The organism is Bacillus sp. 205(2023), assembly GCF_037027485.1.
GTDB lineage: Bacteria > Bacillota > Bacilli > Bacillales > Bacillaceae > Bacillus > Bacillus halotolerans.
In genome coordinates this window covers 1-55452 of sequence record NZ_JAXCHF010000013.1, presented here as the reverse complement: position 1 = coordinate 55452, position 55452 = coordinate 1, and the positions used below count along the sequence as shown (strand labels likewise).

Here is a 55452-nt window from a genome sequence, read left to right as displayed (position 1 = left end):
TCAATTGTTTGGTGGCGATAGCGAAGAGGTCACACCCGTTCCCATGCCGAACACGGAAGTTAAGCTCTTCAGCGCCGATGGTAGTCGGGGGTTTCCCCCTGTGAGAGTAGGACGCCGCCAAGCAAGGGTAAAACCCAGCTCATTGAGCTGGGTTTTTTGTTCGTCCAAATACAAGTGAAATCAAAACAATACAAACACCGACAGCTTATATAGCCCATATACTGATCTCAAGATTCCAAAAGATCTAAATAATGTATACAATAACAGGTTTCAGGAAAGGCTAATTGTACGGAGGTGGGGACGATGGACGAAACGGTTAAACACCATCAAACATGTATTATTTGCGAACAAGAGAAAAGCAGAGGGATTCATCTTTATACAAAATTCATATGCTTAGATTGTGAGAGAAAAGTAATTTCTACAGCAACTTCCGATCCTGACTATGCCTTTTATGTCAAAAAACTAAAGAGCATTCATACACCGCCATTATATTCTTAGACCTGAGAAGGTCTTTTTTTGTACCATTTTTCACTTTATATAAAGCAGTGGATACGATAAAAGAACATGAAACTTGTTTAGGGACTAAACGTAGTAGATAATAATGTTAAATATGAAATACTCACAGGAGTCGATGAAGTGATGCATAGATTTCTTCAATTTTTGATATGGAGTTTCACAAGCAGTGCGACTTTTGTTTTCATAGGATTATTGAGTTTTTTTGGTTTTAACCAATCACTTTTTTTATCTTGTGTATATGGCGTCTCATCAGCAGCTCTCGTATACACAGCGGGTTTGTGGAATTCAAGACGGTTATTTCTTAAAAAACATGAACTGACGGGAAGAGAATATGCGTATATCAAGAAAAATCTTGAGGAAGCAAGACAAAAAATAATCCGTCTTAGAAAAGCTTTATTTCAGGCGAAAAGTATCCAGATGTTTAAGCACAATGCAGAGATGCTTAGACTTGTCAGAAGGATCTATATATTAACCAAAAAAGAGCCAAAACGATTTTATCGTGCTGAGCGTTTCTTTTATCAGACTCTAGATTCTGTTGTGGAACTGACAGAGAAATATGCTTTTCTTTCTTCTCATCCGAAAAAAAACAAAGAGCTTTCGATGTCGTTGAGTGAAGTGCGTATCACACTTGCTGAATTGACGAAGCGTTTAGAAGAAGATTTAACTCAATTAATGGGCGACGAAATTGGTGAACTGCAATTTGAATTAGATGCAGCGAAGCATTCTTTGAAAAAATAACGGAAGGGGCAAGGACGGTGAACAAAGATCGAAGCGAACTTCAAATAGGCGGATTGTTGGCAGACCCTTTTGGGGATATCGAAATACCAAAGGGGGAGGCTGTCGAATCAGGGAAGCAGCCAGTGCGGCTTGTCGATGTTCTGCCCGAAGAAAACAAAGAAAAAGCATACCAGCTGGCTGAACAGATTGATCATAACAATATGAACAGTATTGTCTTATACGGTTCACAAGCTCAGTCTAAGCTGCTGAATTTTTCTCATACGATGATTGATCATGTTCAAAAGAAGGACGTCGGTGAAATCGGTGAAATCCTTGGTGAGCTGATGAAAAAGCTGGAGCAAGTAAATCCAGATGAACTGCAGTCTAAGAAAAAAGGTTTTTTGGCACGCATGTTTGGGAAAGTGTCTCATTCTCTTCAGGAGGTACTGTCAAAGTATCAAAAGACCAGCGTGCAGATAGACAGAATCAGTTTAAAACTTGAGCATTCAAAAAATGCATTACTCAGTGATAATAAGCTGTTAGAGCAGTTATATGATAAAAACAAAGAATATTTTTCTGCACTGAATGTTTATATTGCTGCTGGTGAATTAAAGCTCGGTGAATTAAGAACGAAAACAATTCCTGAACTGAAACGACAGGCCGAATCAAGTGAACATAATCAAATGGCCGTTCAAGAAGTAAACGATTTGATCCAATTTGCTGACCGACTGGATAAAAGAGTTCACGATTTGCTCTTGAGCAGGCAAATTACCATACAAAGCGCTCCGCAAATCAGGTTAATTCAAAATACGAATCAGGCATTGGCTGAAAAAATCCAGTCATCCATTGTAACTGCAATCCCGCTTTGGAAAAACCAGGTAGCGATTGCATTGACACTTTTACGGCAGCGAAACGCTGTGGATGCACAGCAAAAAGTATCCGATACAACAAATGAACTTTTGCTAAAAAACGCGGAGCTTTTAAAAACGAATACAATTGAAACAGTGAAAGCCAACGAACGAGGCATTGTTGATATTGATACTTTAAAGAAGGTGCAGGAAAGCTTAATCAGTACGCTTGAAGAAACGCTGACGATTCAAGAGGAAGGGCGGCTCAAACGCAGACAGGCTGAAGAAGAGCTCATGATGATGGAAGGCGATTTGAAGCAAAAGCTGCTCGCGATAAAGGAAAGGTAGTTTACCAGTAAGTCTTAGCTTTAAGTTCTGTCATAGGAACGATATAATAAAGAGTAAGAATACACTTCAAGGGATTGTTTTAATGAACACACCTTTATATCATGCACTGATTCAACATGCGAGAAGGAATTCTCATTCATTTCACGTTCCGGGACATCACAATGGAGATGTCTTTTTTGATGAGGCTAAGACCATATACAACCCGCTTCTTACAATTGACCTGACTGAACTATCGGGGCTGGATGATTTGCATCATCCTTCAGGTGTAATTAAGGAAGCCCAAGATCTTGTCAGCCAATTGTATGGATCGGCAGAAAGTTTTTTTCTTGTGAACGGCACGACTGTCGGAAACTTAGCGATGATTTTATCAGTTTGTGATCCTGGAGATACGATCCTGATCCAAAGAAACTGCCATAAATCTGTCTTTCATGCTGTTGATTTGGCTGGAGCTGAGCCGGTTTATCTCGCACCTGACATTGATGAAATAATGCATGTGCCTACGCATGTTCCGCTTGATACGATAAAAGAAGCTTTAAAGGCATATCCAAATGCGAAGGGGTTGGTGCTGACCAATCCCACATACTATGGACATAGCGCGGATTTGACTGAAATCATCTCAGAGGCCCATCAATACGGGATTCCTGTGCTGGTGGATGAAGCGCATGGCGCGCACTTTGTTTTAGGGGAGCCTTTCCCGGTTTCAGCGTTGCAAATGGGAGCAGATATTGTTGTTCAGTCGGCGCATAAAACGCTGCCTGCCATGACGATGGGGTCTTATTTGCACCTCAATAGCAACAAGATTGAACGGAACCGGGTAGCGGATTACTTGAATCGTTTACAAAGCAGCAGCCCGTCTTATCCGATAATGGCTTCATTGGATCTTGCCCGCGCTTATGTGCAGCATATGATAGAGGAACAAAAGCTTTCTGACGTTCTGCAGCATATTCAATCGATTAAACAAACGTTTGATTCACTTGCTTATGCTGCACCGGTTGAACCGGCCAATCAACGGATTACAACGGATCCGCTGAAGCTCACCATTCGTTCCAAATGCGGCCATTCAGGTTTTACACTGCAAAAAATATTAGAGCGTGTCAACATATTCACAGAGCTTGCCGATGAAAATCAGGTGTTGCTTGTTCTTCCTTTGGGAGGAAAAAGGAGAATTACTGCTGAAACGATTAAGAAAATTGATCAAGAGATCGAAAAGACTCCATCTGACCAGATGAATGTTCCTGCAGAATGGGAAGCACAGCCTATTACTGTAATGCCTTATCCAAAAAAGGTTTTAAACACGTTACAGAAAGAATATGTGGGTTTTGATAAAGCGGCAGGCCGGCTGAATGCAGAGGATGTTATACCTTATCCGCCGGGAATTCCGATGATTATGGCAGGCGAAAGAATCACAAGGGAAAGCGTGCAAAAGCTCAGCCGCTTGATCAGCATGAAAACGCATGTTCAAGGGAATATGAAAATCAATGAGAAGCAATTACTTGTTTATATAGAAGAGGAGAAATCATGAGCGGTTTATTTATTACATTTGAAGGTCCTGAAGGCGCAGGAAAAACGACTGTATTGCAGGAAATAAAAAAGATACTGGCAGCAGAAGGCCTTCAGGTTACAGCAACACGGGAACCAGGCGGCATTGATATCGCAGAACAAATTCGAGAAGTTATTCTAAACGAAAACAACACGTTAATGGATCCGAAAACAGAAGCTCTCTTATATGCAGCTGCAAGACGTCAGCATTTAGTTGAAAAAGTAACACCTGCTTTAGAGCAGGGGCATATTGTACTTTGTGACAGATTCATAGACAGTTCACTCGCATACCAAGGATATGCAAGAGGTCTTGGGATTGATGAGGTTCTTTCGATTAACCAATTCGCCATTGGAGATATGATGCCTCATGTCACAATTTATTTTTCGATTGATCCAGAAGAGGGCCTGAAGCGTATAGATGCGAACGGCTCTCGGGAGAAAAACCGGCTCGATCTGGAAAAGTTGAGCTTCCATACAAAGGTTCAGGAAGGTTATCGGGAGCTGATGAAACGTTTTCCAGAAAGATTTCATTCAGTTGATGCAGCACAATCGAAAGACCTCGTTGTTCAGGACGTTCTAAAGGTTATCAATGAAGCGTTGAAAAAAATTCAATTGTGACCTGTTTCTCATTAGTTGATATAATAATGTAAACGAGATCATTGTTGTTTCCAATCTAAAGGAGGCCTTTACAGATGAAATTAATAGTGGCAGTTGTACAAGATCAGGACAGCAACAGACTTTTGAAAACTTTAACAGATCACAACTTTAGAGTCACAAAGCTTGCGACGACGGGAGGATTTCTTAAATCAGGCAATACAACGTTTATGATAGGTGTCGAGGATATACGCGTCGATAAAGCATTGAGCCTCATTAAAGAAAACGGACAGAAACGTGATCAGATGATTGCTCCTGTATCTCCAATGGGCGGAAATGCTGATTCATATGTCCCTTATCCAGTCGAAGTTGAAGTTGGCGGAGCGACAGTGTTTGTCCTTCCAGTCGATGAATTTCATCAATTTTAAGGATTTGAAACTGTGAAAATTAATAAAGATATACGCACATTTATAGATAATAAGCAGCTTCCTTCTATGAAAACAGCTGAGATTTCAGCATCCTTTAAAACATCAATGGAGAACCAAAGCAGCAAATTGAAGTTTGATCAGCTGACCAGGATGTTAACGGACATAGAAGCATTTGGGAAAAGACTGACGAAATCACGGAATTTTAAAGACTTGGCAAGATTTAAAGGGCTTGTGAAACGTTTTGTCAAAGAAGCTGTTGACAGCGGCCTTTCACATGAAACGTCGAAAAGCTTTGATCTTTACGGAAACAGCAGAACGCTGGGACTTGTGAAAGAAATAGACGAGAAATTGATAAAGCTTACTGAAGAGATGATGGATCAGGAAAAACCGGCAATTGATTTGCTGGAGCGTATTGGCGAAATAAAAGGTTTATTGATTAACCTTTACACATAGAGAGTGATACAATGGCAATATCCTGGAAGGAAATGACCGAGCTTCAGCCCAGAGTAATGAAGCTTTTATATAATAGTATTGAGAAGGACAGACTATCACACGCTTATTTATTTGAGGGCAAAAAAGGAACAGGCAAGCTGGAGGCCGCAATGCTTCTTGCGAAAAGCTTTTTTTGTCTGGAAGACGGAGCAGAGCCTTGTGAAAACTGCAGAAATTGTAAGCGGATTGAGTCGGGGAACCACCCTGATCTCCATCTGGTCCAGCCTGATGGGTTATCGATTAAAAAGGCGCAAATTCAAGCGCTGCAAGAGGAGTTTTCTAAAACTGGGCTTGAATCGCATAAAAAGCTGTACATCATATCCCATGCAGATCAAATGACGGCTAATGCGGCAAACAGCCTGCTGAAGTTTTTAGAGGAACCGAACAGAGACACAATGGCCATCCTTATCACTGAGCAGCCTCAAAGGTTATTGGATACCATCATTTCAAGATGCCAAACCCTTCCTTTTCAGCCTTTGCAGCCCAAAGCAATTGAAGACCGACTGATAGAACAGGACGTCTCGCCTCATATGGCGAGACTCCTGGCGAACATGACCAACAATGTAGCAGAAGCAGTCGAATTAAGTCGAAATGATGAGTTTGCAGAGTCTAGAGCGAAAGTGATAAAATTGTATGAAGTCTTACACCAGCGGAAAGGACATGCCTTTTTCTTTATTCAAGATCAATGGATGCCCTTTTTCAAAGAAAAAACCCATCAAGAAATGGGTCTTGATATGCTCTTATTGATATATCGCGATGTGTTGTCCATCCAAATAGGAAATGAAGATAAATTGATTTATCAAGACTTATTCCAATCAATAAAACAGCATGCGCTACAATCAACACAACAAAGCGTTACGAACCAGATACTTGCTGTTTTAGAAGCAAAGAAACGGCTTCATTCCAATGTGAATGTGCAGGGATTAATGGAGCACTTGGTGTTAATGTTGCAGGAGGGATAAGCTTGTACAATGTAATTGGCGTCCGCTTTAAAAAAGCGGGTAAAATATATTATTTCGATCCGAATGGATTTCATATAGAACAAGACAGCTGCGTAATTGTAGAAACTGTCAGAGGCGTTGAGTACGGCCAGGTTGTTGTCGCGAATAAACAGGTGGATGAGCATGATGTTGTGCTTCCGCTCCGTAAAGTGATACGCGTGGCTGACGAGCGCGATCTTCTTATTGTAGAAGAAAACAAACAAGAAGCTTTATCAGCATTTGAAATATGCCAAAAGAAAGTGATAGATCACGGCTTGGATATGAAGCTGGTCGATGTGGAGTTTACGTTCGACCGTAATAAAGTGATTTTTTACTTCACTGCTGACGGCCGAGTAGACTTCAGAGAACTTGTAAAGGATTTAGCCTCCATCTTTAAAACAAGGATTGAGCTTCGCCAGATTGGGGTGAGAGATGAGGCAAAAATGCTCGGAGGAATCGGCCCTTGCGGCAGAATGCTTTGCTGTTCAACATTCCTCGGAGATTTTGAACCTGTGTCCATTAAGATGGCGAAGGATCAGAACCTATCCTTAAATCCAACAAAGATTTCTGGTCTTTGCGGACGTCTGATGTGCTGTCTGAAATACGAAAACGATGAGTATGAGACTGCAAAGGAACAGCTTCCGGATATAGGGGAAATGATTACGACAGCAAACGGGCCTGCAAAAGTCGTCGGGCTGAATATTCTGGAACGGGTGCTTCAGGTGGAACTGATGAACCGTGAAAAAGTGATAGAATATACTTGGGAAGAGCTCTTGGAAGAGGGCGTCGTATCCGCACAAACCACAGATTAACGAGGTGTGGAACCTTGGATAAAAAAGAGTTATTTGATACCGTCATTAACTTAGAAGAACAAATCGGCTCGCTTTACCGGCAGCTGGGGGATTTAAAGCAGCATATCGGTGAGATGATTGAAGAAAATCATCATTTACAGCTTGAAAATAAGCATTTGCGTAAACGGCTGGACGATACGACGCAGCAGATTGAAAAGTTTAAAGCTGATAAAAAAGAATCAAAAACACAGAAGACAGAGCAAGCTGATATAGGGGAAGGATATGATAATCTGGCACGTCTGTATCAGGAAGGATTCCATATCTGTAACGTCCACTATGGAAGCGTCAGAAAAGAAGATTGTCTTTTCTGCCTGTCATTCTTAAATAAAAAATAAGGAAAAAGGCTTCCGCATCAGACGGAAGCCTTTTTCAAAGGTGCTGGAAAGGATAAGAAAATGGTTTCATTACATGACGATGAAAGATTAGATTATTTGCTGGCAGAGGATATGAAGATCATACAAAGTCCAACGGTGTTTGCTTTTTCATTGGACGCTGTGCTTCTCTCCAAATTTGCGTATGTTCCGATTCAAAAAGGAAAAATTGTTGATTTGTGCACCGGCAACGGCATTGTGCCGCTGCTGCTGAGTACAAGGTCAAAAGCAGATATCCTTGGTGTTGAAATTCAAGAAAGATTGCATGATATGGCTGTCCGCAGTGTGGAATATAACAAACTGGAGGATCAAATTCAAATCATACATGATGATCTGAAAAACATGCCTGAAAAGCTGGGGCATAATAGATATGATGTTGTTACCTGCAACCCGCCTTATTTTAAAACACCGAAACAGGCTGAACAAAATTTGAATGAACATCTCCGTATCGCAAGACATGAAATTCACTGTACATTGGAAGATGTCATTTCAGTCAGCAGTAAATTGCTAAAGCAAGGAGGAAAGGCAGCGCTCGTTCATCGGCCGGGCCGGCTTCTCGAAATTTTTGAATTGATGAAGGCTTATCAAATTGAGCCGAAGCGTGTTCAGTTTGTCTATCCGAAACAAGGGAAGGAAGCCAATACCATTTTGGTTGAAGGCATAAAAGGCGGGCGTCCAGATTTGAAAGTACTTCCTCCGCTGTTCGTGTATAACGAACAAAATGAATATACAAAAGAAATCAGGACCATTTTATATGGAGACAAATAACCATTTCTTTTATGTTGTACAGTGCAAAGATAACAGCTGGTATGCAGGGTATACCAACGATCTGCAGAAACGGCTGAAAACTCACAACGATGGAAAGGGCGCAAAGTATACAAAAGCAAGACGCCCGGTTGATTTAATTTTTGCTGAGGCATTTGCAACAAAGCGGGAAGCCATGCAGGCGGAATATTACTTTAAAAAACTGACCCGCAGAAAAAAAGAGCTTTATATAGAAGAAAAACGGAACAGCAAGGAGGCTGTATATGTTAAGGCGCCAGATGAGCTTTAATGGAAAGTCGGATATGGGGATTCTTTATTTGGTTCCGACACCTATCGGAAATCTAGAGGATATGACATTTCGTGCGATCGAAACGCTGAAATCAGTGGATGCGATTGCTGCAGAAGACACGAGGCAAACAAAAAAGCTTTGCCATGTATATGAAATTGAAACACCGCTTGTCAGTTATCACGAACACAATAAAGAAAGCAGCGGCCACAAAATCATTGAATGGCTGAAGTCCGGGAAAAACATAGCGCTGGTCAGTGACGCCGGACTGCCGACAATTTCTGATCCTGGAGCGGAAATCGTCAAGGACTTTACGGAAATGGGCGGTTATGTTGTTCCTCTGCCGGGGGCCAATGCCGCATTAACAGCGCTGATCGCTTCAGGAATTGTACCGCAGCCTTTCTTTTTCTACGGATTTCTCAACAGGCAGAAAAAAGAAAAGAAGAAAGAACTCGATGTCCTCAAAAAACGGCAAGAAACGATTATTTTTTATGAAGCACCTCACCGATTGAAGGAAACCCTGTCTGTGATGTTAGACATATTAGGAGATCGGGACATTGCGGTGACGCGTGAACTTACTAAGAAATATGAAGAGTTTATAAGAGGAACAATATCCGAAGTGATAGACTGGGCAAATGAGGATCAGATCCGCGGTGAGTTTTGTCTTGTGGTCGAAGGCAATAAAGCTGAGGAAGCAGATGAAGAAACACATTGGTGGGAGAACCTATCTGCAAAAGAACATATCGAGCATTACATCTCAAAGGGAGCGACATCAAAAGAAGCCATTAAAAAAGCGGCTGTAGATCGTAACGTCCCAAAACGTGAAATGTATGATGCATACCATATTCAGCAATAAAAAAAACGTTCTTGTGTCATAACAAGAACGTTTTTTGTGTAAAAAATGATTATTTAAGGTTTTGAAGCTGGTTTTGGATTTCGCTGATGATTTGCTCAGCGCCTTCTTTGCTTAGTACCAATTTGCCGCCAGCAAGTTTAAGGTTATCGTCAGAAACTTCACCAGTTACTTGGCAAGTCATGTTTGGTTTATATTTTTTAAGGATGATTTTTTCATCATCAACATAAATTTCAAGAGCATCTTTTTCTGCGATTCCAAGAGTACGACGCAATTCGATAGGAATCACTACACGTCCTAATTCATCAACTTTACGCACAATACCAGTAGATTTCATAAACATTCTCCTCCCAAGAGATAATTATTGTTTAAATTATATTTTTCTTCGTCATTATTCGACAAAATCCTTACCTTCATAGCATAACAAGGTTTCCAATAATCGTCAATCCTTTTGTTTACTATTGATTGTAAGATTTAGTTCTTATAGTCAGTAATGGCTTTGAAAATACCGGAATAACAGCATTTTATAATTTTCTAATAAAGCTATTATCCTATGAAAAATCCTTTTAAATCAAGACTTTCGAACCAAGGTTTTTTATACCGTAAGATTATATACGACAAAATTCGACATGAACAGACTTTTTTTATTTTCATTAAACATTTTTAATTTTAATTATTCTTTTTAGGGGCATACGTATATATCCTTGATCTTAAAGGCTAAGATGGTATCATAGATAAAGGATAAATATAAAAATAGGTAATCATATATGATTTGCACTTATCGCCGCTCTCGTCCTTTGGGCGGGAGCTTTTTGACATTCTGATTGGGAGGTTTCAAGATGCCGCAAGAAAACAATACATTTTATATTACAACACCGATTTATTATCCGAGCGGAAAATTACATATCGGCCATGCGTATACGACAGTCGCGGGTGACGCAATGGCTCGCTACAAACGATTAAAAGGCTTTGATGTTCGCTATTTAACGGGAACGGACGAGCATGGGCAGAAGATTCAGCAAAAAGCTGAACAGGAAAACATTACGCCTCAGGAGTATGTGGATCGCGCAGCGGCAGATATTCAGAAACTGTGGAAACAGCTTGAAATCTCAAATGATGACTTTATCCGCACAACTGAAAAACGGCATAAAGTCGTCATAGAAAAGGTGTTTCAAAAGCTTCTTGATAACGGGGACATCTATCTTGATGAATACGAGGGCTGGTACAGTATCCCTGATGAAACATTCTATACGGAAACTCAGCTTGTGGATATTGAACGAAATGAAAAGGGTGAGGTTATTGGCGGGAAAAGCCCTGACAGCGGGCACCCTGTTGAATTGATCAAAGAGGAATCCTATTTCTTCCGTATGGGGAAATATGCTGACCGTCTTTTAAAATTCTATGAAGAAAACTCAACCTTCATTCAGCCGGAGTCACGTAAAAACGAGATGATTAACAACTTCATCAAACCCGGCCTTGAGGATTTAGCTGTTTCACGCACCACATTTGACTGGGGTGTGAAGGTGCCGGAAAATCCAAAACATGTTGTGTATGTTTGGATCGACGCACTATTCAACTATTTAACAGCACTCGGTTATGATACAGAAAATGATGAGCTATATCAAAAATATTGGCCTGCCGATGTTCATTTAGTTGGTAAGGAAATTGTGCGATTCCATACCATTTATTGGCCGATTATGCTGATGGCTCTGGATCTTCCGCTGCCGAAGCAAGTATTTGCGCATGGCTGGCTTTTGATGAAAGACGGAAAAATGTCGAAATCCAAAGGCAATGTTGTTGATCCAGTCACACTCATCGAACGCTACGGTTTAGACGAGCTTCGTTATTACCTGCTTCGCGAAGTGCCATTTGGATCTGACGGTGTCTTCACGCCGGAAGGTTTTGTTGAACGGATTAACTATGACTTAGCGAATGATTTAGGTAACCTTTTGAATCGTACTGTTGCTATGATCAATAAATATTTTGACGGGCAAATCGGTTCTTATAAAGGTGCCGTAACGGAATTTGACCAGACGCTTTCTTCCGTGGCTGAGGAAACAGTGAAATCATATGAAAAAGCAATGGAAAATATGGAGTTCTCGGTCGCTCTTTCAACGTTATGGCAGTTGATCAGCCGTACTAATAAATACATTGACGAAACGGCTCCATGGGTTCTTGCCAAAGATCCTGAAAAAGAAAAAGAACTGCAGTCGGTTATGTATCACCTTGCTGAATCATTGCGTATTTCAGCCGTACTGCTTCAGCCGTTCCTGACAAAAACACCGGTAAAAATGTTTGAGCAGCTGGGCATCACGGATGATGCTTTAAAAGCCTGGGACAGCATTACTGCTTTCGGCCAGCTTAAAGATACAAAAGTGGAAAAAGGCGAACCGTTATTCCCGCGTTTAGAGGCAGAAGAAGAAATTGCGTACATCAAAGGGAAAATGCAAGGCTCAGCTCCAGCTAAAGAAGAGAAAAAAGAAGAAGAGCCGCAAGAGGTAGACCGTTTACCTGAAATTACGATCGATCAGTTCATGAATGTCGAACTTCGTGTGGCAGAGGTCATCGAAGCAGAGCCAGTGAAAAAAGCAGACCGCTTACTGAAGCTCCAGCTTGATCTAGGCTTTGAGAAACGCCAAGTCGTATCCGGCATTGCAAAACATTATAAGCCTGAGCAGCTTATTGGAACAAAACTCGTATGTGTAACAAATCTAAAACCGGTTAAGCTGAGAGGAGAGCTTTCTCAAGGAATGATCCTTGCAGGAGAAGCAGACGGCGTATTAAAAGTCGTATCCATCGATCAGTCCTTACCGAAAGGCACAAGAATTAAATAATGATAAACAAAAGGTGTTTCACGTGTAACAATTCGTCGAACACCTTTTGTGTTTCGACAAGAAAGGAGTTTTTCATTTATGTTATTTGACACACATGCGCATTTAAATGCAGAACAATACAATACAGATCTAGAAGAGGTTATTGAGCGGGCGAAAACTGAAAAAGTGGACCGTATTGTAGTCGTCGGTTTTGACCGGCCGACCATTACCCGGGCGATGGAAATGATTGAGGAATATGATTTTATTTATGCTGCCATCGGCTGGCACCCAGTTGACGCTATTGACATGACAGAGGAAGATTTGGCTTGGATTAAAGAGCTTTCTGCTCATGAAAAAGTGGTAGCGATAGGAGAAATGGGCCTGGATTATCATTGGGATAAATCTCCTAAAGATGTTCAAAAAGAAGTATTCAGAAAACAAATTGCCTTGGCGAAAGAGGTCAATCTTCCTATTATTATTCACAACCGTGATGCGACAGAGGATGTTGTTACCATTTTGAAAGAGGAAGGCGCAGACGAAGTCGGCGGCATCATGCATTGCTTTACGGGCAGTATCGAAGTTGCAAGAGAATGTATGAAGATGAATTTTTATTTGTCATTTGGCGGTCCTGTCACCTTCAAAAATGCGAAGAAACCGAAGGAAGTTGTAAAGGAAATTCCGAATGATAGGCTGCTGATTGAAACTGACTGTCCGTTTCTTACACCAACTCCTTTTCGAGGGAAAAGAAATGAGCCAAGCTATGTAAAATATGTGGCGGAGCAGATTGCTGAATTAAGAGGAACAACCTTTGAAGAAATTGCATCAATCACGACTGAAAATGCAAAAAGACTTTTCCGTATAAACTGACAAAAAACGCTAGCGGGTTTTGTAAGAGCTTGTCCGTTCCGGCGTTTTTCCATAAAAGTTCTACATGCTTTCTTCTCCTCATAGGATAGGTTTGTCGACAAGTCTTTCTTCCGTTTCTCGGTGTGTTTCAGGATAATGAAGAAGACACTGAGCTTTTAGGAGAAGGAGAAGGGAGGGTTGACAGCCTTTTAGATACTCTATATAATCTCTCCGAGGAGAAGGAGGCGTTTTTCATCACACAAAAAATGAAAAAGCTGTTTTCCGTAAAGCTTAGCAAAAGCAAAGTCATTCTGGTTGCTGCTTGTTTGCTGCTGGCGGGAAGCGGGACTGCGTACGCAGCTCATGAGCTGACGAAACAATCAGTCTCAGTTTCTATCAACGGCAAAAAGAAAAATATACGCACACATGCAAAAACAGTCGGTGATCTTTTAGAAACACTCGATATAAAGACAAGAGACGAAGATAAGATCACACCTGCTAAAAAGAAACAGATAACAGCAGATATGAATGTTGTGTATGAGGCTGCAAAACCTGTGAAGCTTACTTTAAACGGGGAAGAAAAGACATTATGGTCAACAGCAAAAACGGTCGGTGCATTACTGGACGAACAAGATGTTGATGTGAAAGAACACGATCAAATTGATCCTGCAATAGATACAGAAGTTTCGAAAGACATGAAAATTAACATAGAACCTGCGTTCCAAGTCACTGTGAACGATGCAGGGAAAGAAAAGAAGATCTGGACGACTTCGACTACGGTCGCTGACTTTTTAAAACAGCGAAAGATGAACATAAAAGACGAAGATAAAATCAAGCCTGCGTTAGACGAAAAGCTAACGAAAGGAAAGGCTGATATTACAATAACTCGTATCGAAAAGGTCACCGATGTAGTTGAAGAGAAAATAGCGTTTGATGTGAAAAAACAAGAAGACGCTTCTCTTGAAAAAGGGCAAGAAAAGGTCGTTCAAAAAGGAAAAGAAGGCAAGCTCAAAAAACATTATGAAGTCGTAAAGGAAAACGGCGAAGAAGTTTCCAGAGAGCTTGTAAAAGAAGAAACAGCCGAGCAAAGCAAAGATAAAGTGGTTGCGATCGGCACGAAGCAAAGCAGTCCGAAGATTGAAAAGGTCAGTGCTTCTGGCGCTTCAAAACCAGTTGTGTCTCGGAGCAATGAATCAACCGGTAAAGTCATGACAGTATCATCTACGGCTTATACGGCAAGCTGCAGCGGATGTTCAGGACATACGGCTACAGGCGTTAATCTGAAAAATAATCCTAATGCAAAAGTCATCGCAGTAGATCCAAATGTCATTCCGCTAGGCTCAAAAGTCCACGTTGAAGGATATGGATACGCCGTTGCTGCTGATACGGGCTCAGCGATTAAAGGCAATAAAATAGATGTCTTTTTCCCTGAGAAATCATCGGCTTACCGATGGGGAAATAAAACAGTTAAAATTAAAATCTTGAATTAATATATACTTATCTATACAGAGGGTTTTGCGCCCTCTGTTTTTTTCGTTATAATAGACGAAGTGTATTTTCTGCTTATTAGACGCTCGAAATATGAAAAAGTTTCATCAATATACAAAAGTTTTTATTTTGTCTTGGAGGAAATAATGAAAATTAAAGAGATCATTGTGGTCGAGGGGCGTGACGATACGGCCCGCATCAAATTGGCTGTTGATGCAGATACAATTGAAACAAATGGTTCAGCCATCGGTGATCATGTGATTGAACAAATCCGTTTGGCTCAGGAAACCAGAGGAGTCATTATCTTAACGGATCCGGATTTTCCGGGAGAAAAAATACGAAAAACCATTTCCGAGGCTGTACCTGGCTGTAAGCATGCATTTTTGCCAAAGCATCTTGCGAAACCTAAGAACAAACGGGGAATTGGCGTAGAGCACGCATCGATTGAAAGCATCAGGGCATGTTTAGAAAACGTTCACGAAGAAATGGAAGCACAGCCGAGTGAAATTTCTGCGGAAGACCTGATTCACGCCGGGCTGATTGGCGGATCTGAAGCAAAGCGCCGCCGTGAACGTCTTGGTGATTTGCTGAAAATCGGATATACAAATGGCAAACAGCTTCAAAAACGGCTGCAAATGTTTCAAATTAAAAAAAGTGATTTTATGAGTGCGCTCGATACCGTCATGCGGGAGGAACAGAATGAATAAAGATATTGCGACACCGATTAGAACGAAAGAGATACTGAAGAAATACGGTTTTTCTTTTAAAAAGAGTTTGGGACAGAATTTCTTAATCGATACGAACATTTTAGACAGAATTGTCGACCACGCCGAAGTGACAGAGAAAACCGGTGTCATTGAAATCGGACCGGGAATCGGGGCTTTGACTGAACAGCTTGCCAAGCGGGCGAAAAAGGTCGTGGCATTTGAAATTGATCAGCGTTTATTGCCGATCCTTAAAGACACGCTCTCCCCTTATGACAATGTCACTGTCATTCATCAAGATGTGCTTAAGGCTGACGTCAAATCGGTCATTGAAGAGCAATTTAAGGACTGTGATGAGGTGATGGTTGTAGCCAACCTTCCTTATTATGTGACAACGCCGATTATCATGAAGCTGCTTGAAGAAAACCTTCCGCTGAAGGGGATTGTTGTTATGCTGCAAAAGGAAGTGGCCGAACGTATGGCAGCTGATCCTTCATCTAAGGAATACGGTTCACTTTCTATTGCTGTGCAATTTTATACAGAGGCCAAAACGGTGATGATCGTTCCGAAAACGGTATTTGTTCCTCAGCCTAATGTAGATTCTGCAGTCATTCGGCTGATTCGCCGCGACGGCCCGGCAGTGGATGTAGAAAACGAAGCCTTTTTCTTTCAGTTAATTAAGGCGAGTTTTGCTCAGCGCCGTAAAACATTGCTTAATAACTTAGTGAACAATCTGCCTGATGGAAAAGCAAAAAAACCAACGATCGAGCAAGTGCTGGAAGAAACGAATATTGACGGCAAGCGCCGAGGTGAATCCTTGTCTATTGAGGAGTTCGCTGCGCTGTCTAACGGATTGTACAAAGCCCTTTTTTAAAAGGGCTTTTTGTTTTCGCACCACATGGACTGCCGCTACATAGGCTAGAGAAGGACCTTAAAATTCAATGATTAGAAAAACTTGCACTCAGCGAAAAAAGGCGCTTTTCTCAAGGCTCTTTCTTTCATGATGAGGCTTAGTCTATGTGTGGAGTGAGGAACGTGCAATTTCAAATAGGGGATATGGTAGCCAGAAAATCCTATCAAATGGATGTTTTGTTTCGCATTATAGGGATAGAGCAAACAAGTACAGGGAATTCAATCGCCATTTTGCATGGTGACGAAGTCAGGCTGATTGCTGATGCGTATTTTTCTGATTTGGTGGCCGTGCAAAAAGATGAGCAGCTGATGCGAAAAAAGAAAGATGAAAGCAGAATGAATGAATCACTTGAGTTGCTCCGTCAGGATTATAAACTGCTGAGAGAGAAACAGGAGTACTATGCAACAAGCCAGTATCAGCATCAGGAGCACTATTTTCATATGCCGGGCAAGGTGCTTCATATGGATGGTGATGAGGCGTATTTAAAAAAATGCCTGAGTGTCTATAAAAAAATCGGTGTGCCGGTTTACGGCATTCATTGCCACGAAAAGAAAATGTCTGCTTCTATAGAAGAATTGCTCGACAAATATCGACCTGACATCCTGGTGATTACCGGGCATGATGCATACTCCAAGCAAAAGGGCGGCATTGATGATTTGAGCGCATACAGACATTCAAAACACTTTGTCGAAACAGTTCATAAAGCCCGAAAAAAAATCCCTCACTTAGATCAGCTTGTTATTTTTGCGGGGGCTTGCCAATCCCACTTTGAATCACTAATAAGAGCGGGGGCGAATTTCGCGAGTTCTCCTTCAAGAGTAAACATTCACGCTCTTGATCCTGTATATATCGTAGCGAAAATCAGCTTTACGCCTTTTATGGAACGAATCAATGTATGGGAAGTGCTTCGGAATACACTGACAAGAGAGAAAGGACTTGGAGGCATTGAAACAAGAGGAGTACTGAGGGTCGGAATGCCTTATAAGTCCAATTAACCCCGGATAGATGATTTATTCGGGGTTTTTATTTTGCATAATGATACATAATTTACCGAAACTTGCGGAAAATATTTGAGGAATCATAGAATTTTGTCAAAATAATTTTGTTGACAACGTCTTATTAACGTTGATATAATTTAAATTTTATTTGACAAAAATGGGCTCGTGTTGTACAATAAATGTAGTGAGGTGGATGCAATGGCGAAGACGTTGTCCGATATTAAAAGGTCGCTTGATGGAAATTTAGGTAAACGGCTGACGTTAAAAGCAAACGGTGGCCGCCGAAAAACGATTGAGCGCTCGGGCATTTTAGCTGAGACGTACCCTGCTGTTTTTGTGATACAACTAGATCAAGACGAGAACTCGTTTGAAAGAGTTTCATACAGTTATGCTGATATTTTGACTGAGACTGTTGAGCTGACATTTAATGATGACGCGGCAAGTTCAGTAGCATTTTAACGGGCAGTGAACTTTTTGTTTACTGCTTTTTGTTTTGCCTTTTTTTGGTTTCCATTAATTCTCTCGATATTTTCACTGTCATTAAACAAAAGATAAAAACGGTCACATTTTATCGTGACGTGCACGAATCGTTATCATCTCTAAAAAAAGGGGTTGTTTCGTTTGGGCAGACGTCGTGGAGTTATGTCAGATGAGTTTAAATATGAGCTGGCTAAGGACCTTGGTTTTTACGACACTGTAAAAAATGAAGGTTGGGGCGGCATTCGTGCCCGCGATGCCGGTAACATGGTAAAACGGGCAATTGAAATCGCCGAACAGCAAATGGCTCAGAATCAGAATAACCGATAAGGAATGTGACCCGGGGGACGTATGGTTCCCCGGTTTTTGATTTTGGATGGAAATACATAATAGCTCCAATATGGATATGTTCATCCCGTACTTCAAATGTGATACAATGTTCATACTTATGTTTAGATGGAGAAGTAGGTGAAAGCTATGCGTATTTTAGAAAAAGCGCCAGCCAAGATCAATCTGTCACTCGACGTTACCCGAAAACGCCCGGATGGTTATCATGAAGTCGAAATGATTATGACGACAATTGATTTAGCGGATCGGATTGAATTGACGGAGCTGGCAGAAGATGTAGTGAGGGTTTCATCCCACAACCGCTTTGTGCCCGATGACCAAAGAAACTTAGCTTATCAGGCTGCCAAGCTCGTCAAAGACAGATACAACGTGAAAAAGGGAGTTTCCATTATGATCACTAAGGTGATCCCGGTGGCTGCCGGCCTTGCTGGCGGAAGCAGTGATGCGGCGGCAACGCTCAGAGGACTGAACAGACTGTGGAATTTAAATCTTTCTGCAGAAACGCTGGCGGAGCTGGGAGCGGAAATTGGCTCAGACGTCTCGTTTTGCGTCTATGGCGGAACTGCGCTTGCTACCGGACGCGGTGAAAAGATCAAACACATCAGCCCGCCTCCGCATTGCTGGGTCATTTTGGCGAAGCCGACAATCGGCGTTTCCACGGCCGAGGTCTACAGACAGCTGAAGCTTGATGAGGTGGAACACCCGGATGTAAACGGTATGATTGACGCGATTGAGGAAAAGAGCTTTCAAAAGATGTGCAGCCGTTTAGGCAATGTGCTTGAGTCTGTAACGCTTGATATGCATCCTGAAGTCGCGATGATCAAAAACCAGATGAAACGCTTTGGTGCAGATGCTGTGTTAATGAGCGGAAGCGGTCCGACTGTGTTTGGACTGGTTCAGTATGAGTCTAAGGTACAGAGGATTTATAACGGGTTAAGAGGCTTCTGCGATCAGGTATATGCAGTGAGAATGATCGGCGAACAGAACGCTCTTGATTAAATCCGTATGTTAAGTTATATTGATCTTAAAATATTCGGATTTTGGGGGTAAGTTCATGAAGTTTCGTCGCAGCGGCAGATTGGTGGACTTAACAAATTATTTGTTAACCCATCCGCACGAGTTAATACCGTTAACCTTTTTTTCTGAGCGGTATGAATCTGCAAAATCATCGATCAGTGAAGATTTAACAATTATAAAGCAAACCTTTGAGCAGCAGGGGATTGGTACCTTGCTTACTGTTCCCGGTGCTGCCGGAGGTGTCAAATATATTCCGAAAATGAAGCAGGCTGAAGCTGAAGAGTTCGTTCAGACCCTTGGACAGTCATTGGCAAATCCTGAGCGTATCCTTCCGGGCGGTTATGTGTATTTAACGGATATCTTAGGAAAGCCATCTGTTCTCTCCAAGGTTGGAAAGCTGTTTGCTTCTGTATTTGCGGACCGCGAAATTGACGTTGTTATGACCGTTGCCACGAAAGGCATCCCCCTTGCGTATGCAGCTGCAAGTTATCTGAATGTGCCTGTCGTCATTGTGCGCAAGGATAACAAGGTAACGGAGGGCTCCACGGTAAGCATTAATTACGTGTCAGGCTCCTCAAACCGCATTCAAACAATGTCACTTGCAAAAAGAAGCATGAAAACGGGTTCAAACGTACTCATTATTGATGACTTTATGAAAGCAGGCGGCACAATTAATGGTATGATTAACCTGTTGGATGAGTTTAATGCGAATGTCGCGGGGATCGGCGTCTTGGTCGAAGCCGAAGGAGTAGATGAACGTCTTGTTGATGAATATATGTCACTTCTCACTCTTTCAACGATCAACATGAAAGATAAGTCCATTGAAATTCAGAATGGCAATTTTCTGCGTTTTTTTAAAGACAATCTTTTGAAGAATGGAGAGACGGAATCATGACAAAAGCAGTCCACACAAAACATGCCCCAGCGGCAATCGGACCTTACTCACAAGGGATTATCGTCAATAATATGTTTTACAGCTCAGGCCAAATTCCTTTGACGCCTTCAGGCGAGATGGTAAACGGTGATATTAAGGAGCAGACGCATCAAGTATTCAGCAACTTAAAAGCGGTGTTGGAAGAAGCGGGTGCTTCTTTTGAAACCGTTGTAAAGGCAACTGTATTTATCGCGGACATGGAACAGTTTGCGGAAGTGAACGAAGTGTACGGACAATATTTTGACACGCACAAACCGGCGAGATCTTGCGTTGAAGTTGCGAGACTTCCAAAGGATGCATTAGTCGAAATCGAAGTGATTGCGTTAGTAAAATAATAAGAAAAGTGATTCTGGGTAAACTCGGAATCACTTTTTTATTTACCTTATGCCTGAAATAAAAGCGTTATGACCTAATTGTGTATTTATATCCTATTTTTTCAAAAAATATTTTAAAAAACAGCAGGAATTCAGAAAAAATCGTGGAATTGATAAACTAATGCTTTTATATAGGGAAAAGGTGGTGAACTACTGTGGAAGTTACTGACGTAAGATTACGCCGCGTGAATACCGATGGTCGCATGAGAGCGATTGCATCCATCACGCTGGATCACGAATTTGTTGTTCATGATATTCGTGTGATTGATGGAAACAATGGTCTTTTCGTTGCGATGCCGAGTAAACGCACCCCTGATGGAGAGTTCCGCGATATTGCTCATCCTATTAATTCAAGCACGCGAGGAAAGATTCAAGATGCCGTGTTAAATGAGTATCATCGTCTGGGTGACACTGAAGCATTAGAATTCGAAGAAGCTGGAGCTTCTTAAAAAATAACCAAAAAGCAAGGACTGCTGATAGGGCTGAGACAAGCCTTTTTCCGGCAGTCCTTTTTTAATTCTGATTTTTCAAACTAAAATGCACCCATAGAAAATTCTTGCACTTCATGAAGTCTCCTTGAAATCAACTGATATTTAGGATATATTTTTCTATGGATAAAAGGGATATTGGAGGCCATTAAATGGATAAGCGGTTTGCAGTTGTTTTAGCGGCTGGACAAGGAACGAGAATGAAATCAAAGCTTTACAAAGTCCTTCATCCAGTTTGCGGTAAGCCTATGGTAGAGCACGTCGTAGACGAAGCCTTAAAGTTATCTTTAACGAAGCTTGTCACGATTGTCGGACATGGTGCGGAAGAAGTGAAAAAGCAGCTTGGTGATAAAAGCGAGTATGCGCTTCAAGCAGAACAGCTTGGCACTGCTCATGCTGTAAAACAGGCACAGCCATTTCTTGCTGACGAAAAAGGTGTAACGATTGTCATTTGCGGAGATACGCCGCTTTTAACAGCGGAGACAATGGAAGCGATGCTGAAAGAACATACACAAAAAGAAGCAAAAGCTACGATCTTGACTGCAGTTGCAGAAGATCCGACTGGATACGGCCGAATCATTCGCGGTGAGAGCGGAGCGGTTCAAAAAATCGTGGAGCACAAGGACGCTTCAGAGGAAGAACGTCTTGTGACTGAAATCAATACTGGAACGTATTGTTTTGATAATGAAGCTCTATTCCGGGCCATTGACCAAGTATCGAACAATAATGTTCAAGGCGAGTATTATTTGCCGGATGTGATAGAGATCCTCAAAAATGAAGGCGAAACTGTTGCCGCTTACCAGACTGGTAACTTCCAAGAAACGCTCGGAGTTAATGATAGAGTTGCTCTTTCTCAGGCTGAATTGTTTATGAAAGAGCGGATTAATAAACGGCATATGCAAAATGGCGTTACGCTGATTGACCCGATGAATACGTATATTTCTCCTGAAGCTGTCATCGGAAGCGATACTGTGATTTATCCTGGAACTGTGATTAAAGGTGAGGTGCAAATCGGAGAAGATACGATTATCGGCCCTCATACTGAGATTATGAATAGTTCAATTGGCAGCCGTACTGTGATTAAACAATCGGTAGTCAATAACAGTAAAGTGGGGAATGATGTAAACATAGGACCTTTTGCTCACATCAGGCCTGATTCTGTCATCGGGAATGAAGTGAAGATCGGGAATTTTGTTGAAATCAAAAAGACGCAATTCGGAGACCGAAGCAAGGCTTCTCATTTAAGCTATGTCGGGGATGCTGAAGTAGGCACAGACGTCAACTTGGGCTGCGGTTCAATTACTGTCAATTATGATGGAAAGAATAAATATTTGACGAAAATTGAAGACGGCGCATTTATCGGCTGCAACTCCAATTTGGTTGCCCCTGTCACAGTCGGAGAAGGCGCTTATGTAGCGGCAGGCTCAACTGTTACGGAAGATGTACCTGGAAAAGCACTTGCTATTGCCAGAGCGAGACAAGTAAATAAAGACGATTATGTGAAAAATATTCATAAAAAATAATCCTAAATTCGGAGGTTTATCCATGTCTAATCAATACGGAGATAAGAATTTAAAGATTTTTTCTTTGAATTCTAATCCAGAGCTTGCAAAAGAAATCGCAGATATAGTTGGAGTTCAATTAGGGAAGTGTTCTGTCACAAGATTTAGTGACGGGGAAGTCCAAATTAATATCGAAGAAAGTATTCGCGGATGTGACTGTTACATCATCCAGTCTACAAGTGACCCCGTTAACGAGCATATTATGGAACTGTTGATTATGGTAGATGCGTTGAAACGCGCTTCTGCAAAAACCATTAACATTGTTATTCCTTATTACGGTTATGCACGTCAAGACAGAAAAGCTAGATCCCGTGAGCCAATCACAGCAAAGCTTTTCGCAAACCTGCTTGAAACTGCCGGTGCGACTCGTGTCATTGCGCTTGATCTGCACGCACCGCAAATTCAAGGATTCTTTGATATACCGATTGACCACTTAATGGGTGTTCCGATTTTAGGAGAATATTTTGAAGGCAAAAACCTTGAAGATATCGTCATTGTTTCACCAGACCACGGCGGTGTGACACGTGCCCGCAAACTGGCTGACAGACTAAAAGCGCCGATTGCGATCATTGATAAGCGCCGTCCGAGACCGAATGTGGCAGAAGTCATGAATATTGTAGGTAATATCGAAGGGAAGACCGCTATCCTTATCGATGATATCATTGATACTGCCGGCACCATTACACTTGCAGCTAATGCGCTCGTTGAAAACGGTGCGAAAGAAGTTTATGCATGCTGTACACATCCGGTTCTATCAGGACCTGCTGTTGAACGGATTAATAACTCAACAATTAAAGAGCTTGTTGTGACAAACAGCATCAAGCTTCCTGAAGAAAAGAAAATTGAACGGTTTAAGCAGCTTTCAGTCGGACCGCTTCTGGCTGAAGCGATTATTCGCGTTCATGAGCAGCAATCTGTCAGCTACCTGTTCAGCTAAACCGATTTTGAAAGGTTTAAACCTTTATCGTTTTGGGTATTGTTTCTAATAGGACAATAAAACGATAATAGGATGGTGCTGAATATGGCAACGTTAACGGCAAAAGAAAGAACAGGTTTCACCCGTTCGTCTCTTCGGGATATCCGTACTTCAGGACATGTTCCAGGTATCATATATGGAAAAGACACGGCAAACAAACCGGTATCCTTAGACAGTGTGGAACTTATCAAAACACTGAGGGATGAAGGCAAGAATACAGTCATTACACTCGACGTCAACGGAGAGAAGCACGCTGTCATGGTAACAGAGCTGCAAACGGATCCGCTGAAAAATGAGGTCACTCATGCTGACTTCCAAGTAGTCAATATGAGTGAAGAAATTGAAGTGGAAGTGCCGATTCATCTGACCGGAGAAGCAATTGGAGTGAAAAATGGAGGCGTATTGCAACAGCCGCTTTACGCTCTAACCGTGAAGGCGAAGCCAAAAGCAATTCCGCAATCGATCGAGGCAGACATTTCTGGTCTTGATGTAAATGATGTACTCACGATTGAGGACTTGCCTGCCGGCGGTGACTACTCCTTTAATCACGAATCAGATGAAGTTGTGGCTTCTATTCTTCCTCCGCAGCAGCAGGATGCTGCAGAAACAGACGCTGAGGAAACTGCCAATGCTCAGCCTGAAGGTGAAAACGAAGATCAATAATAGCTTAAGGCGTAACCCTCCCGCGGTTACGTCTTTTGTGCTAGAATGAGAAGAATTATAGCCCGTGTTAGAGCGGGAGCTTATGTGACTAAGGGAGGATTTGCCATGCTTGTAATTGCTGGCCTCGGAAACCCGGGAAAGAACTATGAAAATACAAGGCATAATGTCGGATTTATGGCAATAGACCAGCTTTCGAAGGAATGGAATATTGAGCTGAACCAGAGCAAATTTAACGGATTATACGGAACCGGATTTGTTTCCGGCAAAAAGGTTCTACTTGTTAAACCGCTTACATATATGAATTTATCAGGAGAATGTTTGCGGCCTTTAATGGATTATTATGATGTAGACAACGAAGATTTAAAAGTCATTTACGATGACCTTGATCTTCCGACTGGCAAGATCCGTCTAAGAACGAAAGGCAGTGCCGGCGGGCATAATGGCATCAAATCACTGATCCAGCATCTCGGAACGCCTGAGTTTGATCGCATCCGCATCGGAATCGGGCGGCCAGTGAACGGGATGAAGGTGGTTGATTATGTTTTAGGCGCTTTTACAGATGATGAAACACCAGCAATTGATGAAGCGATTGGAAAGTCCGTTAAGGCTTGTGAGGCTTCTCTCAGCAAACCGTTTTTAGAGGTTATGAACGAATTCAACGCGAAGGTATAAAATACATCATCAAAGTCCATACTACACCAAAATGACTTTTTCATCAGGAGGGTCCCTTGTATGGCTTTGCATTATTATTGTCGTCATTGCGGAGTAAAAGTTGGAAGTCTGGAATCTTCCATGGTATCGACAAACTCACTTGGATTTGAGCACTTAACAAACGAGGAAAGAAACGATATGATTTCATATAAAGACAATGGAGATGTCCATGTTCTTACAATATGTGAAGATTGCCAAGAGGCGCTTGAACGAAATCCGCATTACCACGAACATCACACATTTATTCAATAAAAAGCTTTGGTGTAGACACTAGACCAAAGCGTTTTTCTGTTCTTACAGAAAACAGAGAGGAGGGGCCATATGGACAACATTCAAACCTTTATTAAAGAAAGCGATGACTTCAAATCCATCGTCAACGGTTTAAACGAGGGGCTGAAGGAACAACTGCTCGCGGGTCTTTCAGGTTCCGCGCGTTCTGTTTTTACTTCTGCTCTGGCTAATGAAACGAATAAGCCTATCTTTCTAATCACCCATAATTTATACCAAGCTCAGAAAGTAACGGATGATCTGACTTCACTTCTTGGGGATCGGTCTGTCCTTCTGTACCCCGTCAATGAACTCATATCATCAGAAATCGCGGTGGCTAGCCCTGAACTGCGGGCGCAGCGCTTAGATGTCATTAATAGATTAACAAACGGAGAAACGCCTATAGTTGTTGCTCCAGTAGCGGCTGTCAGAAGAATGCTGCCGCCGGTAGAGGTGTGGAAAAACAGCCAAATGCTCATTCAGGTGGGTCATGATATCGAACCGGATCAGCTGGCATCCCGACTGGTAGAGGTGGGATACGAGCGGTCTGATATGGTTTCTGCACCCGGTGAATTCAGTATTCGCGGCGGAATTATCGACATTTATCCGCTGACCTCTGAGCATCCGGTCAGAATCGAATTATTCGACACCGAGGTTGATTCCATCCGCAGCTTTAACTCCGATGATCAGCGGTCAATTGAAACCTTGACCTCTATCAGTATCGGTCCGGCAAAGGAACTGATTATCAGAGCTGAAGAAAAAGCATGTGCAATAGAGAAAATGGATAAAGGCCTTGCCGACAGCTTGAAAAAATTAAAGCTCGACAAGCAAAAAGAAATCCTGCATATGAATATTTCTCATGATAAAGAGCGTTTATCTGAAGGCCAGACAGATCAAGAACTGGTGAAGTACCTTTCATATTTTTATGAAAAACCTGCTAGTTTGCTAGATTATACACCTGATAACACGCTTCTTATTTTGGACGAAGTCAGCCGGATTCATGAAATGGAAGAGCAGCTTCAAAAGGAAGAAGCGGAGTTTGTCACAAACCTGCTGGAGGAAGGGAAGATTTTGCATGACATCAGTCTGTCATTCAGCTTCCAAAAAATAGTGGCTGAGCAAAAACGGCCTTTGCTGTACTATTCTTTGTTTTTACGCCATGTTCAGCATACAAGCCCGCAAAATATCGTGAATGTATCCAGCAGACAAATGCAGAGCTTCCACGGGCAAATGAATGTTCTTGCCGGTGAAATGGAGCGGTTTAAAAAATCAAACTTCACCGTCGTGTTTTTGGGAGCAAATAAGGAACGTACAGAAAGACTGTCTTCTGTTTTGGCCGATTATGAAATCGAAGCGGCGATGACTGACAGCAAAAAGGCGCTTGTTCAAGGACAGGTTTATATCATGGAAGGCGAGCTTCAATCAGGATTTGAGCTGCCGTTAATGAAGCTTGCTGTCATTACTGAAGAAGAATTGTTTAAAAACCGCGTGAAAAAGAAGCCTCGAAAACAGAAGCTTACGAATGCAGAGCGCATCAAGAGCTATTCCGAGCTTCAAATTGGTGATTATGTCGTTCATATTAATCACGGGATCGGAAAGTATTTAGGGATCGAAACCCTTGAGATCAATGGAATTCACAAAGACTATTTAAACATTCACTATCAGGGAAGCGACAAGCTTTATGTGCCGGTTGAACAAATTGACCAGGTACAGAAGTATGTCGGATCAGAAGGAAAAGAACCGAAGCTGTATAAGTTAGGCGGCAGTGAATGGAAGCGGGTTAAGAAAAAAGTAGAAACATCCGTTCAAGACATCGCGGATGACTTAATTAAACTGTATGCCGAAAGGGAAGCGAGCAAGGGCTACGCGTTTTCCCCTGATCATGAAATGCAGCGTGAGTTTGAATCGGCGTTCCCTTATCAAGAGACGGAAGATCAGCTCCGCTCTATTCACGAAATCAAAAAAGACATGGAAAGAGAGCGGCCGATGGATCGCCTGCTTTGCGGAGACGTGGGCTACGGGAAAACAGAGGTTGCCATCCGTGCGGCGTTTAAGGCAATCGCTGATGGAAAACAGGTCGCACTGCTTGTCCCGACAACCATTTTGGCTCAGCAGCACTATGAGACCATTACAGAGCGCTTTCAGGACTACCCGATGAATATCGGCCTGCTTAGCCGATTCAGAACAAGAAAAGAAGCAAACGAAACGATCAAAGGATTGAAAAACGGAACGGTTGATATCGTCATTGGGACACACCGACTGTTATCAAAAGATGTTGTTTATAAAGACTTAGGGCTGCTCATCATTGATGAGGAGCAGCGTTTTGGTGTCACCCATAAAGAAAAGATCAAACAGATTAAAGCCAATGTGGATGTATTAACATTAACAGCGACACCGATTCCGCGTACGCTGCATATGTCTATGCTTGGCGTAAGGGATCTATCGGTGATCGAGACGCCGCCGGAAAACCGCTTCCCTGTACAGACGTATGTTGTGGAATACAATGGTGCCCTTGTCAGAGAGGCGATTGAGCGCGAGCTTGCGCGCGGTGGCCAAGTCTATTTCTTATACAACAGGGTAGAGGATATCGAACGGAAAGCAGATGAGATTTCAATGCTTGTCCCTGATGCGAAGGTTGCGTATGCCCACGGGAAAATGACAGAAAATGAATTAGAAGCTGTCATGCTGAGTTTCCTGGAAGGGGAATCAGACGTTCTCGTCAGCACAACAATCATTGAAACGGGTGTAGATATTCCAAACGTGAATACGCTGATCGTGTTTGACGCCGACAAGATGGGTCTTTCCCAGCTTTATCAGCTGCGTGGACGTGTCGGCCGTTCTAACCGTGTAGCGTATGCGTATTTCACGTATCGCCGGGATAAAGTGCTTACTGAAGTAGCTGAAAAAAGACTGCAGGCGATTAAAGAATTTACGGAGCTGGGATCGGGTTTTAAAATCGCCATGCGCGACTTAACGATTCGCGGAGCCGGAAACCTCCTTGGCGCTCAGCAGCACGGCTTTATCGATTCGGTCGGATTTGACCTTTATTCGCAAATGCTAAAAGAGGCCATAGAAGAGCGGAAAGGCGATACAGCGAAAACGGAGCATTTTGAAACAGAAATTGATCTTGAGCTTGATGCGTACATTCCGGAAACTTACATTCAAGACGGCAAACAGAAAATTGATATGTATAAACGTTTCAGATCTGTGGCTTCAATTGAAGAGAAAAATGAACTTCAAGATGAGATGATTGACAGGTTTGGAAATTATCCAAAAGAAGTTGAATACTTGTTTACCGTAGCTGAAATGAAGGTTTATGCGAAAAATGAACGGGTCGAATTGATTAAGCAAGATAAAGATGCAGTCAGGCTGACCATTTCTGAAGAGGCTAGTGCTGATATTGACGGCCAGAAACTGTTTGAGCTTGGCAACAAATACGGCAGACAAATCGGACTGGGAATGGAAGGGAAAAAACTCAAAATTTCCGTTCAAACGAAAGGCAAGACTGCGGATGAATGGCTTGAAACCGTGCTGGGCATGCTGAAGGGCCTTAAAGATGTGAAAAAACAAACCATTTCATCAACGTAAATTTTGTTACTCTCTGGTGTATATTACATTTGATGTGACGGATACTAATTTCAAGCGAGGCGGAAGGTACATAAAGTAACTGCTTTAGGTCTTTCCCACATTGTATAACCATCAAATGAAAGAGAGGCACCAGAGATGAAAGCAACCGGTATCGTACGTCGTATTGATGACTTAGGACGGGTCGTGATTCCTAAAGAAATTCGCAGAACGCTGAGAATCAGGGAAGGCGATCCGCTTGAGATTTTTGTAGATCGTGACGGAGAAGTTATTTTGAAAAAATACTCTCCGATAAGTGAACTTGGAGACTTCGCAAAGGAGTATGCAGACGCGCTTTATGACAGTCTTGGCCATTCAGTGCTTATCTGTGACCGTGATGTCTACATTGCTGTCTCCGGAAGTTCCAAAAAAGACTACTTAAACAAGCCGATCAGCGAAATGCTGGAAAGAACAATGGATCAGAGAAGTTCCGTGCTTGAGAGCGATGCAAAATCCGTGCAGCTTGTGAATGGCATCGATGAAGATATGAGTTCGTATACTGTCGGCCCGATTGTGGCGAATGGAGACCCGATAGGTGCAGTCGTGATTTTTTCAAAGGATCAGACGATGGGCGAAGTAGAGCATAAAGCCGTTGAAACAGCAGCTGGGTTTTTGGCTCGTCAAATGGAACAGTAGGTCTTATTACAATTATCAAAATAGGTATAGAAAGAACAGCTCTCCTTGGGACGCTGTTCTTTTTTGTGCAGGGGAAAAAGGATTCCAAGGGTTGGGATATGGTATAATAACCTCGTTTTTATTTGTACCAAGGTCATTGCACACTCTGCATGGCCCCTGACGTTGGGAAGGAGCTTTTGGATGGATGATTCAATACGCGTCAAACGGCATTGGATGTGGCAGGGGGCTTTTGTTTTAATTCTGGCAGGCGTTATTTCAAAAATATTAAGCGCCGTTTACAGAGTCCCATTTCAAAACATTGTCGGCGATGTTGGATTTTATATATATCAGCAGGTATACCCTTTTCTTGGCATTGCCGTCATGCTTTCAACATCAGGATTTCCGGTGATTATTTCTAAACTGATGAATGATTATAGTGAAAAAAGCCATAACACCATAATGAAAATTTCAGCGCTGGTTTTATCGGTAATAGGTGTTTTTTTATTTCTGTGTTTATATATGGGAGCTGTTCCGATCGCTCTGTTTATGGGTGATTCGCATCTCGCCCAGTTAATTCAAGTAACTGCCTATGCGTTTCTTCTGTTTCCATTTGTCGCGCTGCTCAGAGGCGTTTTTCAAGGGAGGCACAATATGCTGCCATCCGCTTTATCGCAAATCATGGAACAGTTTTTGCGGGTAGCGGTGCTTTTAGGGTTATCTTTTTGGCTCATCAAAAAGGGTGCATCGCTTTATACTGCGGGAGCGGCAGCTGCTTCTGGTTCTCTTGCCGGAAGTTTGATTGCGCTTATCATCCTTGTCTTTTTTTGGTTCAAAGCGAAAAAGCCGGAAAAAGCGGAAATAGAAAAAGAAAATCACATTACAACAAATCAATTAATTAAGAAACTGCTTTTATATTCAGTAACGATCTGTGTCAGCAGCCTGCTGCTTTTGTTTATTCAGCTTGTCGATGCGCTGAATTTATATTCTTTGCTGTCTGGCGGTGAGGTGAGTGAAGAAGCAAAGCGGCTGAAAGGAATTTATGACCGGGGGCAGCCTCTTTTGCAGCTCGGTTCTGTTTTCGCAATGAGCATCGGGACCTCACTCGTACCGTTGATTTCAAGGGCGGTAAAGGACAATCAAGTGCTGGTGATGAAACAAAGAGTGACGTCTTCCTTAAAGCTGTGTCTTGCGATTGGCGTTGCGGCGTCTGCTGGTCTCATCTGCATCCTCGAACCGGTCAACATTATGCTGTTTCAAAATGGTGAAGGAACAGCTGCGTTACAGATATTTAGCTGCTCCATTTTGTTTGCGTCCTTGGCGGTCACGGCTGCTGCTGTCTTACAGGGAACGGGAAACACGGTGTTTCCTGCAATAGCTGTAGGCGCAGGCGTGGCTGTGAAATGGGTGTTAAATACCTTTTTGGTTCCGCGTTATGGAATTGAAGGGGCTTCATTTGCGACAGCGGCTACCTTTGCGGCTGTCGCCGGCCTTAATTTATATCGCCTGCGGCAAAAAGAATGGCTGGACAAGCTGAGAGGCGTTATGCTTCCGATTATTGGGTCCGCTTTATTGATGTCGGCTGTCTTGCTTGCTTATTTACGCCTTTGGTCTTTTCTGTTTGATGCGGAAGGAAGAGGATATGCGGCGGTTGAAAGTGTTTCTGCTGTCGCCATTGGAGGCGCGGTGTTTATTTATTGTATGATGAAATTGGGAATATTTACGGATGAAGAGCTCAACAGTGTGCCTTTTGGCAGCAAGTTAAGCAAACTCACAAGAAGGAGAGAACAAAATGGCAGGTAACATTACAGTCGTCGGACTTGGCGCCGGAGACATGGACCAGTTGACAATTGGCATACATAAGCTGCTGACAAAGGCGGACACTCTGTTTGTCAGAACAAAAGACCATCCTTTAATTCAGGAGCTAGAAAGCGAAACGAAGAACATTCGTTATTTTGATGATATATATGAGAAGCACGACCAGTTTGATGCTGTATATGAAGAAATTGCTGACATTCTCTTTGGAGAAGCGAAGCATCAGGACGTTGTTTATGCGGTTCCGGGGCATCCATTTGTAGCAGAAAAAACAGTACAGCTGCTGACGGAGCGGCAGGAAGAAAAAAACATTCAGGTGAAAGTCGCGGGAGGGCAAAGTTTTCTTGATGCCACTTTTAATGCCTTGCAAATTGATCCCATTGAAGGCTTTCAATTTGTGGATGCCGGCACATTAAGCGCGGATGAGCTTGAGCTCAGACATCACCTGATCATTTGTCAGGTTTACGACCAAATGACTGCATCCGAAGTGAAGCTGACATTAATGGAGAAGCTGCCGGATGATTATGAAGTTGTGATTGTAACGGCAGCCGGAAGCCGCGATGAGGATATTCGGAGAGTGCCTTTATATGAATTAGACCGTAATGTCGCCATGAATAACTTAACAAGTGTGTATATTCCGCCGATTAAAGAAGAGAAGCTGCTGTACCGGGAGTTCTCCGCGTTTCGGCGCATCATCAGAGAGCTTCGCGGGCCTAACGGCTGTCCGTGGGATAAAAAGCAGACTCATCAGTCATTAAAACAATACATGATTGAAGAGTGTTATGAACTTCTCGAAGCAATTGACGAAGAAGACACAGACCATATGATCGAAGAGCTTGGCGACGTTTTGCTTCAGGTCCTGCTTCACGCGCAAATCGGTGAAGATGATGGTTATTTCACAATAGATGATGTGATTAAAGGGATCAGTGAAAAAATGGTCCGAAGACATCCCCATGTGTTTAAAGATGTTAAGGTTCAGGATGAAAACGATGTTTTGGCAAATTGGGAAGATATTAAAAAAGCCGAAAAACATACATCTGAAGAATCCTTGTTAGACAACGTCCCGAAAACCCTTCCTGCTCTTTCTAAAGCTGCTAAACTTCAGAAAAAAGCGGCAAAAGTCGGTTTTGACTGGGAAGATGTAAGTGATATTTGGGAAAAGGTGAATGAGGAGATGGAGGAATTTTCTTCGGAGGTTTCTGAAGACCCTCATGAACACAATCTGAAGGCCGAATTTGGCGACGTTCTCTTCGCCTTGGTAAATGTAGCCCGCTTCTACAAAATAGAACCGGAGGAAGCATTGGCGATGACAAACGATAAATTCCGGAAACGTTTCTCTTATATTGAGCAAACAGCGAAGGAAAAGGGAATCGAGCTGGCTAATATGTCTCTTGAGGACATGGACAATCTGTGGAATGAAGCAAAAGAAACTGAGAGGAGATCATAATATGAGATTAGATAAATTTTTAAAGGTATCACGGCTGATTAAACGACGTACACTAGCGAAGGAAGTAGCTGATCAAGGCAGAATCTCCATTAACGGAAATCAGGCTAAAGCAAGCTCAGACGTAAAACCTGGAGATGAATTAACGGTCCGCTTCGGCCAAAAGCTTGTAACGGTACAAGTGAATGAGCTCAAAGACACGACGAAAAAAGAAGAAGCCGCAAACATGTATACGGTGCTAAAGGAAGAAAAACTCGGCGAATAGGCTTGTTCTAAAAGAATCCCCCGCCTCATACAATGCAGTAATAATGCTAAAAGTATCGAGGATATGGGGGCTGAATAGATGAATTCATATTATGAACAAAAAGGTTCTTCTTCTGTTCCGGAACAGCACGATGTGACAATGAAAGGCCGGAAACATTTAGATATTTCTGGGGTTAAGCAAGTTGAAAGCTTTGATAACGAAGAATTCCTGCTGGAAACAGTGATGGGAATGCTCTCAGTCAGAGGCGAAAACCTTCAAATGAAAAATCTTGATGTAGAAAAAGGGATTGTTTCGATCAAAGGCAGGGTATTTGATTTAGTGTATTTAGACGAGCAACAAGGGGATAAAGCTAAAGGGTTTTTTAGCAAGTTGTTTAAATGACGCTGACGACACAATTCTATACAATGCTGGCGATGTCCGGTATGGGCCTCTGGCTTGGCGCGTCGCTTGATACGTACAGGCTCTTTGTCATTCGTGCCAGAACAGCCAGATGGCTTTTATTTATTCATGATATTCTTTTCTGGATTTTGCAGGGGCTGCTCTTCTTTTATGTCTTGCTTCATGTAAATGAGGGAGAATTCAGGCTGTACATTTTTTTGGCGGTTCTGCTGGGCGTTGCGACGTATCAAAGCCTTTGCAAACGAATCTATATAAAAATACTGAAATTCGTCATTTATCTTGTTGTTTCTGTTTATCAATTCTTAAAAAAGCTCATTCAGCACGTGTTATTTCGTCCTATTGTGTGGACATGCGGAGTCATCATCTGGCTGGTCACGTTTCTTTTTCAGAGAACATACCGCCTGATCGGTTTTCTCATGTTATGTCTATATAAAATAGTCATGGTTCTGTGTTTTCCGATCCGCTTTATCGTTAAACAATGTATGAAACTTCTTCCTGAAAAACTGCGTCTAACTTTCAGACGATATTTTCAAAAAGGTGCAGGATTTCTAAAAAAGAAGCAGAAACTATTGGTAACCATAAGAACGACCATTACACGTTTTTTGAAGAGATGAAAGGAGGACCGTCTGATTTGAATTTTTCCAGGGAACGAACGATAACTGAAATACAAAACGACTATAAAGAAAAAGTAGAGCGGCAAAATCAGCTGAAGAAAAGAAGAAGAAAAGGGCTGTACAGACGGTTGACTGTATTCGGCGCCCTCGTATTTCTGACGGCAATTGTACTGGCAAGCTCTGTATGGAGCCAAACATCTTCCCTTAGTGCAAAAGAAGAAAAGAAAGAACAGCTTGAAAAAGAACTAAAGAATTTAAAGACAAAGCAAACGGATTTAAAAGAAGAAATATCCAAATTAAAAGATGAAGATTACGTCACAGAGCTTGCCAGAAGAGACTTATTCATGTCTGGAGACGGTGAAATAATCTTTAATGTGGAGAAGAAGAACAAGTAGCCTTGTTGACACTTAAATTTTTATTTAGGTATAATTAAGCAAACGATCTTTTTATAAGCCTAAGGAGGAGCACTTTTTTTATGTCGATTGAAGTGGGCAGCAAGTTGCAAGGGAAAATTACAGGTATTACAAATTTTGGAGCATTTGTTGAATTGCCTGGAGGCTCAACCGGTCTCGTTCATATCAGTGAGGTAGCCGATAATTATGTTAAAGACATTAATGATCACTTAAAAGTCGGCGACCAAGTTGAAGTGAAAGTCATCAACGTTGAAAAAGACGGGAAAATTGGTTTATCTATTAAAAAAGCTAAAGACCGTCCGCAAGCCAGACCTAGAAATGATTTCCGTCCGAAAGAATCTTTTGAACAGAAAATGAACAAGTTTTTAAAAGATAGCGAAGATCGCTTGTCATCTTTAAAACGCAATACGGAATCAAAACGTGGAGGGCGCGGAGCAAGAAGAGGATAACTTGCTGCTTTCTATAAATAAATGAAGCATCCGTTCGTCCCAACGGGTGCTTTTTTTATATGCTCTCTCAAGGTAAGAGTCAGAAAATTATAACATTAAAGTTTCTGTTGACGAAAAGGACAAACCTTTGTATTATATAACTTGTGCTTAGAAGCACAAAACAATATGGCGGTGTAGCTCAGCTGGCTAGAGCGTACGGTTCATACCCGTGAGGTCGGGGGTTCGATCCCCTCCGCCGCTACCATATTTGTTAGGCCCGTTGGTCAAGCGGTTAAGACACCGCCCTTTCACGGCGGTAACACGGGTTCGAATCCCGTACGGGTCATACTGAAAAATCGGTTTCTATTACAGAAGCCGATTTTTTTCATTTTTAGACATCTTTCTGGAAATTCTCCGCATAAACGAATTTCAGGGCAGAAACCGTCGAAGACTTCTTTGGTATACTTACCTTCTTTTGACAAAATCCTATCTGTGCTTTCGCTATAATGACAGGCAACGAATATAACAGGTGGGAGATGAGAGAAATGGAAAAAGCAGAAAGAAGAGTGAACGGGCCAATGGCGGGACAAGCTTTTGAAAAACTCCAATCGTTTTTTAACAGGGGAGCGAAGCTGGTGACTCATCATTTGCATTCACTGTTTTTCTATAAAGGATTCATTTATGTCGTCATTGGGTTTTTGCTTGGACGAGCTTTCATATTATCCGAGGTCCTTCCTTTCGCCCTTCCTTTCTTTGGGGCAATGCTTCTGATCAGAAGAGACAAGGCGCTGTATGCAGTGCTGGCTGTGCTTGCAGGTGCAATGACAATTTCTCCGAAGCACTCATTACTCATATTAGCGGCGTTGCTTGCATTCTTCGTGTTTTCTAAAGTAGCATCCTTCATCACAGATGATCGTGTGAAAGCCCTTCCGATTGTCGTGTTCTTCTCCATGGCGGCGGCAAGAGCGGGTTTTGTTTACGCTCAGAATGGCGCATTTACAACCTATGATTATGTGATGGCTGTTGTAGAAGCGGGGCTGTCCTTTATTTTAACGCTGATTTTCCTCCAAAGCCTTCCGATTTTTACAGTGAAGAAAGTAAAACAATCCTTAAAAATAGAAGAAATCATTTGCTTTATGATTCTGATTGCTTCGGTGCTGACTGGACTTGCAGGCTTGTCCTATCAAGGGATGCAGGCAGAACATATCCTGGCCCGTTATGTTGTATTAAGCTTTTCCTTCATTGGCGGTGCAAGCATTGGGTGTACAGTAGGTGTCGTGACAGGCCTGATTCTTGGCTTAGCCAATATCGGAAATCTCTATCAAATGAGTCTGCTCGCTTTTTCGGGCTTATTAGGCGGTTTGCTGAAAGAAGGAAAAAAAGCAGGTGCGGCAATCGGGCTGATTATCGGATCGCTTCTTATTTCTTTATATGGAGAAGGCTCTGCCGGTCTGATGACAACGCTCTATGAGTCATTGATAGCAGTCGGCCTGTTTCTGCTTACGCCTCAGTCCATTACAAGAAAAGTGGCGAGATATATTCCGGGCACTGTGGAACATCTTCAGGAGCAGCAGCAATACGCGAGAAAAATCAGAGATGTCACTGCTCAAAAGGTGGATCAGTTCTCCAATGTATTTCATGCATTGTCAGAAAGCTTTGCAACCTTTTATCAAGCGTCTGACGAACAAACAGATGACAGCGAGGTCGATCTGTTTTTAAGCAAAATTACGGAGCATTCCTGTCAAACGTGCTACAAGAAAAACAGGTGCTGGGTTCAGAACTTTGATAAAACATATGATTTAATGAAACAAGTTATGCTTGAAACAGAGGAAAAAGAGTATGCTTCAAACCGAAGGCTGAAAAAAGAGTTTCACCAGTATTGCTCTAAATCGCGTCAGGTTGAAGAGTTGATAGAGGATGAACTTGCCTATCATCATGCGCATTTAACCCTTAAGAAAAAAGTGCAGGACAGCAGGCGGCTTGTGGCTGAACAGCTCTTAGGTGTTTCAGAGGTCATGGCAGACTTTTCTCGGGAAATAAAAAGGGAGAGGGAGCAGCACTTTATCCAAGAAGAACAAATTATTGAGGCTCTTCAGCATTTTGGAATAGAGATTCAGCAGGTGGAGATTTACAGCCTTGAACAGGGAAACATTGATATTGAAATGACAATCCCATTCAGCGGGCATGGAGAAAGTGAAAAAATCATAGCGCCTATGCTTTCTGACATTTTAGAAGAGCAAGTTCTTGTGAAAGCCGAGCAGCATTCTCCGCATCCAAATGGATACAGCCATGTCGCGTTTGGATCAACAAAATCGTACAGGGTGTCTACGGGTGCGGCTCATGCAGCGAAGGGCGGCGGCCTTGTCTCCGGCGACAGCTACAGCATGATGGAGCTGGGCGCAAGAAAATATGCAGCTGCTATCAGCGACGGCATGGGCAATGGCGCGAGGGCTCACTTTGAAAGCAATGAAACGATTAAGCTTCTTGAAAAGATCCTTGAATCAGGAATTGATGAAAAAATAGCGATTAAAACGATCAACAGCATACTGTCTCTGCGGACAACGGATGAAATTTATTCCACACTCGATCTTTCTATTATCGACCTTCAGGATGCGAGCTGTAAGTTTTTAAAGGTTGGATCAACACCGAGCTTTATCAAACGGGGGGAGCAGGTGATGAAAGTCCAAGCGAGCAATCTGCCAATCGGCATTATTAACGAATTCGACGTTGAGGTTGTGAGTGAGCAGCTGAAGGCGGGAGACCTCCTGATCATGATGAGTGACGGTATTTTCGAAGGTCCTAAACACGTGGAAAATCATGATTTATGGATGAAGCGCAAAATGAAAGGGTTAAAAACAGATGATCCGCAGGAAATTGCTGACTTACTCATGGAGGAAGTGATTCGCACAAGATCAGGCCAAATTGATGATGATATGACGGTTGTTGTCGTCCGAATTGATCACAATACACCAAAGTGGGCGTCTATTCCCGTTCCGGCCATCTTTCAAAGCAAACAAGAAATTTCATAACGCTTCCGTATAAATCAATTTTCTTCTGGCGAAGATGGAACTATATGAATCTGAGAATCATCGTATTCTCCAGGAGGAATGAATGTGAACAACGGACGTTTGAATCAAATTCTGCTGATAACGGATGGCTGCTCAAATCATGGTGAAGATCCGCTTGCTATGGCTGCGTTTGCTAAAGAGCAAGGGATTACAGTAAATGTCATAGGTATAATGGAAGAAAACAAAATTGACCACGAGGCTATGAAAGAAGTCGAAGGGATTGCGCTTGCTGGAGGCGGCGTGCATCAGGTCGTTTACGCATCACAGCTTTCGCAAACGGTTCAAATGGTAACAAAAAAAGCAATGACGCAAACCTTGCAAGGGGTGGTGAATCAAGAACTGAAGCAAATCCTTGGGAAGAATGTGGAAATAGAGGAGCTTTCTCCGGAAAAACGCGGCGAAGTCATGGAAGTGGTAGATGAACTGGGAGAAACGGTGCATCTTCAGGTTTTGGTTCTCGTTGATACAAGCGCAAGTATGGCGCCAAAGCTGCCTACAGTGAAAGAAGCACTGATTGACTTGTCCGTGAGTCTTAACTCCCGAATAGGGAATAACGAATTTGCGATGTGTATATTTCCCGGGAAAAAACAAGAGGTCGAGCTTGTGCTAAATTGGACACCAAAGCTGCAATCTCTTTCCACACTCTTTGCGAAGCTATCGACAGGCGGCATCACGCCGACAGGTCCGGCGATTCGTGAAGCGACACAGCAATTCGAAAAAATCCGCTCAAGAAGGAGCATGCTGGCAGATGATGAACGACACTTTGACGAGTTTGGCATGTAGCCTCAAGCCGGGAACGAGAGTAAAGGGCAAGTGGAATGGAAATACTTACACACTGCGTAAACAGCTTGGAAAAGGGGCCAATGGAATTGTGTATTTGGCAGAAGCATCAGATGGACATGTTGCCTTAAAGGTAAGTGATGACAGCCTGTCTATTACTTCTGAAGTGAATGTCTTAAAATCTTTTTCAAAGGCCCAGTCCGTAACGATGGGGCCTTCTTTTTTTGACACTGATGATGCCTTTATTCCCAGTGCTAATACAAAGGTTTCATTTTATGCAATGGAATACATAAAAGGCCCGCTGCTTTTACAGTTCGTCAGTGACAAAGGAGCAGAATGGATTCCGGTCTTGATGATTCAGCTGTTAACCAGCTTATCCGTGCTTCATCAGCAAGGGTGGATATTCGGTGACCTTAAGCCGGATAATCTGATTGTCACCGGTCCGCCGGCCAGAATCCGCTGCATAGATGTAGGCGGAACAACCAAGGAGGGCCGAGCGATAAAAGAGTATACCGAGTTTTACGACAGAGGATATTGGGGGTATGGGACAAGAAAAGCAGAGCCCTCTTACGACTTGTTTGCGGTTGCTATGATTATGATCAACTGTGTACATAAAAAGGAATTCAAAAAAACAAGCCAGCCAAAGGAACAGCTGCGATCTTTAATCGAAGGCAGCCCGGTGCTGCAAAAGTATAAAAAAGTGCTTGTTTCTGCTTTAAATGGCCATTATGATTCCGCTGACGAGATGAAAAGAGAGATGCTCGCAGCAGGGAAAAAGGCAGCGCAAAGAAAACAGGCTGGAAAAACGCCAACTTCGGCGCAATCTATCTCAAGACAAAGACAGCAAAAAATGCGCCAGGGAAAAGTAACACAGACGAGATATGCACCTAAAAAGAAGGGCGCTAAGTCCGGAGGGTTATTCGAAACCGCTCTTATCGTAATCAGTGTTTTGGCGCTTTATTTCGCTTACATTATCTTTTTCCTTATTTGACAGCCGCAATCTGCAATACCCATGCTTCTTCTTTGCTTGGAAGGATTGAAAGTGATAGGATATGAATATCTTTAAAATACCTGCTCATTGTGAGGAGGACATTGTGAACAGTGTCAAAGATTTTTTTATCAAACACAATCTTACGTTAAAAGGGGCGACAATTATTGTAGGCGTTTCCGGCGGTCCGGATTCGATGGCTCTCCTTCACGCGCTTCATGCGTTATACGGCCGTTCAGCCAATGTGATTGCGGCTCACGTAGACCACCGGTTCAGAGGGGCACAATCTGAGGAAGACATGCGTTTTGTCCAAGCGTATTGTGAGGCTGAACAGATCAAATGTGAAACGGCTCAAATCAATGTAACTGCGTATGCTGAGAAAAACGGTCTCAACAAGCAGGCAGCTGCCCGTGATTGCCGATATCAGTTTTTTAAGGAAGTGATGTCCAAGCATCAAGCGGATTATCTTGCACTTGCTCATCATGGAGATGATCAGGTTGAAACAATGCTTATGAGACTGGCCAAAGGCACACTCGGAGCTGGACTTGCCGGCATGCAGCCGGTAAGACGGTTTGAAACGGGACAGATGATCAGACCATTTCTAGCCATTACAAAAGAAGAGATTCTTCATTATTGCCATGAAAACGCTTTGAGCTACCGGACGGACGAAAGCAACGCCAAAGATGATTACACTAGAAACAGATTCAGAAAAGCAGTGCTCCCTTTTTTGAAACAGGAATCACCGGATGTGCATAAAAGGTTTCAGAAAGTAAGCGAAGCACTGACTGAAGATGAGCAATTCTTACAGTCATTAACGAAAGAAGAAATGAATAAAGTAATCACAAGCCAGTCTAAAATATCAGTTGAAATCAATTCCTCTCAATTGCTTGCCCTCCCGATGCCTTTACAAAGAAGAGGAGTTCAACTAATATTAAACTATCTTTATGAAAACGTTCCATCATCCTTTTCAGCTCATCATATTCAGCAGTTTTTGGATTGGGCGGATAAGGGCGGTCCTTCAGGAGTACTGGACTTTCCGAAAGGACTGAAGGTGGTCAAATCATATCAGACATGTTTGTTTACATTTGAACAATGGCAGTGCAAAAATGTTCCCTTTGAATATCAACTAAGCGGAGCTGCCGATGAGACGGCAGTGCTCCCAAACGGATTTCTGATAGAGGCAAAGCGTAACGCGGAATCTCTTGAAGGTCATGGGAATTCTGTTTTTATTACAAGTCAAGATAAGGTGAGATTTCCCTTGACGATCCGGACAAGAAAAGCTGGCGATCGGATAAAACTAAAAGGGATGAACGGCTCGAAAAAGGTAAAGGATATATTTATTGATAAGAAATTGCCTCTGCAAGAAAGAGACAACTGGCCGGTTGTGACGGATGCAAGCGGTGAAATTATCTGGATACCGGGCTTGAAAAAATCCATTTTTGAAGATCTTGTGATTCCAAACAGTGACCGCATTGTATTACAATATAGACAGCATGAAAAGTGTAGGGGGCAAGCATAATCATGATGAAACATGATATTGAAACAGTTCTGATCTCAGAGGAAGAGATACAAGAGAAAGTAAAAGAGTTAGGTGCAGACTTAACAAGCGAGTATCAAGATAAATTTCCGTTGGCAATCGGTGTGTTAAAAGGAGCTCTTCCTTTTATGGCGGATCTTATCAAGCATATTGATACATATTTGGAAATGGATTTCATGGATGTATCAAGCTACGGAAAATCTACGGTTTCATCTGGAGAAGTAAAAATCATTAAAGATTTGGATACATCTGTAGAGGGCCGGGACATCTTAATTATTGAAGATATCATCGACAGTGGGTTAACCTTAAGTTATCTAGTAGAGCTCTTCCGATACCGTAAAGCAAAATCAATTAAGATTGTTACCCTTTTGGATAAACCAAGCGGAAGAAAAGCGGACATTAAAGCAGACTTCGTCGGCTTTAAAGTTCCTGACGCGTTTGTAGTGGGTTACGGACTTGATTATGCTGAGCGCTATCGCAATCTGCCTTATATCGGAGTGTTAAAACCGGCAGTTTATGAAAGCTGATCGGCAGCCTGCTTCCGAGATGGTTATTGGTTGTATTGGAATGATTTTCTATGGTACTATTGAACATAGTTGTGCTTACTGTGGGAGGAGGTAAGGAATGAATCGGGTCTTCCGTAATACCATTTTTTATTTACTTATTTTATTAGTAGTAATCGGGGTTGTGAGCTACTTCCAGACCTCAAATCCGAAAACAGAAAATATGTCGTACAGCACGTTCATCAAAAACCTGGATGACGGGAAAGTTGATAGCGTGTCGGTTCAGCCTGTCAGAGGTGTTTATGAGGTAAAAGGACAGCTGAAAAATTACGACAAGGATCAATACTTTTTGACTCATGTTCCTGAAGGAAAGGGAGCAGACCAGATCTTTAATGCTATAAAAAAGACAGATGTAAAGGTTGATCCCGCTCAAGAAACAAGCGGATGGGTGACGTTCCTGACGACCATCATCCCATTTGTCATTATCTTTATTCTGTTCTTCTTCCTGCTCAATCAAGCTCAAGGCGGCGGCAGCCGTGTCATGAACTTTGGTAAGAGTAAGGCGAAGCTATATACAGAGGAAAAGAAACGCGTCAAATTTAAAGACGTTGCAGGGGCAGACGAGGAGAAACAAGAACTTGTGGAAGTTGTTGAATTTCTGAAAGATCCCCGCAAGTTTGCCGAGCTTGGCGCAAGAATCCCTAAAGGTGTGCTTTTAGTCGGACCTCCGGGTACCGGTAAAACACTTCTTGCAAGAGCATCAGCCGGTGAAGCCGGTGTGCCATTCTTCAGCATCAGTGGATCTGATTTCGTTGAAATGTTTGTAGGTGTCGGTGCTTCCCGTGTGCGTGACTTGTTCGAAAACGCGAAAAAGAATGCGCCTTGTTTGATCTTCATTGATGAAATTGACGCAGTCGGACGCCAGCGTGGAGCGGGTCTCGGCGGCGGACACGATGAACGTGAACAGACGCTCAACCAATTGCTTGTTGAAATGGACGGATTCAGTGCCAATGAAGGAATTATCATCATTGCCGCAACGAACCGTGCGGACATCTTGGACCCAGCCTTACTTCGTCCGGGACGTTTTGACCGTCAAATCACAGTGGACCGCCCAGATGTAATTGGACGTGAAGCTGTATTGAAAGTCCATGCGAGAAACAAACCGCTGGATGAAACGGTAAACCTGAAATCGATTGCCATGAGAACACCTGGTTTCTCAGGCGCTGACTTAGAAAACCTATTGAATGAAGCTGCTCTTGTGGCGGCTCGTCAAAACAAGAAAAAAATCGATGCTCGCGACATTGATGAAGCTACGGACCGTGTTATTGCCGGACCAGCTAAGAAAAGCCGCGTCATCTCCAAGAAAGAACGCAATATCGTGGCATATCACGAAGGCGGACACACCGTTATCGGACTCGTTTTAGATGAGGCTGATATGGTTCATAAAGTAACGATTGTTCCTCGGGGCCAGGCTGGCGGTTATGCAGTTATGCTTCCAAGAGAAGACCGTTACTTCCAGACAAAGCCGGAGCTGCTTGATAAAATTGTCGGTCTCTTGGGCGGACGTGTTGCTGAAGAAATTATCTTTGGCGAAGTCAGCACAGGAGCGCACAATGACTTCCAGCGTGCGACAAATATTGCAAGACGAATGGTTACAGAATTCGGTATGTCAGAAAAACTGGGACCGCTGCAATTTGGACAGTCTCAGGGTGGCCAGGTATTCTTAGGCCGTGATTTCAACAACGAACAAAACTACAGTGATCAAATTGCCTACGAAATTGATCAGGAAATTCAGCGCATTATCAAAGAGTGTTACGAGCGTGCGAAAACAATCCTGACAGAAAATCGTGACAAGCTTGAATTGATTGCTCAGACGCTTCTGGAAGTTGAAACACTGGATGCTGAACAAATCAAACACCTTGTCGATCACGGAACATTGCCTGAGCGTAAGTTCTCTGATGATGAGAAGAACGATGATGTCAAAGTAAACATTCTGTCAAAAACAGAAGAAGAAAAGAAAGACGATACGAAAGAGTAACGCTTTCTGATAAAAACTGCCGGCTGACGCTGGCAGTTTTTTTATGTGAATCCCGCCTCTGCTGCCCCTCTTTTCAATCATCCAATTATGGTATCGATTTGTTTACAAATGAGCCGCCGATCGTGTATGGTATTGTAGAATGTTTGTAAAAGTAATGATAGAGAAACTATTCAAAAGTGGTGATAGAGGTTGTTACTTGTTATTGATGTGGGGAACACCAATACTGTACTTGGTGTATATCATGATGGTGAATTAGAATATCACTGGCGTATAGAAACAAGCAGGCATAAAACAGAAGATGAGTTCGGGATGATTCTGCGCTCTTTATTTGATCATTCAGGTCTCATGTTTGAACAAATAGAAGGCATTATTATTTCTTCAGTTGTGCCGCCAATTATGTTTGCGTTAGAGAGAATGTGCACAAAATACTTTCATATCGAACCGCAAATTGTCGGTCCTGGTATGAAAACTGGTTTAAATATAAAGTACGACAATCCGAAAGAAGTAGGCGCTGACAGAATCGTAAATGCTGTTGCGGCCATTCACTTGTACGGCAATCCTTTGATTGTTGTTGATTTCGGTACAGCCACAACGTACTGTTATATCGATGAAAACAAACAATATATGGGCGGAGCGATTGCGCCTGGAATTACAATTTCGACTGAGGCGCTGTACTCGCGTGCGGCGAAGCTTCCGCGTATTGAAATCGCCCGGCCTGACAATATTATCGGAAAAAGCACTGTAAGCGCGATGCAATCAGGAATTTTATTTGGCTATGTCGGCCAAGTGGAAGGAATCGTAAAACGAATGAAATGGCAGGCAAAACAAGAACCGAAAGTCATTGCGACAGGCGGTCTTGCGCCATTAATCGCAAACGAATCAGATTGTATAGACATCGTTGATCCATTCTTAACCCTAAAAGGGCTGGAATTGATTTATGAACGAAACCGCGTGGGAAGTGTATAGGAGGTTTTGCAATGGATTATTTAGTAAAAGCGCTGGCGTATGACGGGAAAGTTCGCGCATATGCTGCAAAAACGACTGATATGGTGAATGAAGGACAGAGACGGCATGATACATGGCCGACAGCATCCGCTGCACTGGGCCGTACAATGACAGCTTCACTCATGCTTGGTTCTATGCTGAAAGGTGATGATAAGCTGACAGTGAAAGTGGAAGGCGGCGGGCCAATCGGCGCGATTGTTGCTGATGCGAATGCTAAAGGGGAAGTCAGGGCATATGTCTCAAACCCGCATGTTCATTTTGACTTGAATGAACACGGCAAGCTGGATGTCAGACGAGCTGTTGGAACAGATGGAACATTAAGTGTTGTAAAAGATTTAGGCCTGCGCGAGTTCTTCACAGGGCAAGTAGAAATCGTTTCCGGAGAACTGGGAGAAGATTTTACGTACTATCTTGTATCATCGGAGCAGGTTCCTTCTTCTGTAGGTGTCGGCGTGCTTGTTAACCCAGACAACACCATTTTGGCGGCAGGAGGTTTCATTCTTCAGCTCCTTCCGGGAACAGATGATGAAACCATCACAAAAATTGAGCAGCGTCTATCTGTAGTAGAACCTATTTCTAAACTGATTCAAAAAGGGCTTGCACCGGAAGAAATTTTGGAAGAAGTCTTAGGAGAAAAGCCTGAGATTTTGGAAACCATGCCTGTTAAATTCCATTGCCCTTGTTCAAAAGAGCGTTTTGAAACAGCCGTTTTGGGACTAGGCAAAAAAGAAATTCAAGATATGATAGAAGAAGATGGACAAGCCGAAGCAGTATGCCATTTTTGTAATGAAAAGTACTTATTTACAAAAGAAGAGCTGGAAGAGCTTCGAGACCAAACGACCCGCTAAGCTCTTTAGCGGGTTTTTTGAATTTAAGAAAAGGGGCTGACAGTAAATTTGAAATCAAGAACAATCTGGACAATCATTTGGGGCGCGCTGCTGGTATGCTGTATCGCAGTGGCATATACACTGACGAAATCTCAAGCCAGTGCTTCCCCGTCCGACGAGTCCATTGCTACTATTGGAGGCAAAAGCGTCACAAGAGAAGAATGGCTGAAGGAAATGGAAGATGAATACGGAAAATCAACACTTGAAGATATGATCAATGTCCGAGTGGTAGAGCAGCTTGCCAAAAAGAACAATCTCAAAGTATCTAAAAGCGAAATTGATCGGGAATTTCTGCTGATTAAGGCGGTGAATAATTCATTTTACGAAGACGAGCATACAACTGAAAAAGAGTGGAAAGACCAAATTCGCTATAATATTCTTCTTGAGGAATTATTAACAAAGGATATTGATATTTCAAAGGCAGAAATGAAATCATTTTATAATCAAAATAAAGAACTGTATCAGTTTGATGATTCGTATCGTATTCGGCATATTGTTGTAAAGGATGAAGAGGAAGCCAGACAAGTTTTAAAAGAGCTTGAAGGCGGCTCGAGCTTTGAAGCTGTTGCGGCGGAACGGTCCACAGACAGGTATACATCACCGTACGGGGGAGATTTAGGGTTTGTCACCGAGGCATCAGACAACATTCCGTCATCATACATTGAAGAAGCAAAGACACTAAAACAAGATGAATGGTCAGACGAACCGATAAAGGTAAACAACGGCTATGCAATTATTCAACTGAAAGAAAAGTTAAATGCGAGAACATTCTCATATGATGAAGTGAAGAATCAGATTAAACGCCAGATCGCAATGGATCAATTAGGTGATAAAGCAACTGTAAAATCGCTTTGGAAAGAAGCTGACGTGTCTTGGTTCTATGGGGAAAAAAGTACTAAATGATTGACAAAAAATTTTGAAATTGATAGATTATATACATAATACCAATACAAATAGTCGGAAATTGAGGTGTCGAGAATGGTACGTGTAGCAAACTCCATTACTGAATTAATTGGGAATACGCCAATCGTTAAATTAAATCGCCTTGTTGATGAAAACAGTGCGGATGTATATTTGAAGCTTGAATACATGAACCCTGGAAGCAGTGTAAAAGACCGTATCGGTTTAGCGATGATTGAAGCCGCTGAAAAAGAAGGGAAATTAAAAGCTGGCGATACAATCATTGAACCGACAAGCGGAAATACAGGAATCGGGCTTGCAATGGTTGCTGCGGCTAAAGGTTTAAAAGCGATTTTGGTTATGCCTGACACAATGAGCATGGAGCGCCGCAACCTTCTTCGCGCATATGGTGCTGAGCTTGTGCTGACTCCGGGTGCGGAAGGCATGAAAGGCGCTATTAAAAAAGCGGAAGAGCTTGCTGAAAAACACGGATACTTCGTGCCGCAGCAGTTTAACAACCCATCGAACCCTGAAATCCACCGCCAAACAACAGGTAAAGAAATCGTTGAGCAATTCGGTGATGACCAGCTTGATGCATTTGTAGCCGGAATCGGAACAGGCGGAACGATTACAGGAGCGGGTGAAGTCCTGAAGGAAGCATATCCTTCCGTCAAAATCTACGCTGTTGAACCGTCAGATTCCCCAGTGCTTTCAGGAGGAAAACCAGGCCCTCACAAAATTCAGGGAATCGGAGCTGGCTTTGTGCCCGACATCTTAAACACTGAAGTATACGATGAAATTTTCCCTGTGAAAAATGAAGAAGCATTTGAATATGCACGCAGAGCTGCACGTGAAGAAGGAATTCTCGGAGGCATCTCATCAGGTGCGGCCATTTATGCTGCTATTGAAGTAGCGAAAAAACTCGGAAAGGGCAAAAAAGTATTGGCTATCATTCCGAGTAACGGCGAACGTTATTTGAGTACGCCGCTGTATCAATTCGATTAAAAAGCTCGAAAAAACTCCCGGTGCCCGGGAGTTTTTTTATTTGTGCATCAAATATGCCGTGTCCGCAACGAATCTTATCCTTGGAAGAGAAATTCACTTTTTTCACTCATGATATTGCTTTACAATAAAAAAAGCAGAAAAAGAAAACAGAGGAATGATATAAATGGCACAACGCAGACCGGCAGGCAGAAAAGTACCTTTTCAAAAAGATTCATTCTTGCAACAATATGAGAAACTTTCACAATCCAGAAAACAGCACGTGCTTCTTGAAAGTGCAAGAGGCGGCAGATACAGTATAGCCGGTATTGATCCAATTGCGGCTGTCAAGGGAAAAGACGGAATTACAACCATTAAGCATGGGGATGAGACACTGTTTAAAGAGGGTGACCCATTACGCGCTTTCCACAGTTGGTTTAAAACGCTGGAAACAGAAACGGATGAAGAACTGCCTGATTTTCAAGGGGGAGCAATCGGCTTTCTTAGCTATGATTACGCACGCTACATTGAAAATTTTAAAATGCTCTCATTAGATGACCTGGAGACACCTGATATCTATTTTCTTGTCTTTGATGATATAGCCGTCTATGACCATGAAGAACAGGCTCTTTGGCTGGTCACTCATGTGAATGATGAGAACGAATCAGCGGACGAAAAGTTGTCCCAGCTCGAACATATGTGGCTGTCTGAGCTTCCCGGTGAGCCGTTACAAGAGATGACATATACAGCTGACGGTTCCTTTGCAGCGCCTTTTACTGAAGAAGGCTTTTCTCAGGCTGTAGAGAAAATCAAGCAATACATTGCCAGCGGAGATGTTTTTCAAGTCAATCTATCGATCAGGCAGTCGCAGTCGCTGTCTGCTCACCCGTATGATATCTACAAAAAGCTGAGAGAAGTGAATCCTTCTCCATATATGGCATATTTAGAAACACCAGATTTCCAAATTATTTGCGGATCTCCTGAACTTCTTGTCAGCAAAAAGGGCAAACTGTTAGAGACAAGACCGATCGCGGGCACTCGTTCCAGAGGGAAAACGGATGAGGAAGACGAAGCGCTAGCAAATGAATTAATCCATAATGAAAAAGAACGCGCTGAGCATGTCATGCTGGTTGATCTCGAACGAAATGATTTGGGCAGAGTTTCCCGTTACGGATCAGTGCGGGTTAATGAATTCATGGCAATTGAAAAATACTCCCACGTCATGCACATTGTGTCTAATGTCCAAGGTGAACTGCAGGATGGATACGACGCTGTAGATATTATTCATGCTGTATTTCCTGGAGGAACGATTACAGGTGCTCCTAAAGTAAGGACAATGGAAATTATAGAAGAACTTGAGCCGACACGCCGTGGGCTTTATACTGGATCTATAGGGTGGTTTGGGTATAATCAGGATCTTCAGTTTAATATTGTGATCCGAACCATTTATGCAGCCGGAGGGCAGGCGTTTATGCAATCCGGAGCAGGAGTTGTGATTGATTCTGTTCCTAAGCATGAATACAGAGAATCATTCAAAAAAGCTTTTGCGATGCAAAAGGCGTTAGAGCTGAGCGAAGCAGAGACAAAAATTAGATGAGGTGAGCGGAGAAATGATTTTAATGATTGATAACTATGATTCTTTCACGTACAACTTAGTGCAGTATTTGGGCGAGCTTGGAGAAGAGCTGATTGTAAAACGCAATGACGATATCACAATAGAGCAAATTGAAGAGCTGTCACCGGATTTCTTAATGATTTCACCCGGACCGTGCAGTCCTGATGAAGCTGGAATCAGCCTTGAAGCAATTAAATACTTCGCAGGCAAAATTCCCATTTTTGGTGTGTGTCTCGGACATCAGTCTATCGCACAGGTGTTTGGCGGAGACGTGGTCAGAGCAGAGCGGCTGATGCACGGAAAAACCTCAGAAATCGAGCATGACGGCAAGACGATCTTTAAAGGTTTGCAAAACCCGCTTGTGGCGACACGATACCACTCATTGATCGTAAAACCTGAGACGCTGCCAAGCTGTTTCACAGTAACCGCACAAACGAAAGAAGGAGAAATCATGGCTATTCGGCACAATGACCTTCCGATAGAAGGCGTTCAATTTCATCCAGAGTCTATTATGACTTCCTTTGGAAAAGAAATGCTCAGAAATTTTATTGAAACGTACCGCAAGGAAGTCATTGCGTGATGATATATGTAAACGGCCGATTTATAGAGGAGAAAGATGCAGTTCTTTCTCCTTTTGACCATGGTTTTTTATATGGGATCGGTGTGTTTGAGACCTTCAGGCTTTATGAAGGCCGGCCGTTCCTGCTTGATTGGCATATAGAACGGCTTGAACGCGCACTTAAGGATCTGCAAATCGAATACACTGTGACAAAACAAGAGATGATTGAAATGCTGGACAAGCTGCTCGGGCTGAATGATATCAAAGACGGCAATGCCCGCGTCAGGCTGAACATATCAGCCGGCATCAGTGATAAAGGCTTCGCTGCTCAAACTTACGATAACCCGACTGTCTTATGTTTTGTTAACCAGCTAAAACCAGAAAGTCTTCCTTTGCAAAAGGAAGGAAAGGTTTTATCGATACGGAGAAACACACCAGAGGGGCCGTTCCGGTTAAAATCACATCACTATTTAAATAATATGTATGCGAAACGGGAGATCGGAAATGATCCGCGGTTTGAAGGGATCTTTTTAACGGAGGATTGCGCTGTAGCAGAGGGCATCATTTCAAATGTCTTCTGGAGAAAAGGCAGCTCTATCTATACACCATCACTTGATACCGGAATTCTTGACGGCGTCACGAGACGTTTTGTCATGGAGAACGCAAAGAAAATAGGGATGGATGTCAAAACAGGCCGCTACCAGCTTGAAGCCCTTTTGACAGCAGATGAAGCATGGATGACCAACTCGGTTCTTGAGATCATTCCGTTTTCTAAAATAGAAGAAGTGAACTATCCGGGCCAAAACGGAGAAATAACTTCCGCTTTACAAACGCTATATCACCAAGAAATAAAGAACATGAATTCATGACAGGGAGGAAGAGAATGGCGCAGCAAACAATAGACCAAACCCAAGTAATCCATACCAAACCCAGCGCATTATCATATCGAGAAAAGACGCTGGTGATGGGTATTTTAAACGTAACGCCTGACTCTTTCTCAGATGGCGGAAAATATGACAGCCTGGACAATGCCCTGTTGCATGCGAAAGAGATGATTGATGACGGTGCGCATATCATTGATATCGGAGGCGAATCGACAAGACCCGGCGCCGAATATGTATCCGAGGACGAAGAAATGTCCAGAGTGATTCCTGTGATTGAGCGGATTACAAAAGAGCTCGCAGTGCCGATCTCTGTAGATACGTACAAGGCTTCTGTCGCAGATGAAGCTGTTAAAGCCGGCGCTTCAATCATCAATGATATTTGGGGAGCGAAGTACGATCCGAAAATGGCTTCTGTTGCAGCTGAACACAATGTTCCGATCGTTCTCATGCATAACCGCAAAGAGAGAAACTACAACGACTTAATACCGGATATGCTGTCGGACTTAATGGAAAGTGTAAAGATAGCTGTTGAAGCAGGTGTAGAGGAAAAGAACATTATCCTCGATCCCGGCATTGGTTTTGCGAAGAACTATCACGATAATCTGGCAGTCATGAACAAACTTGAAGTTTTCAGCGGACTTGGCTATCCGGTTCTTCTTGCAACCTCCCGAAAAAGATTTATCGGCCGTGTCCTGGATCTTCCGCCAGAGGAGCGGACTGAGGGCACAGGCGCAACCGTGTGTTTAGGCATTCAAAAAGGCTGTGACATTGTGAGAGTTCATGATGTAAAACAAATAGCCAGAATGGCGAAAATGATGGATGCAATGCTGAACAAGGGAGAGATGCATCATGGATAAAATCTACGTAGAAGGCATGGAGTTTTACGGCTACCACGGTGTGTTAAAAGAGGAGAACAAGCTCGGACAGCGTTTTAAAGTCGATTTAACCGCAGAATTGGACTTAAGCAAAGCGGGACAAACAGACGACCTTGAGCAAACCATTAACTATGCCGAGCTTTATCACGTATGTAAAGACATCGTCGAAGGTGAGCCTGTGAAACTAGTGGAAACACTGGCAGAACGTATTGCGGACACTGTCCTGAAGAAATTTCATCAGGTGCAGCAATGTACTGTAAAAGTGATTAAGCCAGATCCGCCAATTCCCGGCCACTATAAATCAGTAGCAATAGAAATCACGAGAAAAAAATCATGAACAATACAGCTTATATAGCCCTTGGATCTAATATTGGAGATAGAGAAACGTATTTACGGCGAGCGGTGGCGATGCTGCATCAACATGAGGCAGTGACAGTCACAAAAGTGTCTTCTATTTACGAAACAGACCCAGTCGGATACGAAGCTCAAGATGAATTTTTAAATATGGCAGTTGAAATCGAGACGTCGCTGAATCCGTTTCAGCTCCTTGAGCTCACGCAGCATATAGAAAATGAATTGGGCAGGACGAGAGAAGTCAGATGGGGTCCGCGGACGGCAGACCTTGACATTTTACTGTTTAATCGTGAAAATATTGAAACAGAGCAACTAATTGTTCCGCATCCGAGAATGTATGAGCGTTTATTTGTCCTTGCACCGCTTGCGGAAATATGCACGCGGGTTGAAAAAGAGGCAAAAAGCGCCGAAACCGACCAAGAAGGTGTAAGAGTATGGAAGCAGAAATCTGGGGTAGACGAATTCGTGCATTCAGAAAGCTGAAAGGTTATACTCAAGAAGGATTTGCGAAAGCGTTAGGTATATCAGTTTCTATTCTCGGCGAAATTGAACGCGGAAACCGATTGCCGTCAGCTGCCATCATTCAAAGTGCAGCAGATGTTTTAAATATAAGCGCGGACGAATTAGCGCCGCCAGAAAATAATAACAAATGAAAGGAGGGGAAAAATGTTTAAAATCGGTGATATTCAATTAAAAAACCGGGTTGTGCTGGCCCCTATGGCCGGTGTCTGCAACTCAGCATTCAGATTGACTGTAAAGGAATTCGGAGCCGGATTGGTCTGCGCTGAAATGATCAGTGATAAAGCGATCCTTTACAACAATGCCAAAACAATGGGTATGCTTTACATTGATGAACGTGAAAAACCGCTCAGCCTTCAAATCTTCGGAGGAAAAAAGGAAACCCTTGTGGAAGCGGCGAAGTTTGTAGACCAGAACACAACTGCTGATATCATTGATATTAACATGGGATGCCCAGTGCCGAAGATTACAAAATGTGATGCGGGAGCAAAATGGCTTCTCGATCCTGATAAGATTTATGAAATGGTTTCTGCAGTAGTGGATGCCGTCGATAAACCAGTCACAGTGAAAATGAGAATGGGCTGGGATGAAGACCACATTTTCGCGGTGAAAAACGCACAGGCTGTCGAGCGTGCGGGCGGAAAAGCAGTTGCGCTTCACGGCCGTACAAGAGTGCAGATGTACGAAGGAACTGCAAACTGGGATATTATCAAAGAAGTAAAACAATCTGTATCGATTCCGGTTATCGGGAACGGCGATGTCAAGACGCCGCAGGATGCTAAGCGTATGCTTGATGAAACAGGAGTAGACGGGGTCATGATCGGCCGTGCCGCGTTAGGCAATCCGTGGATGATTTACCGTACGGTTCAATACCTTGAAACAGGTGAATTAAAAGAAGAGCCGCAAGTACGTGAAAAAATGGCGGTATGCAAACTGCATCTTGACCGCCTGATTAACTTAAAAGGTGAAAATGTAGCGGTAAGAGAAATGAGAAAACACGCTGCATGGTATCTGAAAGGCATAAGAGGCAATGCGGAGGTTCGTAATGGAATCAATCATTGCGAGACAAGAGAAGAGCTTGTACAGCTTTTAGATGCATTTACTGTTGAAGTTGAGGCAAAAGAGCTTCAAGACGCAAAAGTAGGATAACACTCACCTCTATTTGCTGCTCACTGCCAGTTTTACGCTGGCAGTTTTTCTGCTTTTTTCATGAAACAATATCTGTAATGGAGTGATAACAATGAGTCAAGAAGAGCATAATCATGAAGAATTGAACGACCAGCTGCAAGTCAGACGCGACAAAATGAATCAGATGAGAGAAAACGGTATAGATCCATTCGGCGCACGTTTTGAAAGAACTCATCAATCTGAGCAAATTATTGCGGCATATCAAAATCTAACGAAAGAAGAGTTAGAGGAAAAAGCGATTGAAGTCACAATCGCAGGCCGTATGATGACAAAACGCGGCAAAGGAAAAGCCGGCTTCGCGCACCTTCAGGATTTAGAAGGTCAAATTCAAATCTACGTAAGAAAAGACAGTGTCGGTGACGACCAATATGAAATCTTCAAATCTTCCGACCTTGGCGACCTTATCGGCGTAACCGGAAAAGTGTTCAAAACAAATGTAGGCGAACTGTCTGTAAAAGCAACATCATTTGATTTGCTGACAAAAGCGCTTCGTCCGCTGCCGGATAAATACCATGGTTTAAAAGACGTTGAGCAGCGCTACCGTCAACGCTACTTGGATCTTATCGTAAATCCAGACAGCAAACATACGTTCATCACACGCAGCAAGATCATTCAAGCGATGAGAAGATACCTTGATGATCATGGATACTTAGAAGTAGAAACACCAACTATGCACAGCATTCCAGGGGGAGCCTCCGCGCGTCCGTTCATTACCCATCATAATGCTTTAGATATTCCGCTCTACATGCGTATTGCGATTGAACTGCATCTGAAACGTTTGATTGTCGGCGGTTTAGAAAAAGTATATGAAATCGGCCGTGTTTTCCGTAATGAAGGCGTCTCTACACGCCATAACCCTGAATTTACAATGATTGAATTATATGAAGCGTATGCTGACTATAAAGATATCATGAGCTTAACTGAAAACCTTGTCGCTCATATCGCGCAAGAAGTGCTTGGCACGACGACAATTCAATACGGGGAAGAGCAAATCGAACTGAAACCTGAGTGGAAAAGAATCCATATGGTTGACGCAGTCAAAGAAGCGACAGGCGTTGACTTCTGGGAAGATGTAACTGTTGAGCAAGCCCGTGAATATGCAAAAGAGCATGGTGTAGAGATTAAAGACTCTATGACAGTGGGCCATATTATAAACGAATTCTTCGAACAAAAAATCGAGGAAACGCTTATCCAGCCAACGTTTATTTATGGACATCCAGTAGAAATTTCTCCTCTTGCTAAGAAAAATCCAGAGGATCCGCGCTTCACAGACCGTTTTGAACTGTTTATCGTAGGCCGTGAGCACGCAAATGCATTCACAGAGCTAAATGATCCTATTGATCAAAGAGAACGCTTTGAAGCCCAATTAAAAGAACGAGAAGAGGGTAATGATGAAGCTCATTTAATGGATGAAGACTTCGTTGAAGCCCTGGAGTATGGCATGCCGCCAACAGGAGGCTTAGGCATCGGGATCGATCGCCTGGTCATGCTGCTTACGAATGCTCCTTCGATCCGAGATGTACTGTTATTCCCGCAAATGAGACAGCGCTAATTTAAAAGAGCGTCAACCTTTCTAATAGAAGGATGACGCTCTTTTATAATTCCTTAGTTTTTTCTTCAAAAAACTATTGCACTATTATTTACAAGGTGGTATATTATTATTCGTTGCCGCTAAACAAGGCGATGACAAAAAAATAACTTCAAAAAAAGTTATTGACTTCAATGAGTCAACGAGTTATAATAATAAAGTCGCTTAAACGAAGTGACAAAATGATCTTTGAAAACTAAACAAGACAAAACGTACCTGTTAATTCAAGTTTTATTATAAAATCGCACAGCGATGTGCGTAGTCAGTCAAACTACTTTATCGGAGAGTTTGATCCTGGCTCAGGACGAACGCTGGCGGCGTGCCTAATACATGCAAGTCGAGCGGACAGATGGGAGCTTGCTCCCTGATGTTAGCGGCGGACGGGTGAGTAACACGTGGGTA

General features: G+C 42.7%; 59 protein-coding genes, 2 tRNA genes and 2 rRNA genes. 62 read left to right on the top strand and 1 reads right to left on the bottom strand.

Going from position 1 to position 55452, the window contains the following annotated elements; genetic code table 11:
- The first annotated feature begins 7 nt into the window (after positions 1 to 7).
- The 14 genes from rrf (at position 8) to rsmI (ending at position 9591) form a co-directional block, all read left to right on the top strand.
- Positions 8 to 123: ribosomal RNA gene (gene rrf, locus WA325_RS19635) — 5S ribosomal RNA — on the top strand.
- Between the two features lie 180 nt (positions 124 to 303).
- Complete coding sequence (locus WA325_RS19630) at positions 304 to 498, top strand: sigma factor G inhibitor Gin (protein ID WP_024123601.1); 195 nt, start codon at positions 304 to 306, stop codon at positions 496 to 498.
- Positions 499 to 639: 141 nt separating this feature from the next.
- A complete protein-coding gene (locus tag WA325_RS19625; RefSeq protein ID WP_202853866.1) occupies positions 640 to 1254 on the top strand; it encodes a 5-bromo-4-chloroindolyl phosphate hydrolysis family protein in 615 nt (204 codons plus the stop codon).
- 17 nt (positions 1255 to 1271) lie between these two features.
- The gene (locus WA325_RS19620; RefSeq protein WP_336184096.1) at positions 1272 to 2429 is read left to right on the top strand and encodes a toxic anion resistance protein; all 1158 of its coding nucleotides are present in this window, start codon (positions 1272 to 1274) and stop codon (positions 2427 to 2429) included.
- Between the two features lie 82 nt (positions 2430 to 2511).
- Positions 2512 to 3951, top strand: coding sequence for an aminotransferase class I/II-fold pyridoxal phosphate-dependent enzyme (locus tag WA325_RS19615; protein ID WP_336184095.1), 1440 nt, complete (start codon positions 2512 to 2514; stop codon positions 3949 to 3951).
- Complete coding sequence (gene tmk / locus WA325_RS19610; protein ID WP_024123605.1) at positions 3948 to 4586, top strand: dTMP kinase; 639 nt, start codon at positions 3948 to 3950, stop codon at positions 4584 to 4586. The genes WA325_RS19615 and tmk overlap by 4 nt, the downstream gene beginning before the upstream one ends.
- 74 nt (positions 4587 to 4660) lie before the next feature.
- A complete protein-coding gene (gene darA, locus WA325_RS19605) occupies positions 4661 to 4990 on the top strand; it encodes a cyclic di-AMP receptor DarA (protein ID WP_003218295.1) in 330 nt (109 codons plus the stop codon).
- 12 nt (positions 4991 to 5002) lie between these two features.
- The gene (locus tag WA325_RS19600; RefSeq protein ID WP_024123606.1) at positions 5003 to 5443 is read left to right on the top strand and encodes a YaaR family protein; all 441 of its coding nucleotides are present in this window, start codon (positions 5003 to 5005) and stop codon (positions 5441 to 5443) included.
- An 11-nt stretch (positions 5444 to 5454) separates the two neighbouring features.
- A complete protein-coding gene (gene holB, locus WA325_RS19595; protein ID WP_044153513.1) occupies positions 5455 to 6444 on the top strand; it encodes a DNA polymerase III subunit delta' in 990 nt (329 codons plus the stop codon).
- Positions 6445 to 6446: 2 nt separating this feature from the next.
- Positions 6447 to 7274 carry a competence/sporulation regulator complex protein RicT gene (ricT, locus tag WA325_RS19590; protein WP_010332686.1) on the top strand — a complete coding sequence of 276 codons (828 nt, stop codon included), beginning with the start codon at positions 6447 to 6449 and terminating at the stop codon, positions 7272 to 7274.
- Between the two features lie 14 nt (positions 7275 to 7288).
- On the top strand, positions 7289 to 7648 hold the full coding sequence (yabA, locus tag WA325_RS19585) for a replication initiation-control protein YabA (protein WP_010332687.1): 360 nt from the start codon (positions 7289 to 7291) through the stop codon (positions 7646 to 7648).
- A gap of 60 nt (positions 7649 to 7708) precedes the next feature.
- On the top strand, positions 7709 to 8452 hold the full coding sequence (locus tag WA325_RS19580; RefSeq protein WP_202853865.1) for a tRNA1(Val) (adenine(37)-N6)-methyltransferase: 744 nt from the start codon (positions 7709 to 7711) through the stop codon (positions 8450 to 8452).
- The gene (locus WA325_RS19575) at positions 8439 to 8738 is read left to right on the top strand and encodes a GIY-YIG nuclease family protein (protein ID WP_010332689.1); all 300 of its coding nucleotides are present in this window, start codon (positions 8439 to 8441) and stop codon (positions 8736 to 8738) included. The genes WA325_RS19580 and WA325_RS19575 overlap by 14 nt, the downstream gene beginning before the upstream one ends.
- Positions 8713 to 9591: a 16S rRNA (cytidine(1402)-2'-O)-methyltransferase gene (rsmI, locus tag WA325_RS19570; RefSeq protein WP_103672539.1), complete on the top strand. Its 879-nt coding sequence runs from the start codon at positions 8713 to 8715 to the stop codon at positions 9589 to 9591. The genes WA325_RS19575 and rsmI overlap by 26 nt, the downstream gene beginning before the upstream one ends.
- Positions 9592 to 9640: 49 nt before the next feature.
- On the opposite strand, the gene abrB is transcribed toward rsmI, so the two are convergent.
- On the bottom strand, positions 9641 to 9931 hold the full coding sequence (gene abrB / locus WA325_RS19565; protein WP_003226760.1) for a transition state genes transcriptional regulator AbrB: 291 nt from the start codon (positions 9929 to 9931) through the stop codon (positions 9641 to 9643).
- Between the two features lie 496 nt (positions 9932 to 10427).
- On the opposite strand from abrB, the gene metG reads away from it, so the two are divergent.
- The 48 genes from metG to WA325_RS19325 form a co-directional block, all read left to right on the top strand.
- Complete coding sequence (gene metG / locus WA325_RS19560) at positions 10428 to 12422, top strand: methionine--tRNA ligase (protein ID WP_336184094.1); 1995 nt, start codon at positions 10428 to 10430, stop codon at positions 12420 to 12422.
- Positions 12423 to 12500: 78 nt separating this feature from the next.
- On the top strand, positions 12501 to 13268 hold the full coding sequence (locus WA325_RS19555) for a TatD family hydrolase (RefSeq protein WP_059291676.1): 768 nt from the start codon (positions 12501 to 12503) through the stop codon (positions 13266 to 13268).
- Between the two features lie 245 nt (positions 13269 to 13513).
- Entirely contained in the window at positions 13514 to 14737 is a 1224-nt protein-coding gene (locus WA325_RS19550; protein ID WP_336184097.1) for a ubiquitin-like domain-containing protein, read from the top strand.
- A gap of 144 nt (positions 14738 to 14881) precedes the next feature.
- A complete protein-coding gene (gene rnmV, locus WA325_RS19545; protein WP_044153503.1) occupies positions 14882 to 15442 on the top strand; it encodes a ribonuclease M5 in 561 nt (186 codons plus the stop codon).
- Positions 15435 to 16313 (top strand): 16S rRNA (adenine(1518)-N(6)/adenine(1519)-N(6))-dimethyltransferase RsmA, encoded by an 879-nt coding sequence (gene rsmA / locus WA325_RS19540; RefSeq protein ID WP_024123614.1) that lies wholly within the window; start codon positions 15435 to 15437, stop codon positions 16311 to 16313. Before rnmV ends, rsmA begins: the two co-directional genes overlap by 8 nt.
- 161 nt (positions 16314 to 16474) lie before the next feature.
- Entirely contained in the window at positions 16475 to 17347 is an 873-nt protein-coding gene (gene prtG / locus WA325_RS19535) for a sporulation-specific protease PrtG (protein ID WP_024123615.1), read from the top strand.
- Positions 17348 to 17548: 201 nt separating this feature from the next.
- Positions 17549 to 17809 (top strand): biofilm formation stimulator Veg, encoded by a 261-nt coding sequence (gene veg / locus WA325_RS19530; RefSeq protein WP_024123616.1) that lies wholly within the window; start codon positions 17549 to 17551, stop codon positions 17807 to 17809.
- A gap of 162 nt (positions 17810 to 17971) precedes the next feature.
- Positions 17972 to 18157, top strand: a complete 186-nt coding sequence (locus WA325_RS19525; protein ID WP_010332697.1) for a small, acid-soluble spore protein, alpha/beta type — start codon at positions 17972 to 17974, stop codon at positions 18155 to 18157.
- Between the two features lie 147 nt (positions 18158 to 18304).
- The gene (gene ispE, locus WA325_RS19520; protein WP_024123617.1) at positions 18305 to 19174 is read left to right on the top strand and encodes a 4-(cytidine 5'-diphospho)-2-C-methyl-D-erythritol kinase; all 870 of its coding nucleotides are present in this window, start codon (positions 18305 to 18307) and stop codon (positions 19172 to 19174) included.
- A gap of 55 nt (positions 19175 to 19229) precedes the next feature.
- Positions 19230 to 20087, top strand: coding sequence for a pur operon repressor (gene purR, locus WA325_RS19515; protein ID WP_024123618.1), 858 nt, complete (start codon positions 19230 to 19232; stop codon positions 20085 to 20087).
- Positions 20084 to 20461: a 2-iminobutanoate/2-iminopropanoate deaminase gene (gene ridA, locus WA325_RS19510; protein WP_003226738.1), complete on the top strand. Its 378-nt coding sequence runs from the start codon at positions 20084 to 20086 to the stop codon at positions 20459 to 20461. The genes purR and ridA overlap by 4 nt, the downstream gene beginning before the upstream one ends.
- A gap of 194 nt (positions 20462 to 20655) precedes the next feature.
- Positions 20656 to 20949: a septation regulator SpoVG gene (gene spoVG / locus WA325_RS19505; RefSeq protein WP_003218346.1), complete on the top strand. Its 294-nt coding sequence runs from the start codon at positions 20656 to 20658 to the stop codon at positions 20947 to 20949.
- 191 nt (positions 20950 to 21140) lie between these two features.
- Positions 21141 to 22511, top strand: a complete 1371-nt coding sequence (gene glmU / locus WA325_RS19500; RefSeq protein ID WP_105955702.1) for a bifunctional UDP-N-acetylglucosamine diphosphorylase/glucosamine-1-phosphate N-acetyltransferase GlmU — start codon at positions 21141 to 21143, stop codon at positions 22509 to 22511.
- A gap of 22 nt (positions 22512 to 22533) precedes the next feature.
- A complete protein-coding gene (locus WA325_RS19495) occupies positions 22534 to 23487 on the top strand; it encodes a ribose-phosphate diphosphokinase (RefSeq protein WP_003218353.1) in 954 nt (317 codons plus the stop codon).
- 84 nt (positions 23488 to 23571) lie between these two features.
- A complete protein-coding gene (locus WA325_RS19490; protein ID WP_305935204.1) occupies positions 23572 to 24189 on the top strand; it encodes a 50S ribosomal protein L25/general stress protein Ctc in 618 nt (205 codons plus the stop codon).
- A gap of 105 nt (positions 24190 to 24294) precedes the next feature.
- Positions 24295 to 24861, top strand: a complete 567-nt coding sequence (pth, locus tag WA325_RS19485) for an aminoacyl-tRNA hydrolase (protein WP_105955700.1) — start codon at positions 24295 to 24297, stop codon at positions 24859 to 24861.
- Positions 24862 to 24921: 60 nt separating this feature from the next.
- On the top strand, positions 24922 to 25152 hold the full coding sequence (locus tag WA325_RS19480) for an anti-sigma-F factor Fin family protein (RefSeq protein WP_024123622.1): 231 nt from the start codon (positions 24922 to 24924) through the stop codon (positions 25150 to 25152).
- 69 nt (positions 25153 to 25221) lie between these two features.
- Positions 25222 to 28755 (top strand): transcription-repair coupling factor, encoded by a 3534-nt coding sequence (gene mfd, locus WA325_RS19475; RefSeq protein ID WP_336184093.1) that lies wholly within the window; start codon positions 25222 to 25224, stop codon positions 28753 to 28755.
- Between the two features lie 135 nt (positions 28756 to 28890).
- Positions 28891 to 29427 (top strand): stage V sporulation protein T, encoded by a 537-nt coding sequence (gene spoVT / locus WA325_RS19470; RefSeq protein WP_105955699.1) that lies wholly within the window; start codon positions 28891 to 28893, stop codon positions 29425 to 29427.
- Between the two features lie 180 nt (positions 29428 to 29607).
- Complete coding sequence (locus WA325_RS19465; RefSeq protein WP_326327510.1) at positions 29608 to 31206, top strand: putative polysaccharide biosynthesis protein; 1599 nt, start codon at positions 29608 to 29610, stop codon at positions 31204 to 31206.
- On the top strand, positions 31196 to 32665 hold the full coding sequence (gene mazG, locus WA325_RS19460) for a nucleoside triphosphate pyrophosphohydrolase (RefSeq protein WP_326327512.1): 1470 nt from the start codon (positions 31196 to 31198) through the stop codon (positions 32663 to 32665). Before WA325_RS19465 ends, mazG begins: the two co-directional genes overlap by 11 nt.
- A gap of 1 nt (position 32666) precedes the next feature.
- The gene (locus WA325_RS19455) at positions 32667 to 32927 is read left to right on the top strand and encodes an RNA-binding S4 domain-containing protein (protein ID WP_024123627.1); all 261 of its coding nucleotides are present in this window, start codon (positions 32667 to 32669) and stop codon (positions 32925 to 32927) included.
- A 78-nt stretch (positions 32928 to 33005) separates the two neighbouring features.
- Positions 33006 to 33308, top strand: a complete 303-nt coding sequence (gene yabP, locus WA325_RS19450) for a sporulation protein YabP (protein ID WP_024123628.1) — start codon at positions 33006 to 33008, stop codon at positions 33306 to 33308.
- Complete coding sequence (gene yabQ / locus WA325_RS19445) at positions 33305 to 33940, top strand: spore cortex biosynthesis protein YabQ (RefSeq protein WP_202853362.1); 636 nt, start codon at positions 33305 to 33307, stop codon at positions 33938 to 33940. The genes yabP and yabQ overlap by 4 nt, the downstream gene beginning before the upstream one ends.
- A gap of 17 nt (positions 33941 to 33957) precedes the next feature.
- The gene (divIC, locus tag WA325_RS19440) at positions 33958 to 34335 is read left to right on the top strand and encodes a cell division protein DivIC (protein WP_010332711.1); all 378 of its coding nucleotides are present in this window, start codon (positions 33958 to 33960) and stop codon (positions 34333 to 34335) included.
- Between the two features lie 80 nt (positions 34336 to 34415).
- The gene (locus WA325_RS19435; protein WP_003218379.1) at positions 34416 to 34802 is read left to right on the top strand and encodes a S1 domain-containing RNA-binding protein; all 387 of its coding nucleotides are present in this window, start codon (positions 34416 to 34418) and stop codon (positions 34800 to 34802) included.
- Between the two features lie 167 nt (positions 34803 to 34969).
- A tRNA-Met gene (locus tag WA325_RS19430) sits at positions 34970 to 35046 on the top strand.
- A gap of 9 nt (positions 35047 to 35055) precedes the next feature.
- A tRNA-Glu gene (locus WA325_RS19425) sits at positions 35056 to 35127 on the top strand.
- A 199-nt stretch (positions 35128 to 35326) separates the two neighbouring features.
- Complete coding sequence (gene spoIIE, locus WA325_RS19420) at positions 35327 to 37810, top strand: stage II sporulation protein E (RefSeq protein WP_024123630.1); 2484 nt, start codon at positions 35327 to 35329, stop codon at positions 37808 to 37810.
- Between the two features lie 84 nt (positions 37811 to 37894).
- Complete coding sequence (locus WA325_RS19415; RefSeq protein WP_326327515.1) at positions 37895 to 38632, top strand: VWA domain-containing protein; 738 nt, start codon at positions 37895 to 37897, stop codon at positions 38630 to 38632.
- Positions 38598 to 39620: a serine/threonine-protein kinase gene (locus WA325_RS19410; RefSeq protein ID WP_305935201.1), complete on the top strand. Its 1023-nt coding sequence runs from the start codon at positions 38598 to 38600 to the stop codon at positions 39618 to 39620. The genes WA325_RS19415 and WA325_RS19410 overlap by 35 nt, the downstream gene beginning before the upstream one ends.
- A gap of 103 nt (positions 39621 to 39723) precedes the next feature.
- The gene (gene tilS / locus WA325_RS19405; RefSeq protein ID WP_105992086.1) at positions 39724 to 41136 is read left to right on the top strand and encodes a tRNA lysidine(34) synthetase TilS; all 1413 of its coding nucleotides are present in this window, start codon (positions 39724 to 39726) and stop codon (positions 41134 to 41136) included.
- A 2-nt stretch (positions 41137 to 41138) separates the two neighbouring features.
- On the top strand, positions 41139 to 41681 hold the full coding sequence (gene hpt, locus WA325_RS19400) for a hypoxanthine phosphoribosyltransferase (RefSeq protein ID WP_038954341.1): 543 nt from the start codon (positions 41139 to 41141) through the stop codon (positions 41679 to 41681).
- Between the two features lie 97 nt (positions 41682 to 41778).
- Complete coding sequence (gene ftsH / locus WA325_RS19395) at positions 41779 to 43695, top strand: ATP-dependent zinc metalloprotease FtsH (RefSeq protein WP_024123634.1); 1917 nt, start codon at positions 41779 to 41781, stop codon at positions 43693 to 43695.
- A 189-nt stretch (positions 43696 to 43884) separates the two neighbouring features.
- A complete protein-coding gene (locus tag WA325_RS19390; protein ID WP_044153475.1) occupies positions 43885 to 44661 on the top strand; it encodes a type III pantothenate kinase in 777 nt (258 codons plus the stop codon).
- An 11-nt stretch (positions 44662 to 44672) separates the two neighbouring features.
- The gene (gene hslO / locus WA325_RS19385) at positions 44673 to 45548 is read left to right on the top strand and encodes a redox-regulated molecular chaperone HslO (RefSeq protein WP_024123636.1); all 876 of its coding nucleotides are present in this window, start codon (positions 44673 to 44675) and stop codon (positions 45546 to 45548) included.
- Between the two features lie 48 nt (positions 45549 to 45596).
- A complete protein-coding gene (locus WA325_RS19380; RefSeq protein ID WP_105955692.1) occupies positions 45597 to 46490 on the top strand; it encodes a peptidyl-prolyl cis-trans isomerase in 894 nt (297 codons plus the stop codon).
- 75 nt (positions 46491 to 46565) lie between these two features.
- Complete coding sequence (gene cysK, locus WA325_RS19375) at positions 46566 to 47492, top strand: cysteine synthase A (protein ID WP_024123638.1); 927 nt, start codon at positions 46566 to 46568, stop codon at positions 47490 to 47492.
- A gap of 163 nt (positions 47493 to 47655) precedes the next feature.
- The gene (locus tag WA325_RS19370) at positions 47656 to 49065 is read left to right on the top strand and encodes an anthranilate synthase component I family protein (RefSeq protein ID WP_336184092.1); all 1410 of its coding nucleotides are present in this window, start codon (positions 47656 to 47658) and stop codon (positions 49063 to 49065) included.
- A gap of 13 nt (positions 49066 to 49078) precedes the next feature.
- Complete coding sequence (gene pabA / locus WA325_RS19365; protein ID WP_185848356.1) at positions 49079 to 49663, top strand: aminodeoxychorismate/anthranilate synthase component II; 585 nt, start codon at positions 49079 to 49081, stop codon at positions 49661 to 49663.
- Complete coding sequence (gene pabC / locus WA325_RS19360; RefSeq protein WP_106021683.1) at positions 49663 to 50511, top strand: aminodeoxychorismate lyase; 849 nt, start codon at positions 49663 to 49665, stop codon at positions 50509 to 50511. The genes pabA and pabC overlap by 1 nt, the downstream gene beginning before the upstream one ends.
- Before the next feature lie 14 nt (positions 50512 to 50525).
- A complete protein-coding gene (gene folP, locus WA325_RS19355; RefSeq protein ID WP_336184091.1) occupies positions 50526 to 51383 on the top strand; it encodes a dihydropteroate synthase in 858 nt (285 codons plus the stop codon).
- On the top strand, positions 51376 to 51738 hold the full coding sequence (gene folB / locus WA325_RS19350; protein WP_095714744.1) for a dihydroneopterin aldolase: 363 nt from the start codon (positions 51376 to 51378) through the stop codon (positions 51736 to 51738). Before folP ends, folB begins: the two co-directional genes overlap by 8 nt.
- A complete protein-coding gene (folK, locus tag WA325_RS19345; protein ID WP_024123644.1) occupies positions 51735 to 52238 on the top strand; it encodes a 2-amino-4-hydroxy-6-hydroxymethyldihydropteridine diphosphokinase in 504 nt (167 codons plus the stop codon). Before folB ends, folK begins: the two co-directional genes overlap by 4 nt.
- On the top strand, positions 52190 to 52408 hold the full coding sequence (locus WA325_RS19340; protein ID WP_024123645.1) for a helix-turn-helix domain-containing protein: 219 nt from the start codon (positions 52190 to 52192) through the stop codon (positions 52406 to 52408). The genes folK and WA325_RS19340 overlap by 49 nt, the downstream gene beginning before the upstream one ends.
- A gap of 13 nt (positions 52409 to 52421) precedes the next feature.
- Entirely contained in the window at positions 52422 to 53423 is a 1002-nt protein-coding gene (dusB, locus tag WA325_RS19335; RefSeq protein ID WP_024123646.1) for a tRNA dihydrouridine synthase DusB, read from the top strand.
- A gap of 91 nt (positions 53424 to 53514) precedes the next feature.
- The gene (lysS, locus tag WA325_RS19330; protein ID WP_024123647.1) at positions 53515 to 55014 is read left to right on the top strand and encodes a lysine--tRNA ligase; all 1500 of its coding nucleotides are present in this window, start codon (positions 53515 to 53517) and stop codon (positions 55012 to 55014) included.
- 312 nt (positions 55015 to 55326) lie between these two features.
- Positions 55327 to 55452, top strand: a 16S ribosomal RNA gene (locus WA325_RS19325); the annotation flags it as partial.

What these genes read in the sequence shown, in the direction of transcription:
- WA325_RS19630 (WP_024123601.1), top strand. Translation starts at nt 304, where the DNA reads ATGGACGAAACGGTTAAACACCATCAAACATGTATTATTTGCGAACAA.
- WA325_RS19625 (WP_202853866.1), top strand. Translation starts at nt 640, where the DNA reads ATGCATAGATTTCTTCAATTTTTGATATGGAGTTTCACAAGCAGTGCG.
- WA325_RS19615 (WP_336184095.1), top strand. Translation starts at nt 2,512, where the DNA reads ATGAACACACCTTTATATCATGCACTGATTCAACATGCGAGAAGGAAT.
- tmk (WP_024123605.1), top strand. Translation starts at nt 3,948, where the DNA reads ATGAGCGGTTTATTTATTACATTTGAAGGTCCTGAAGGCGCAGGAAAA.
- darA (WP_003218295.1), top strand. Translation starts at nt 4,661, where the DNA reads ATGAAATTAATAGTGGCAGTTGTACAAGATCAGGACAGCAACAGACTT.
- holB (WP_044153513.1), top strand. Translation starts at nt 5,455, where the DNA reads ATGGCAATATCCTGGAAGGAAATGACCGAGCTTCAGCCCAGAGTAATG.
- WA325_RS19580 (WP_202853865.1), top strand. Translation starts at nt 7,709, where the DNA reads ATGGTTTCATTACATGACGATGAAAGATTAGATTATTTGCTGGCAGAG.
- WA325_RS19575 (WP_010332689.1), top strand. Translation starts at nt 8,439, where the DNA reads ATGGAGACAAATAACCATTTCTTTTATGTTGTACAGTGCAAAGATAAC.
- rsmI (WP_103672539.1), top strand. Translation starts at nt 8,713, where the DNA reads ATGTTAAGGCGCCAGATGAGCTTTAATGGAAAGTCGGATATGGGGATT.
- abrB (WP_003226760.1), bottom strand. Translation starts at nt 9,931, where the DNA reads ATGTTTATGAAATCTACTGGTATTGTGCGTAAAGTTGATGAATTAGGA.
- metG (WP_336184094.1), top strand. Translation starts at nt 10,428, where the DNA reads ATGCCGCAAGAAAACAATACATTTTATATTACAACACCGATTTATTAT.
- WA325_RS19555 (WP_059291676.1), top strand. Translation starts at nt 12,501, where the DNA reads ATGTTATTTGACACACATGCGCATTTAAATGCAGAACAATACAATACA.
- WA325_RS19550 (WP_336184097.1), top strand. Translation starts at nt 13,514, where the DNA reads ATGAAAAAGCTGTTTTCCGTAAAGCTTAGCAAAAGCAAAGTCATTCTG.
- rnmV (WP_044153503.1), top strand. Translation starts at nt 14,882, where the DNA reads ATGAAAATTAAAGAGATCATTGTGGTCGAGGGGCGTGACGATACGGCC.
- rsmA (WP_024123614.1), top strand. Translation starts at nt 15,435, where the DNA reads ATGAATAAAGATATTGCGACACCGATTAGAACGAAAGAGATACTGAAG.
- veg (WP_024123616.1), top strand. Translation starts at nt 17,549, where the DNA reads ATGGCGAAGACGTTGTCCGATATTAAAAGGTCGCTTGATGGAAATTTA.
- ispE (WP_024123617.1), top strand. Translation starts at nt 18,305, where the DNA reads ATGCGTATTTTAGAAAAAGCGCCAGCCAAGATCAATCTGTCACTCGAC.
- purR (WP_024123618.1), top strand. Translation starts at nt 19,230, where the DNA reads ATGAAGTTTCGTCGCAGCGGCAGATTGGTGGACTTAACAAATTATTTG.
- ridA (WP_003226738.1), top strand. Translation starts at nt 20,084, where the DNA reads ATGACAAAAGCAGTCCACACAAAACATGCCCCAGCGGCAATCGGACCT.
- glmU (WP_105955702.1), top strand. Translation starts at nt 21,141, where the DNA reads ATGGATAAGCGGTTTGCAGTTGTTTTAGCGGCTGGACAAGGAACGAGA.
- WA325_RS19495 (WP_003218353.1), top strand. Translation starts at nt 22,534, where the DNA reads ATGTCTAATCAATACGGAGATAAGAATTTAAAGATTTTTTCTTTGAAT.
- WA325_RS19490 (WP_305935204.1), top strand. Translation starts at nt 23,572, where the DNA reads ATGGCAACGTTAACGGCAAAAGAAAGAACAGGTTTCACCCGTTCGTCT.
- pth (WP_105955700.1), top strand. Translation starts at nt 24,295, where the DNA reads ATGCTTGTAATTGCTGGCCTCGGAAACCCGGGAAAGAACTATGAAAAT.
- WA325_RS19480 (WP_024123622.1), top strand. Translation starts at nt 24,922, where the DNA reads ATGGCTTTGCATTATTATTGTCGTCATTGCGGAGTAAAAGTTGGAAGT.
- mfd (WP_336184093.1), top strand. Translation starts at nt 25,222, where the DNA reads ATGGACAACATTCAAACCTTTATTAAAGAAAGCGATGACTTCAAATCC.
- spoVT (WP_105955699.1), top strand. Translation starts at nt 28,891, where the DNA reads ATGAAAGCAACCGGTATCGTACGTCGTATTGATGACTTAGGACGGGTC.
- WA325_RS19465 (WP_326327510.1), top strand. Translation starts at nt 29,608, where the DNA reads ATGGATGATTCAATACGCGTCAAACGGCATTGGATGTGGCAGGGGGCT.
- mazG (WP_326327512.1), top strand. Translation starts at nt 31,196, where the DNA reads ATGGCAGGTAACATTACAGTCGTCGGACTTGGCGCCGGAGACATGGAC.
- WA325_RS19455 (WP_024123627.1), top strand. Translation starts at nt 32,667, where the DNA reads ATGAGATTAGATAAATTTTTAAAGGTATCACGGCTGATTAAACGACGT.
- yabP (WP_024123628.1), top strand. Translation starts at nt 33,006, where the DNA reads ATGAATTCATATTATGAACAAAAAGGTTCTTCTTCTGTTCCGGAACAG.
- yabQ (WP_202853362.1), top strand. Translation starts at nt 33,305, where the DNA reads ATGACGCTGACGACACAATTCTATACAATGCTGGCGATGTCCGGTATG.
- WA325_RS19435 (WP_003218379.1), top strand. Translation starts at nt 34,416, where the DNA reads ATGTCGATTGAAGTGGGCAGCAAGTTGCAAGGGAAAATTACAGGTATT.
- spoIIE (WP_024123630.1), top strand. Translation starts at nt 35,327, where the DNA reads ATGGAAAAAGCAGAAAGAAGAGTGAACGGGCCAATGGCGGGACAAGCT.
- WA325_RS19410 (WP_305935201.1), top strand. Translation starts at nt 38,598, where the DNA reads ATGATGAACGACACTTTGACGAGTTTGGCATGTAGCCTCAAGCCGGGA.
- hpt (WP_038954341.1), top strand. Translation starts at nt 41,139, where the DNA reads ATGATGAAACATGATATTGAAACAGTTCTGATCTCAGAGGAAGAGATA.
- ftsH (WP_024123634.1), top strand. Translation starts at nt 41,779, where the DNA reads ATGAATCGGGTCTTCCGTAATACCATTTTTTATTTACTTATTTTATTA.
- hslO (WP_024123636.1), top strand. Translation starts at nt 44,673, where the DNA reads ATGGATTATTTAGTAAAAGCGCTGGCGTATGACGGGAAAGTTCGCGCA.
- cysK (WP_024123638.1), top strand. Translation starts at nt 46,566, where the DNA reads ATGGTACGTGTAGCAAACTCCATTACTGAATTAATTGGGAATACGCCA.
- WA325_RS19370 (WP_336184092.1), top strand. Translation starts at nt 47,656, where the DNA reads ATGGCACAACGCAGACCGGCAGGCAGAAAAGTACCTTTTCAAAAAGAT.
- pabA (WP_185848356.1), top strand. Translation starts at nt 49,079, where the DNA reads ATGATTTTAATGATTGATAACTATGATTCTTTCACGTACAACTTAGTG.
- pabC (WP_106021683.1), top strand. Translation starts at nt 49,663, where the DNA reads ATGATATATGTAAACGGCCGATTTATAGAGGAGAAAGATGCAGTTCTT.
- folP (WP_336184091.1), top strand. Translation starts at nt 50,526, where the DNA reads ATGGCGCAGCAAACAATAGACCAAACCCAAGTAATCCATACCAAACCC.
- folB (WP_095714744.1), top strand. Translation starts at nt 51,376, where the DNA reads ATGGATAAAATCTACGTAGAAGGCATGGAGTTTTACGGCTACCACGGT.
- folK (WP_024123644.1), top strand. Translation starts at nt 51,735, where the DNA reads ATGAACAATACAGCTTATATAGCCCTTGGATCTAATATTGGAGATAGA.
- WA325_RS19340 (WP_024123645.1), top strand. Translation starts at nt 52,190, where the DNA reads ATGGAAGCAGAAATCTGGGGTAGACGAATTCGTGCATTCAGAAAGCTG.
- dusB (WP_024123646.1), top strand. Translation starts at nt 52,422, where the DNA reads ATGTTTAAAATCGGTGATATTCAATTAAAAAACCGGGTTGTGCTGGCC.
- lysS (WP_024123647.1), top strand. Translation starts at nt 53,515, where the DNA reads ATGAGTCAAGAAGAGCATAATCATGAAGAATTGAACGACCAGCTGCAA.